At 69.6% G+C, this 57,671-nt stretch carries 42 protein-coding genes, 3 tRNA genes and 1 rRNA gene (1 of these 46 running past the window's edge); 39 read left to right on the top strand and 7 right to left on the bottom strand.

The annotated features are described in order from the left end of the window. From nuoF to HNQ61_RS14500, 14 genes are all read left to right on the top strand, one after another. On the top strand, positions 1-643 hold the end of the coding sequence (nuoF, locus tag HNQ61_RS14565) for an NADH-quinone oxidoreductase subunit NuoF (protein WP_170036832.1). Its footprint begins 656 nt before the window's first position; the window shows 643 of its 1,299 coding nt (coding positions 657-1,299); its start codon lies off the left edge, out of view; the stop codon is at positions 641-643. A 34-nt stretch (positions 644-677) separates the two neighbouring features. Next, positions 678-2,291, top strand: a complete 1,614-nt coding sequence (locus HNQ61_RS14560; protein WP_170036834.1) for an NADH-quinone oxidoreductase subunit G — start codon at positions 678-680, stop codon at positions 2,289-2,291. Between the two features lie 117 nt (positions 2,292-2,408). Then, positions 2,409-3,746 carry an NADH-quinone oxidoreductase subunit NuoH gene (gene nuoH, locus HNQ61_RS14555; protein WP_240978856.1) on the top strand — a complete coding sequence of 446 codons (1,338 nt, stop codon included), beginning with the start codon at positions 2,409-2,411 and terminating at the stop codon, positions 3,744-3,746. Positions 3,747-3,752: 6 nt separating this feature from the next. Then, positions 3,753-4,262, top strand: a complete 510-nt coding sequence (locus HNQ61_RS14550; RefSeq protein ID WP_205761873.1) for a NuoI/complex I 23 kDa subunit family protein — start codon at positions 3,753-3,755, stop codon at positions 4,260-4,262. Positions 4,263-4,728: 466 nt separating this feature from the next. Then, entirely contained in the window at positions 4,729-5,247 is a 519-nt protein-coding gene (locus HNQ61_RS14545; RefSeq protein WP_170036836.1) for an NADH-quinone oxidoreductase subunit J, read from the top strand. 13 nt (positions 5,248-5,260) lie between these two features. Next, positions 5,261-5,557: an NADH-quinone oxidoreductase subunit NuoK gene (gene nuoK / locus HNQ61_RS14540; RefSeq protein ID WP_170040329.1), complete on the top strand. Its 297-nt coding sequence runs from the start codon at positions 5,261-5,263 to the stop codon at positions 5,555-5,557. 4 nt (positions 5,558-5,561) lie between these two features. After that, positions 5,562-7,976 (top strand): NADH-quinone oxidoreductase subunit L, encoded by a 2,415-nt coding sequence (nuoL, locus tag HNQ61_RS14535; protein WP_170036838.1) that lies wholly within the window; start codon positions 5,562-5,564, stop codon positions 7,974-7,976. A 13-nt stretch (positions 7,977-7,989) separates the two neighbouring features. Continuing rightward, entirely contained in the window at positions 7,990-9,606 is a 1,617-nt protein-coding gene (locus tag HNQ61_RS14530; protein ID WP_170036840.1) for a complex I subunit 4 family protein, read from the top strand. 13 nt (positions 9,607-9,619) lie between these two features. Beyond that, positions 9,620-11,182 (top strand): NADH-quinone oxidoreductase subunit N, encoded by a 1,563-nt coding sequence (locus HNQ61_RS14525; RefSeq protein WP_170036842.1) that lies wholly within the window; start codon positions 9,620-9,622, stop codon positions 11,180-11,182. A 79-nt stretch (positions 11,183-11,261) separates the two neighbouring features. Beyond that, the gene (locus HNQ61_RS14520) at positions 11,262-12,371 is read left to right on the top strand and encodes an alpha/beta fold hydrolase (protein WP_170036844.1); all 1,110 of its coding nucleotides are present in this window, start codon (positions 11,262-11,264) and stop codon (positions 12,369-12,371) included. Between the two features lie 61 nt (positions 12,372-12,432). Beyond that, positions 12,433-12,810 (top strand): hypothetical protein, encoded by a 378-nt coding sequence (locus HNQ61_RS14515; RefSeq protein WP_183685696.1) that lies wholly within the window; start codon positions 12,433-12,435, stop codon positions 12,808-12,810. Positions 12,811-13,229: 419 nt separating this feature from the next. Beyond that, positions 13,230-13,979 carry an electron transfer flavoprotein subunit beta/FixA family protein gene (locus tag HNQ61_RS14510; RefSeq protein ID WP_170036848.1) on the top strand — a complete coding sequence of 250 codons (750 nt, stop codon included), beginning with the start codon at positions 13,230-13,232 and terminating at the stop codon, positions 13,977-13,979. A 119-nt stretch (positions 13,980-14,098) separates the two neighbouring features. Further along, complete coding sequence (locus HNQ61_RS14505; RefSeq protein ID WP_170036850.1) at positions 14,099-15,079, top strand: electron transfer flavoprotein subunit alpha/FixB family protein; 981 nt, start codon at positions 14,099-14,101, stop codon at positions 15,077-15,079. Between the two features lie 143 nt (positions 15,080-15,222). Next, positions 15,223-15,474 (top strand): hypothetical protein, encoded by a 252-nt coding sequence (locus HNQ61_RS14500; protein ID WP_170036852.1) that lies wholly within the window; start codon positions 15,223-15,225, stop codon positions 15,472-15,474. A 281-nt stretch (positions 15,475-15,755) separates the two neighbouring features. On the opposite strand, the gene HNQ61_RS14495 is transcribed toward HNQ61_RS14500, so the two are convergent. After that, the gene (locus HNQ61_RS14495; RefSeq protein WP_170036854.1) at positions 15,756-16,109 is read right to left on the bottom strand and encodes a hypothetical protein; all 354 of its coding nucleotides are present in this window, start codon (positions 16,107-16,109) and stop codon (positions 15,756-15,758) included. Between the two features lie 21 nt (positions 16,110-16,130). Further along, complete coding sequence (locus HNQ61_RS14490; protein WP_170036856.1) at positions 16,131-17,201, bottom strand: hypothetical protein; 1,071 nt, start codon at positions 17,199-17,201, stop codon at positions 16,131-16,133. Positions 17,202-17,629: 428 nt separating this feature from the next. On the opposite strand from HNQ61_RS14490, the gene HNQ61_RS14485 reads away from it, so the two are divergent. From HNQ61_RS14485 to rdgB, 14 genes are all read left to right on the top strand, one after another. Next, positions 17,630-18,013, top strand: a complete 384-nt coding sequence (locus tag HNQ61_RS14485; RefSeq protein ID WP_170036858.1) for a RidA family protein — start codon at positions 17,630-17,632, stop codon at positions 18,011-18,013. 43 nt (positions 18,014-18,056) lie between these two features. Continuing rightward, positions 18,057-19,484: a phosphomannomutase/phosphoglucomutase gene (locus tag HNQ61_RS14480; protein ID WP_205761875.1), complete on the top strand. Its 1,428-nt coding sequence runs from the start codon at positions 18,057-18,059 to the stop codon at positions 19,482-19,484. Between the two features lie 216 nt (positions 19,485-19,700). Continuing rightward, positions 19,701-20,642 (top strand): carbamate kinase, encoded by a 942-nt coding sequence (locus HNQ61_RS14475; protein WP_170036862.1) that lies wholly within the window; start codon positions 19,701-19,703, stop codon positions 20,640-20,642. Positions 20,643-20,894: 252 nt separating this feature from the next. Next, the gene (sucC, locus tag HNQ61_RS14470) at positions 20,895-22,037 is read left to right on the top strand and encodes an ADP-forming succinate--CoA ligase subunit beta (protein ID WP_170036863.1); all 1,143 of its coding nucleotides are present in this window, start codon (positions 20,895-20,897) and stop codon (positions 22,035-22,037) included. After that, positions 22,034-22,903 (top strand): succinate--CoA ligase subunit alpha, encoded by an 870-nt coding sequence (gene sucD, locus HNQ61_RS14465; RefSeq protein ID WP_170036864.1) that lies wholly within the window; start codon positions 22,034-22,036, stop codon positions 22,901-22,903. The genes sucC and sucD overlap by 4 nt, the downstream gene beginning before the upstream one ends. A 29-nt stretch (positions 22,904-22,932) precedes the next feature. Continuing rightward, complete coding sequence (locus HNQ61_RS14460) at positions 22,933-23,844, top strand: CBS domain-containing protein (RefSeq protein ID WP_338088130.1); 912 nt, start codon at positions 22,933-22,935, stop codon at positions 23,842-23,844. Between the two features lie 5 nt (positions 23,845-23,849). Further along, positions 23,850-24,269 (top strand): nucleoside-diphosphate kinase, encoded by a 420-nt coding sequence (gene ndk / locus HNQ61_RS14455; RefSeq protein ID WP_170036866.1) that lies wholly within the window; start codon positions 23,850-23,852, stop codon positions 24,267-24,269. A gap of 639 nt (positions 24,270-24,908) precedes the next feature. After that, entirely contained in the window at positions 24,909-25,349 is a 441-nt protein-coding gene (locus tag HNQ61_RS14450; protein WP_170036867.1) for an acyl-CoA thioesterase, read from the top strand. Next, positions 25,346-27,391 carry a peptidylprolyl isomerase gene (locus HNQ61_RS14445; RefSeq protein WP_170036868.1) on the top strand — a complete coding sequence of 682 codons (2,046 nt, stop codon included), beginning with the start codon at positions 25,346-25,348 and terminating at the stop codon, positions 27,389-27,391. Before HNQ61_RS14450 ends, HNQ61_RS14445 begins: the two co-directional genes overlap by 4 nt. After that, positions 27,388-28,104 (top strand): hypothetical protein, encoded by a 717-nt coding sequence (locus tag HNQ61_RS14440; protein WP_170036869.1) that lies wholly within the window; start codon positions 27,388-27,390, stop codon positions 28,102-28,104. The genes HNQ61_RS14445 and HNQ61_RS14440 overlap by 4 nt, the downstream gene beginning before the upstream one ends. After that, the gene (gene lptE, locus HNQ61_RS14435; protein WP_170036871.1) at positions 28,058-28,597 is read left to right on the top strand and encodes an LPS assembly lipoprotein LptE; all 540 of its coding nucleotides are present in this window, start codon (positions 28,058-28,060) and stop codon (positions 28,595-28,597) included. Before HNQ61_RS14440 ends, lptE begins: the two co-directional genes overlap by 47 nt. After that, entirely contained in the window at positions 28,594-29,544 is a 951-nt protein-coding gene (hemC, locus tag HNQ61_RS14430; protein WP_338088131.1) for a hydroxymethylbilane synthase, read from the top strand. The genes lptE and hemC overlap by 4 nt, the downstream gene beginning before the upstream one ends. A 497-nt stretch (positions 29,545-30,041) precedes the next feature. Then, a complete protein-coding gene (rph, locus tag HNQ61_RS14425; RefSeq protein WP_338088132.1) occupies positions 30,042-30,761 on the top strand; it encodes a ribonuclease PH in 720 nt (239 codons plus the stop codon). Next, positions 30,761-31,381, top strand: a complete 621-nt coding sequence (gene rdgB / locus HNQ61_RS14420; RefSeq protein ID WP_170036877.1) for an RdgB/HAM1 family non-canonical purine NTP pyrophosphatase — start codon at positions 30,761-30,763, stop codon at positions 31,379-31,381. Before rph ends, rdgB begins: the two co-directional genes overlap by 1 nt. Before the next feature lie 192 nt (positions 31,382-31,573). On the opposite strand, the gene HNQ61_RS14415 is transcribed toward rdgB, so the two are convergent. The 4 genes from HNQ61_RS14415 to HNQ61_RS14400 form a co-directional block, all read right to left on the bottom strand. Next, positions 31,574-33,151: a ComEC/Rec2 family competence protein gene (locus HNQ61_RS14415; protein ID WP_170036879.1), complete on the bottom strand. Its 1,578-nt coding sequence runs from the start codon at positions 33,149-33,151 to the stop codon at positions 31,574-31,576. A gap of 2 nt (positions 33,152-33,153) precedes the next feature. Next, complete coding sequence (locus HNQ61_RS14410) at positions 33,154-34,965, bottom strand: gluzincin family metallopeptidase (RefSeq protein WP_170036881.1); 1,812 nt, start codon at positions 34,963-34,965, stop codon at positions 33,154-33,156. 269 nt (positions 34,966-35,234) lie between these two features. After that, entirely contained in the window at positions 35,235-36,542 is a 1,308-nt protein-coding gene (locus HNQ61_RS14405) for a hypothetical protein (RefSeq protein WP_170036883.1), read from the bottom strand. Between the two features lie 37 nt (positions 36,543-36,579). Continuing rightward, on the bottom strand, positions 36,580-37,296 hold the full coding sequence (locus HNQ61_RS14400; protein ID WP_170036885.1) for a DUF4257 domain-containing protein: 717 nt from the start codon (positions 37,294-37,296) through the stop codon (positions 36,580-36,582). Positions 37,297-37,448: 152 nt separating this feature from the next. Here HNQ61_RS14400 and HNQ61_RS14395 point away from each other — a divergent pair, with 152 nt between their 5' ends. Next, positions 37,449-40,073 carry a BTAD domain-containing putative transcriptional regulator gene (locus HNQ61_RS14395; protein WP_183685698.1) on the top strand — a complete coding sequence of 875 codons (2,625 nt, stop codon included), beginning with the start codon at positions 37,449-37,451 and terminating at the stop codon, positions 40,071-40,073. Here HNQ61_RS14395 and HNQ61_RS14390 read toward each other — a convergent pair. Beyond that, positions 40,032-40,610 (bottom strand): hypothetical protein, encoded by a 579-nt coding sequence (locus HNQ61_RS14390; protein WP_170036889.1) that lies wholly within the window; start codon positions 40,608-40,610, stop codon positions 40,032-40,034. The genes HNQ61_RS14395 and HNQ61_RS14390 overlap by 42 nt on opposite strands. A 346-nt stretch (positions 40,611-40,956) precedes the next feature. On the opposite strand from HNQ61_RS14390, the gene HNQ61_RS14385 reads away from it, so the two are divergent. The 10 genes from HNQ61_RS14385 to HNQ61_RS14340 form a co-directional block, all read left to right on the top strand. Further along, a tRNA-Pro gene (locus HNQ61_RS14385) sits at positions 40,957-41,030 on the top strand. A gap of 19 nt (positions 41,031-41,049) precedes the next feature. Beyond that, a tRNA-Arg gene (locus tag HNQ61_RS14380) sits at positions 41,050-41,123 on the top strand. Between the two features lie 794 nt (positions 41,124-41,917). After that, positions 41,918-42,880, top strand: a complete 963-nt coding sequence (locus tag HNQ61_RS14375) for a hypothetical protein (protein WP_170036891.1) — start codon at positions 41,918-41,920, stop codon at positions 42,878-42,880. 412 nt (positions 42,881-43,292) lie between these two features. Further along, positions 43,293-44,477, top strand: a complete 1,185-nt coding sequence (locus tag HNQ61_RS14370) for a hypothetical protein (protein WP_170036904.1) — start codon at positions 43,293-43,295, stop codon at positions 44,475-44,477. A gap of 77 nt (positions 44,478-44,554) precedes the next feature. Next, positions 44,555-45,796, top strand: a complete 1,242-nt coding sequence (locus HNQ61_RS14365) for a CHAT domain-containing protein (protein WP_170036906.1) — start codon at positions 44,555-44,557, stop codon at positions 45,794-45,796. Positions 45,797-45,861: 65 nt separating this feature from the next. Then, on the top strand, positions 45,862-46,794 hold the full coding sequence (locus HNQ61_RS14360; protein WP_170036907.1) for a DUF3108 domain-containing protein: 933 nt from the start codon (positions 45,862-45,864) through the stop codon (positions 46,792-46,794). Between the two features lie 410 nt (positions 46,795-47,204). Next, positions 47,205-47,690 (top strand): pyridoxamine 5'-phosphate oxidase family protein, encoded by a 486-nt coding sequence (locus HNQ61_RS14355; RefSeq protein ID WP_170036909.1) that lies wholly within the window; start codon positions 47,205-47,207, stop codon positions 47,688-47,690. Positions 47,691-47,803: 113 nt separating this feature from the next. Next, a complete protein-coding gene (locus tag HNQ61_RS14350) occupies positions 47,804-56,524 on the top strand; it encodes a GH36-type glycosyl hydrolase domain-containing protein (protein WP_170036911.1) in 8,721 nt (2,906 codons plus the stop codon). 330 nt (positions 56,525-56,854) lie between these two features. Next, positions 56,855-56,930: transfer RNA gene (locus tag HNQ61_RS14345), tRNA-His, on the top strand. A gap of 651 nt (positions 56,931-57,581) precedes the next feature. Continuing rightward, positions 57,582-57,671, top strand: a 16S ribosomal RNA gene (locus HNQ61_RS14340); the annotation flags it as partial.

The raw sequence follows: 57,671 nt of genomic DNA, 5'->3' as shown, positions 1-57,671 counted from the left end.
GTCGCTGATCGCCGCCGCGCAGGTGGTGCTGAACGGCGCCGAGTGGTACAAGCAGTACGGCACCGAGAAGTCGGTGGGCACCAAGCTGTTCTGCGTCAGCGGCCACGTGAAGCGCCCCGGCAACTACGAGATGCCGCTGGGCTTCAACTTCAAGGAGTTCATCTACGACGTCTGCGGCGGAACCCCCACCGGCAAGCCGGTCAAGGCGGTGATCCCCGGCGGCTCGTCGGTGCCCATTCTGAAGGCGGACGAGCTGGACATCGGCATGGACTACGAGTCCATGGCCGCCGCGGGAACCATGCTGGGCTGCGGCTCCGTCATCGTCATGGACGAGGGCGTGAACGTGGTGAAGCAGGTGCGGCGGATGGTGGACTTCTACGCCCACGAAAGCTGCGGGCAGTGCACGCCCTGCCGCGAAGGCACGGCGTGGAGCAGCAAGATCCTGCGCCGCATCGAGATGGGCCGCGGCGCCCCCGAGGACCTCGATACCCTGCTGCAGATCTCCGACAACATGTCGGGCAAGACGATCTGCGTGCTTTCCGACGCCGCGGCCGCGCCGATCGTGTCGTCCATCCAGAAGTTCCGCGACGACTACCTGGCGCTGATGCAGGCCGGGCAGCTCGCCGGGGCCGGTGTCCGCTGATGCCGGCCACCGCTGACCACGAGGGATAACGGCGATGGCCGAACCCACTCCGACGCCCGAGAACGTTTCCGTCACGATCGACGGAATGACCCTGTCCGTGCCCAAGGGCACGCGGCTGCTGGATGCGTGCGCCCAGGCGGGCGTGAGCATCTCCCACTACTGCTACCACCCCGGCCTTTCGGCCCCCGCCCAGTGCCGCATGTGCCTGGTGGAGGTGGAGAAGTCGCCCAAGCTCGTGGCCTCGTGCGTGGGCACGGTGGCGGACGGCATGGTGGTGCACACCCAGAGCGAGAACGCGCTCAAGGCCCGCGAGGGCGTGCTCGAGTTCTATCTGGTGAACCACCCGCTGGACTGCCCGGTCTGCGACCAGGCCGGCGAGTGCAAGCTGCAGGACTACGTGTCGGCCGAGGGGCCGCCCATGGGCCGCAGCAAGGAGCCCAAGCGCGTGCTGGGCCGCGACGACTTCGGCGGCGACGTGATGTTCTACGCCGACCGCTGCGTCATGTGCACCCGCTGCGTGCGCTTCATGCGCGAGGTGGCGCAGGATGAACGGCTCACGACGGTGCAGCGCGGCTCCCGGACGGTCATCGACACCTTCTACGACGAAGGGCTGACGGGGAACATCTGGGCCGACAACATCGTGGACCTGTGCCCGGTGGGCGCGCTCGTCAGCAAGGACTTTCTGCACAAGGCGCGCGCCTGGGACCTGGACCGCACGCCGTCGGTCTGCCCCAACTGCAGCATGGGGTGCAACGTCCGCCTGGAAACGCGCGACAACCAGGTCATGCGCCTGAAGCCGCGCCCCAACCCCGAAGTGAACGCGCACTGGATGTGCGACTTCGGCCGGCTGAACTACTCGTGGATGAACCGCGTGGACCGCATCGAGGCGCCGCTGGTGCGCGACGGCGGACGCCACGTTCCCATGTCGTGGGCCGACACACTCACCCGGCTGGCCGACGCGCTTCGCGGCGCTGCGGGCGGCGCCCGGGCGGTCGTCTCTCCGTTCGAGGGGAATGAAGGGATCGGCGCGCTGCGCCGGGTGCTGGAGGCGGTGGGCGGCGGTGACGGCGTGTTCCGCTGCGAGCAGGGCGAGGAAGTGATCCTTCCCGGCTTTCCGGAACTGGCGCTTCGCCGCGACCGCGCCGCCAACGTGGTGGGCGCCGAGCTGTTCGGCTTCGCGCGGACGGGCGGGGCGGACGGCAAGGGCGGGCTGGAGCAGGCGGCAGCGCACACGGGCGTGCTTTTCGTGCTGGGCGACGAGCTGGCCGACGCGCCGGCGGACTTCGGCGCCAACGCGTCGCTGTTCGTCTACGTGGGGCAGCACCTGGCCCCTGCGGCGCGCAACGCCCACTTCGTCCTGCCGGCGACCACGTTCGCGGAGATGGAAGGGACGTTCACCAACATCCAGCGCCGGGTGCAGCGCTTCTGGCCCGCGCAGCGCGCGCCGGGAATGGCGCGCCCGTCGTGGCAGATTCTGGGCGTGCTGCTGGCCGGCATCAGCGAAGCGGGCGCGCCGGGAACGGCCGCCGACGCGTTCGCCGGGCTGGGCGCGGTGCGGGCGGAGTTCGGCCAGCTGAGCTGGGCGGAGCTGGGCGCGCAGGGCGCGGTGCTCCCCGGCGTGCGCGAGCTGCAGGAAACGGGAGACTGACGCAGCAGACCGTGCCCGCAGACCGGGCACGGAGGACTGGAAGCCGGGGACGTCGAAACGTTCCCGGAACCAGGGACTGAGCACTTATCCTTTTCCGTTCACACGGACCGGACGCGAATGCAAGCAGGACACATTCTGGCGGGCCTTGCCCCGATGAGCGACATGGCGTTCGCCGTATCGTCCATCATCAAGGTGCTGCTGGTCTTCGTGGTGGTGCTGGTGACCGTGGCCATGCTCACGCTCATGGAGCGCAAGGTGAGCGCGTGGATGCAGGACCGTCTGGGTCCCAACCGCGTGGGCCCGGGTGGCCTGGGCCAGCCGGTGGCCGACGGCCTCAAGAACATCCTCAAGGAAGAAACCAATCCGGCGGAGGCCAACGGGGTGTTCTTCACCCTGGCGCCCATGCTGTCCATCATCCCGGCGATGATCACCTTTGCGGTGATCCCCTTCGCCGCGCCGCTGCCGATCTTCGGGACGGTGGTGCCGATGGTGATTGCCGACCTTCCCGTGGGCGTGCTGTTCCTGATGGCGTTCAGCTCGCTGGGCGTGTACGGGATCGTGATGGCGGGCTGGGCCAGCAGCAACAAGTACGCGCTGCTGGGCGGCCTGCGCGCGGGCGCGCAGATGATCAGCTACGAGATCGCGCTGGGCCTTTCGCTGATGTCGGTGTTCTTCCTCGTCGGCAACGTGACGCTGACGGAGGTCATCTACACGCAGCAGCGGATGAACATGTGGTTCGCGCTGCCGCTGTCGGTCTCCTTTTTCTTCTTCTGGATCTCGAGCTTCGCGGAAACCAACCGCCTGCCGTTCGACCTTCCCGAAGCGGAGTCGGAGCTGGTGACCGGCTACCACACCGAGTACAGCGCGATGAAGTTCTCCATGTTCTTCATCAGCGAATACTCGCACGTGCTTACGGTGTCGGCGCTCATGGCCACGCTGTTCCTGGGCGGGTGGGACGTGCCGGGGAGCTTTGACGACATGCTGGGCTACAACGCGGCCGGGCAGTGGGTCGGCGCCACGCCGCACTGGAGCATCACGCTGCTTACGTTCGGTGCGTTCGCCCTCAAGACCTTCCTGTTCATCCTGATCTTCATGCTGGTGCGGTGGACCGTTCCGCGGTTCCGCTACGACCAGGTGATGGACCTGGGATGGAAGATCATGCTTCCCGCCGCGCTGGTGGCCGTCGTGATCACCGCCGCGACTGTGCTGGGGCTGGACAGCTACGGCGTGCGGTTCGAGGACAAGTTCCTGGGGATCTTTCCCACCTACGCCCTGGTGCTGACGGTGGTGAACGGGATCATGCTGGCCGCCGTGCTCTGGCTGATGGACCGGGGCCACACGCTGGGCGGCACCGGCGCCATGGAAGACAAGCGCATCCACGCCCGTGAAGTGGCGCGCCGCCGCTCCGAGCAGATGCGCGTTCGCCTGACCACGCCCCGCGCGGGCGCGAGGTAAAAGCAGATGCCGGCAACCGTAAAGGTAATGAAGCGCCCGGTACGGCAGTCGTCGTACATCCGGGCCACGCTCAAGGGGATGGCGCTCACCTTCAGGCACATGGTGAAGGCCGCGGGCGACCGCAGCGAAGCGACCATCCAGTATCCCGAGGTCAAGAAGCAGTTGAGCCCGCGGTGGCGCGGCACGCACGTGATGGAAACGCACGACGACGGGCGTCCCAAGTGCGTGGCCTGCGGCCTGTGCCCCACCATCTGCCCGGCCAACTGCATCAAGCTGGTGCCGGGCGAGGACGACCAGGGGAACCGCTACCCCATCGTCTACGAGATCGACGAGTTCCGCTGCATCTTCTGCGGGATGTGCCAGGAAGTCTGCCCGGTAGAGGCGATTCACGTGGGCAACCACTACGAGAACGCCGAGTACACGCGCAACAACTTCGTGTACGACCTGAACCGGCTGATGAAGCAGGAGCATCCGGTGACGATGCTGTGGGACCCCGCGGATCCGGCGGGCGAATAACGGAAGTGCGTGAGTGCTGGGTGCGTGAGTGCGGTAGTGGCTCGCGCGTCCGGCGGCTGACGGGTGGGTGGCGAAGGCCGCAGTCCGCGGGAGCGTTCTCGGCGCATTCATCCGCTCTGGATGTCGGACGCCCCGGGGCTGGCTGAAACGGACCGGGGCAGCGGATGCAGTCCGCGAAGGCGGACTTAGTGCTGTTCCAGCGGCGAATTCATTCGCTCCTGGTGGGGTCCGCGCCGGGCCTGGCCCAAGGCGATCGCGTCCGGGGGCGGGTTGATCCCGTCGAATGCCGGATCATCGCCGCACGGCTTGATGACGGCGGGAGGGTGAAGTGGCGGGACCAGCGGGAAACGGCGGGCGTGCAGGTGGCCCGCCGCGACGGTTTGTGTTTTCCATCGCGCGGCCCACGGGCGCGCGGCGGAGCGGACGACGGGCGAGCCGCTCCGGAACAACGATCGAACCCCGATCGATGCTGACAATCCTGTTCTTCTTCTTTGCGGCGTGCGCCGGCGGCTCCGCGCTGATGGTGGTGACGCGCCGCAACCCGGTGGCCTGCGCCATCTGGCTGATCGGCACCTTCTTTTCCCTCGCGGCCATCTACACGCTGCTGGGGGCCACGTTCATCGGGATCATTCAGATCCTGGTGTACGCGGGCGCCATCATGGTGCTGTTCCTGTTCGTCATCATGCTGCTGAACCTGGGCAACGACTACGAGGCCGACATCCGCGGCCCCGTGTGGATGATGTTCGCGGGCGGCACCGTGCTGGTGATGATGGGGCTGCTGGCCCGCGTGTACGTGGAGCAGGGCACCGCGCCGCTGGGCGAGGCCGGCCGCGCTTCGCTGGCCGCCCAGACCGCGCAGCACGGCAGCGTGGGGCTCATCGGCATTCCGATGTACCAGCAGTACGTGGTGCCGCTGCAGGCCACCGCCATCCTGCTGCTGATCGCATGCGTCGGCGCCGTGGTGCTGGCCAAGAGAAAGGTCTGAGGCCGTGGAGCACATTCCGCTTTCCTACACGCTGGGGCTCAGCGCGCTGCTGTTCAGCATCGGCGCCGCGGGGGTCATCATCCGCCGCAACGCCATCGTGCTGTTCATGTGCATCGAGCTGATGCTGAACGCCGTGAACCTGGCGTTCGTCGCCCTTTCGCCCACGGCGGGGGTGCAGGGACAGGTGTTCGTGTTCTTCGTGATCGCCGTCGCCGCCGCGGAAGCCGCGGTCGGGCTGGCCATCATCATCTCCGTCTTCCGCCACAGCGAGTCGGTGGACATCAAGAACTTCAGCCTGCTCCGGTGGTAGGGTGATGCTGCTTCTTCAACACGCCGCCGAAGCCGCGACCGAAGCCGGAGCCGCCGTCCAGCACGGCGCCGCCGCCGCGGACGCGCACGGCGCCGCGTTCCATCCCGTGCTGCCCTGGCTGATCCTGGGGCTGCCCCTGCTGGGCTTTCTGATCAACGGCCTGGTCGCCATCATCGCCGCGCGCCGCGCGCTTCCCAAGGTGCCGCCCGTGGGCGACCCGTACTGGGACAGCCACGGCCACGACGACCACGCGCACGCCGCGTCGCCCGCGCTGGCCATGGCCGGCCACGGGCACGACGCGCTGGAGCCCAGCGAGCAGGAAGGGATGGACCCCGGTGTCCGCCCCAACCCCGCGGACCACGCGCACGACCATGCCCACGGGCACGACGCGCACGGCCACGACGCGCACGACGACCACGGACACGCGGCGGGGCCCAAGCCCTGGACCCACGTGCTGCCGTCGTTCGTGGCGCCGGGCGTGATGATCGCGGCGTTCGCCGTCGCCGTCCTCAACTTTCTGGCGATGCGCGGCGCGCACGAGTTCGAGGCCATTCACGGCTGGGACTGGTTCAACGTCGGCGACCTGCAGGTCGGCTTCGACCTGCTGCTGGATCCGCTCAGCATGGTGATGGCGCTGATCATCACCGGCGTGGGCTCGCTGATCCACATCTTTTCCATCGGCTACATGAAGGAGGACCCCGGGTACCCGCGCTACATGGCGTACCTGAACCTCTTCGTGTTCTTCATGCTGATTCTGGTGCTGGGCTCGTCGTACCCGCTCATGTTCGTGGGCTGGGAAGGCGTGGGCCTCTGCTCGTATCTGCTGATCGGCTTCTGGTTCCGCGAAAAGGCGAACGCGGACGCGGGGAAGAAGGCGTTCATCGTGAACCGCGTGGGCGACTTCGGGTTCCTGATCGCCATGTTCCTGCTGTTCGCCAACCTGGGCACGCTGAACTTTGCCGAGGTGATGGCGGCGGCGCCGACCGGGCTGGAGTACGCGGGCCCGGTGGTGACGGCGATCGCGCTGTTCTTCTTTCTGGGCGCCACCGGCAAGAGCGCGCAGATCCCGCTGTACATCTGGCTGCCGGACGCCATGGCCGGCCCCACGCCGGTGTCGGCGCTGATCCACGCGGCCACGATGGTGACGGCGGGCGTGTACCTGGTGGTGCGCTCGTCGGTGATCTTCACCATGGCGCCCACGGCGTCGCTGCTGGTAGCTCTGGTGGGCGCGCTGACGGCGTTCTTCGCGGCCACCATCGGCCTGAAGCAGTGGGACATCAAGAAGGTGCTGGCGTACTCCACGGTGTCGCAGCTGGGCTTCATGTTCGCCGCCGTGGGAATGGGCGCGTACGTGGCCGGCGTGTTTCACCTGATGACGCACGCCTTCTTCAAGGCCTGCCTGTTCCTGGGCAGCGGCGCGGTGATCCACGCCATGCACGGGGCCTTTCACGCCACGCACAACGCCGCCGACGCGCAGGACATGCGCAACATGGGCGGGCTGAAGAAGTTCCTGCCGGTGACATTCATCACCATGGGGCTTTCGACGCTGGCCATCGCGGGCTTTCCGGGTCTGTCCGGCTTCTTTTCCAAGGACGAGATCATCGGCGCCGCGTGGCTGGGCGCGCAGGGTTCGTCGCCGTTCTCGGGCGGCTCGCTGTTCGGCATCCCGGGAACCGCCATCATGGGGTTCGTGGGCGGCACGCTGACGCTGGCGGCGTTCATGACGGCCTTCTACATGGGCCGCATGATGATCTACACCTTCTTCGGCAACTTCCGCGGAACGGACGTGGAGCGCGGCCACCTGCACGAAGGCAACTGGACGCTGACCGTGCCGCTGATCGTGCTGGCGCTGCTGGCGACGGTGGGCGGCTACCTGAACGTGGAAAAGGCCGTCTTCGACCACGTGCCGGTGCTGGGCCCCATCTTCAACGCCCTGGCCATCGGCGGCGACGCCTCGCTGCACCACTGGCTGCACCCCGTGATCGCGGGGTCGGAGGACGTGATCCGGAACCACGCCGACGTGGCGGAGCCGGCGCACGCCGCGTGGCCCATCTTTCTGGCCATCGTGATCGGCATCGGCGGCCTGGCGCTGGCCTGGGTGCTCACCAAGAAGCGCAACGAGCGCGTGCGCACGGCGGACGTGGAGCCGGCGTACCAGGGCGGGCTGGAAAAGGCGCTGTACAACAAGTGGTACGTGGACGAGTTCTACGACCGCGTGGTGGTGCGCCCGGTGGGCTTCCTGTCGCGCGTGGAGTGGGGAATCGACCGCGTGCTGGACGGCATGGTGGACGGCGTGGGCCGCATGGCGGAGCGGGTGGGCCTGGCGCTGGGCCGGGTTCAGACCGGCCACGTGAACACCTATGCATTCGTGCTGATCCTGGGCGTGCTGGTGCTCCTTGGCAGCTTCATGGCTCTGTGACGCGCAAACGGAAATGAAGAGCTTTTACCAGAGCCACCTGATCCTCACGATCCTCATCGTGCTTCCCCTGCTGGGCGCGGTTGCCGCGTACCTGGCCGGGGAGCGCAACGCCCGCGTGGTCGCGCTGGGCACGGGGATCCTGGAGCTGATCGTATCGCTGCCGCTGTTCGCGTACTTCGACCCGGCCGGCACCTGCGTCATGGGCGCCGGCGGCGACCAGGCGCGCAACGTCTTTTCCACCGGCGGACCCAGCACCGTGGCCATGCAGAACTGCGTGGACACGCCCTGGTTCGGCGGATGGGGAATCCACTACCAGCTGGGGATGGACGGCATCAGCCTGTTCATGGTGCTGCTGACCACCCTGCTGCTGCCGCTGATGGTGCTGGGCTCCTGGACGTACATCCGCGAGCGGCAGCGCACCTTCTACCCGGCCCTGCTCACGCTTACCACGGGCGTGGTGGGCGTCTTCGTGGCCCTGGACATGTTCGTGTTCTACGTGTTCTGGGAAATGATGCTGATCCCCATGTACTTCCTGATCGGGGTGTGGGGCGGCAAGGAGCGGGTGTACGCGGCGGTCAAGTTCTTTCTGTACACCGCGGTGGGCTCGCTGCTGATGCTGGTGGCGATTCTGTACCTGCACTTCAGGGCGCGCGCGGTGGCCGGGGGGCTGGAGACGTTCTCCTACTTCGAGTTCATGAAGCTGCCGCTGACGATGACGGAGCAGGTGCTGCTCTTCCTCGCGTTTGCGCTGGCCTTCGCCATCAAGGTGCCGGTGTTCCCGTTCCACACCTGGCTGCCGCACGCGCACGTGCAGGCGCCCACGGCAGGTTCGGTGATCCTGGCGGGCGTGCTGCTCAAGATGGGCACGTACGGCTTCATCCGCTTCGCGGTGCCGCTCTTTCCCGCGGCGTCCACGGACTCGCGCACCATCAAGTGGGCCATGGTGCTGGGGGTCATCGGCATCATCTACGCGGCGATGGTGGCCGCGGTGCAGCCCAACGCCAAGAAGCTGGTGGCGTACACCTCGGTGGCCCACCTGGGCTTCGTGATCCTGGGGATCTTTGCCTTCAACATGCAGGGGCTGCAGGGCGCGCTGCTGGTGATGATCGGCCACGGCCTGTCGACGCCCATGCTGTTCTTCCTCCTCGGCATGCTGTACGAGCGGCGCCACAGCTACGAGATCGAGGACTTCGGCGGGCTGGCGGCCACGCTTCCCGTGTTCGCGGTCATGCTGGTCTTTGCCGCGATGGCCAGCATCGGGCTGCCGGGGACGGCCGGGTTCTTCTCCGAGTTCCTGGTGCTGGTGGGCGCCTTTCGCAGCCAGCCGGTGCTGACGCTGATCGCCAGCACGGGGGTGATCTTTGCCGCGTACTACATGCTGCCGATGGTGCAGCGCATTCTGTTCAACGCGCTCGACAAGCCGGCCAACCGCGTGCTGCCGGACCTGAACGCCCGCGAACTGGCCATTCTGCTGCCGCTGGTGGCGCTGATCCTGTGGCTGGGCTTTTATCCCAAGCCGGTGCTTGACCGCATGGAACCCGCGGCGCGCGGCATCCTGGAAATGAGCCAGAACCATCGCCTCGTGACTCCGGCGGGTTATCCCGTCGCGGTCGCCGGGCAGAACCGCTGAACCGCGCCCCGTGATGCCGACGAACTTGAATCTGGTGAACCAGGCACACTATTTCTGGGCGATGCTCCCGGAAATCGTGCTGGCGCTGGGCGCGATGCTGGTGCTGATGGTGGACGTGTTCGAGAAGGGGAACAAGTCGCGCCCCTCCAGCCCCATGATCCCCATCCTTTCGCTGGGGGTGCTGCTGGCGACGGCGGTGACCAACATCCTGCTGTACCGGATGCGTGACTCGTCCGGGGTGGGGATGGTGGCGCTGGACGACTTCCGCGTGATCGTCAACTTCATCTGCCTGCTGGCGGCGGGGTTGGCCATCCTGCTGTCGGTGGGCTACCTGGACCGCCGGGGCATCAACCGCGGCGAGTTCCACGCCCTGCTGCTGTTCAGCACGCTGGGAATGATGCTGATGGCTGGCGCGTCCGACCTGCTGATGGTGTTCATCGGCCTGGAAGTGATGTCGGTGGCCATCTACGTGCTGGTGGGCTTTGACCGCATGGACGCCCGCTCGTCCGAGGCGTCGCTGAAGTACTTTCTGCTGGGCGCCTTCAGCAGCGCGTTCTTTCTGTACGGGATCGCGCTGACCTTTGGCGCCACGGGCACCACCCACATCGGCGAGCTGCACCGGCATCTGCTGGCGGGCGGCCGGGCCGAGCCCATGCTGCTGGCCGGGATGGCGCTGATCATGGTGGGCTTCGGCTTCAAGGTGGCGGCCATGCCGTTCCACATGTGGACGCCCGACGCGTACGACGGCGCGCCCACCCCGGTGACGGCGCTGATGTCGACGGGCGTGAAGGCGGCGGCGTTCGCGTCGTTCATCCGCGTGTTCATGGTGGGCTTCGCGGGGCAGTACGAGCACTGGGCGCGGCCCGTGTTCTACCTGGCGATCCTGACCATGATCGGCGGCAACCTGATCGCCGCCACGCAGGGTTCGGTCAAGCGCATGCTGGCGTACTCGTCCATCGCGCACGCCGGCTACCTGATGGCGTGCCTGCTGGCCATCAACACCGGCGGCCCGGGCGCCTTTCTGTTCTACCTGCTGGTGTACACGCTGATGACGGCCGGCGCGTTCGGCATCGTGACGGCGATGGGGCGGGGAACGGACGACCGCGCGGCGCTGGACGACTTCGCCGGGCTGGCGCACCAGAAGCCGGTGCTGGCGGGGCTGTTCTCCATCTTTCTGCTGTCGCTGGCCGGCTTTCCGCTCACCGCGGGCTTCCTGGGCAAGCTGGTGATTCTGGACGCGCTGGTGCGCGGCGGGGTGACGCAGCTGGCAGTGGTGCTGGTGCTGGCGTCGCTGGTGTCGTACTTCTACTACCTGCGCGTGATCGTGGTGATGTACATGCGCCCGGCGCGCACGGCCGAGGAGCACCGCGACACCCGCCTTCCCATGCCGGCCATGGCCGGGGTGAGCCTGGCGGCGGTGGCGGTGGTGGTGCTGTTCTTCGTGTCGGGCATCCGCTTCGTTTCGGCGGGCGTGCCCGGGGTGCAGGACGACATGGGGCTGCTGGAACTGGCCCGGGCCGGCGGAAACACGCTGTTCAACGAGGCGCCCGTGCCGGCGCAGGTCCCCGTGCGCTGACCGGCGCCGGGGCCGAACGGAACCACGCAGGCCCGGCGCACGGTCGCCGGGCCTTGGCGTTTGCACGAGGATTGCACGGATGGCGGAGATCGAAGGCGGGGCGCACACCGGGGGAGAACCGATGGCGGAGACGGAGGGACCGGAACCGGTCCGCGGAGAGCAGGGCGCCAGGCCCGGCCCCGAGGTGCGGGGCGGCAAGCCGATGGGCAAGGCGCGCAAGGCGGCGGCCGGGCTGGGCGCGGCGGCGCTGGGTGCGTACGCCGTGTACCTGCTGGGTGCGCGGCGCGCGCGGCGGCGGCCGGTGACGGAGCTGCCCAACGCGCTGGCCATGCCGCTGGAGTACGAGCCGTGGGGCGACGTGTTCTACGCGTACTACCAGCGCGAGGGCGCGGGCCGTCCCGTGGTGTTTCTGCATTCCATCAACGCGGCGGCGTCCGCGCACGAGATGCGGCCCATCGTCCGCGCGTTCACCCGCGACACCGAGCGCCCGCTGTTCGCGCTGGAGTGGGTGGGCTTCGGGCACAGCGACCGCCCGGAGATCGCGTACGAGCCGGCGCTGATGGAAGACCAGCTGGAGCACTTTCTGGAGCGCGTGGTGAAGCCGGCGGGCGGGGCGGACGTGGTGGCCCTGTCGCTGGGCGCGGCGTACGCGGCCGAGGTGGCGCGCCGCCGTCCAGACCTGATCCGCTCGCTGGTGGCGCTGGAGCCGGCCGGGCTGGGCAAGACGCCGGGCGGCATTCCCCGTATCTGGTCGCGGCTGCTGTTCACCCTTCCCGGCGTGCAGCGCGCGTTCTACGACCGGCTGACCACGCCGGAGTCGCTGTACGAGTTCGCGGCGGAGAACCTGTTCACCCCGGAGTTCGGGGTGCCGGACGATTTCGTGGACTTCGGGTCGGAGACGGCGCGGATGGAGGGCGCCTCGTTTCCGCTGGACGACTTCCTGAGCGGGCGCATGTTTCCGCGCGACACGGCCGACACCTTTCGCCGCCTGCGCCAGCCGGTGCTGGTCATTCACGGAACGGTGGAGAACCGGCGGCAGGAAAACTACGACCAGCTTCCGGAGCTGGAAGGGCGCCCCAACGTGACCGTGGTGGGGCTGCCCACGGGCGGGCTGCCGCACTGGGAGCGCGCGGCGGACGTGTGGGAGCGCGTCCGCGACTTTCTGGAGGCGCCGGCCGCGCAGCCCTGACGGGCGGCCCCGCGTATCTCCGCATTCGAATCTTTTTCGTCTGACCGATCCTGGAGCCATGATGCCGAACGTGATTCTGCGCCGTGTTTTCGCCCTGTCCGCGCTGGCGTGCGTCGCCACCGCCGCGTGCGGCAAGTCGGAGGATGAGGCCGCCGCCGGGCCGGCCCAGGTAGACACGACCAACAACGACTGGCAGGACGGAATGTCGGCGTCGCAGGTGCGGGACTCGGCGCGCGCCCTGTCGCCGGAAGAGGCGGCGCAGGCGGGGCTTTCGGTGGATACCACCATCCACCTGGAGCAGCTGGACGCGCGCGACTCGGCGCTCAGCGAGCAGGGACGGGTGAGCGCGCCCGTCCAGGGCCCCGGCGCCACGGCTCCCGCGCCCATGGACACCACCAAGGCGTCCACCGCCGCGCAACCCGCGCCCCGCCAGCCCTGATCGCGTTCTTGTGGCTGGATGAACGACCCTCTCCCGATGCGTTCGGGAGAGGGTCGTTTGCTTTCCAGGCCCCGTCAACTGCGATCACGCGGAGGTCGCGGGGGACCGCGGAGGTACGCGGGGGGAATTGCACGGAACAGAATCTCACGCAGAGCAGCAGAGGAGCAGAGGAGAACCGGCGGACGTCCGTTCTCTGCTCCTCTGCTGCTCTGCGTGATGCTCTTCCGTGTCGTGATCCGTGTGCGTCGGGAGAGGAGGGTGGAGGGCGTTGATCGAACGACCGTCCGCCAAAACCCGCAAGCCTGCTGGAAAAAAGCTTGTACGGATGGGTTGCCGTACCGGGTGGGTCACGAGTATGTTGACGGGCTTCGGGGCCGCCGGGCGGCTCCGGATTCTCAACCGACCCAAGGGAGATGCGCGTGAAGAGCATCGTGTGCGTGAAGCGCGTCCCGGATACCGAGGCGCGCCTTCGCATCGCCGGCGACGAGAAGTCCGTGGAAGCCGCCGGCGTCAAGTTCGTCCTGAACCCGTACGACGAGTTCGCCGTCGAAGCCGCCCTGAAGCACAAGGAAGCGGCCGGATCGGGCGAGGTCACCGCCATCAGCGTGGGGGGCGCCGAAAGCGCCGAAACGCTGCGCACCGCCCTGGCCATGGGTGCCGACAACGCCGTCCTGCTCAAGACCGCGGGCCGCGCCGAGGGCCTGGCCGTCGCCCGCGTGCTGGCCGAGGAGATCAAGGGCCGCGAGTACGACCTGCTCCTGTTCGGCATGAAGGCCATCGACGACGACCTGCAGGCCGTGGGTCCCATGACCGCCGAGCTGCTGGGCATTCCCGCCGCCAGCGCCGTCACCGAGTTCTCGGTCGCGGACGGCAGGGTGACCGCCCACCGCGAGATCGAGGGCGGCCACGAGGTCGTGGAGCTGCGCATGCCCTGCGCGCTGACCATGACCAAGGGCGCCTACGAGCCGCGCTACGCGTCGCTCAAGGGAATCATGGCGGCCAAGAAGAAGCCGCTGGAGGAAAAGGCCGCCACCGCCGGCGACGCGGGCGTGGAAACGCGCAAGCTCAGCTATCCCAGCGAGCGCCAGGCCGGCCGCATCGTGGGGCAGGGCGCCGACGCGGTTCCGGCGCTGCTCAAGCTGCTGCGCGAAGAGGCCAAGGTTCTCTGAGGTACGGCAGGGAAGGGAATAGGGAATGGGGAATGGGGAATAGGAACTTCTGAGAAGGTTTCATCCCCGGTTTCCTTGATCTTCTTCGATTGCATTCACGCCTGAGACGACGGAGTCCCATGCCAGGCATTTTCGCGTTCGCTGAAACGCGTGACGGCGAGATCCGCAAGGTCTCGCAGGAAGTGGTGACCGCCGCCCGCAAGCTCGCCGACGCGCTGGGCACCGAGGTGCACGCGGTGGTGCTGGGCTCCGGCATCGCCGGGGCCGCGGCCGAGCTGGGCCGCTACGGCGCCGACAAGGTGTTCGTGGGCGAGGCCGCCGCGTTCGACAAGTACTCGGCCGAGGGCTTCACCACGGTCATCTCCAGCTTCATCAAGGAGCACGGCTGCGACGTCGCGCTCTTTCCCGCCAGCTCGCTGGGCAAGGACCTGGCGCCGCGCGTGGCGGCCCGCCTGGGCAGCGGCTACAGCAGCGACGTCATCGGGCTGGAGGTGCAGGGCGGCGCGGTCGTCGCCACGCGCCCGGAGTACGGCGGCAAGCTGCTGAGCCAGGTCGCCGCCACGGGCGGCACGCCGGTGTTCTCGGTGCGCGCCAACGTCTTTCTGCCGGTGGAGAACGCCAAGGCCGGCACGGTGGAGACGCTGAACGTGTCCGTGAACGAGGCCGACTTCGGCGCCATCGTCCGCGAGATCAAGGCGGGCGCGGCGGAAAAGCTGGACGTGGGCGAGGCCGGCATCATCGTGGCCGGAGGCCGCGGGCTGGGATCGCCGGAGAACTTCAAGCTGGTGGAAGACCTGGCCGCGGCGTTCGGCGGCAAGGCGGCCGTGGGCGCGTCGCGCGCGGTGGTGGACGCCGGCTGGCGCCCGCACGCCGAGCAGGTGGGGCAGACGGGCAAGACGGTCGCGCCCACGCTGTACATCGCCGCGGGCATCAGCGGTGCCATTCAGCACCTGGCCGGCATGCGCACGGCCCGCTACATCGTCGCCATCAACAAGGATCCCGAGGCCCCTATCTTCAAGGTGGCGGACTACGGAATCGTGGGCGACCTCAACGAGATCCTTCCGCGCATGGCGGATGAGGTTCGCAAGATGCTGGCGTAGTCGCGCCCGCGTCCCTGATGTGCCCGGAGGGCGCGGCCGCTGGCTGCGCCCTCCGGTCGTTTCGGGCGGGGTGTCGCGCGGCGCGGGGCGCCGTGCTAGCTTTGCCGTCCACTCCTCTACCTCGACCCACCCGCCCCACGCCCATGGCAGACCCCCAGCTCACCGGCCACGAGCACCTGGAGAACGCCCGGGAAATCATCTGGGACGCGGTGCAGATGCTGGAAGAAGCCCAGCGCGTCCTCTTTCGCGCCGGCGACAGCTACGTCGCCGATGTGTGGGGCGACGGCGTGCGCTCCGTGCTGGACATCACCGAGACGATGGCGGAGATCGCGGGCGAAATCACCGCCGTGCACATCGAGCTCGGCAAGCTGGCCAAGCGCGACCGCGCCCGCTGACGGGAACTCCCCGCTGGACCGACGAGAATCTCGGTGCGAAGGCGGTCGTTGTGTTTTTCGAGGCGCGGTTTCAACCGCCGGGCCGATCCCCGGGATGCGAACCGCCGACGGCAGGCACGAGCTTCCTCTCCACGGGTCGACATCTCTCGACGGGCTTCATCCCGGTCGATGAATAGAACGCGGTGCACTCCATGACAGAGTGCACCGCGTTCCGTTTTTCACCCGGGATCCGGCGGCCGGTCATCATTTCCATCGACCGGGAGATGACGGTGCTCCGCGGATCAGAGGCCGGCCATGCCGGCGAGCGCTCCGTACAACTCCGCGGGGAGCCGGTCCCGCGCCATCTCCACCAGCCGCCGCTCCAGGGCGCGCCCCGGGTCGGCGTACGTCACCCGGCCGCCGGGGCACGCCGCCGCCACCAGCCCGGCGCGCACGTGTAGTTCCGGACACGGGTGCACCTCCGGCTCCACCCCGCTCAGCACCATCCCGCGGTAGCCCAGCCCTTCGAACGGCTCCGCGGGCTCCGCCGAGGGGGCGAGGCCGGCAAGGAGCGCGGTGATGGCGCGCACCTCCACCGGTCCCGCCGTCCACGACGGGTTGGGACGGCCGCTGAACAGGTCTGCCTCGATCCGCATCCGCCGCTCCCGTCCGGAAGGTTACTGCACGCCCATGGAGGAACGCGCGAAGTAGTAGCCGCAGAAGTTGGTGTACGGGCCGCGGTTGGCCGTCTGCGGGTTGTAGATGATGGCGCCGCTGTCATCCGTGTTCTTGGCGGCCGTGCTGCCGGGCTTGTGGCCCCAGTAGCCGTTGCTCTGCCGGCGGTACCAGTGGTAGTCGTACCCCGGCCAGATGACCAGCGCCATGTACCACCGCGGCGCCTCGGTGGACGACGCGCAGGTTCCCGCCGGCAGCGCGCCGTCGCTGACCGCGCCCGCGCTCACGTTGGCGCACGCCATGGTGCTGGTGCCGGCGCACGTCGCGCGCCCCGGCTGCGCGAACGTGTCGGTGCGCCGGTTGGTCGCGTAGTTGTAGCAGTTGTTGTAGGGGCGCGTGCTGGCCGCGTTCCAGAACGTGGGATTGAAGGCCCCCAGTTCCACCCCGCAGCTGCCCACGGTGGCCGCCGTCCAGCTGGACGCGTCCGAGCCGATGACCGCAGCCGGGTTCCAGCACGCCGCCGCGGCCGCCGCCAGCGCCTGCGTCCCCGAATCCGGCGCCGCGCGCGACGCATCGCCCACATCCGACGAGGGCGCCGCCTGGGCGGACGAGCGCAGCATCAGTTCGTACGCCTGCGCATCGGTCGGCGCCTTGGCGAAGGCCGCCGAGGTGGACGAATCGCGCAGCGCGCGCTGCACCAGGCCGCGCAGATCCATCTTGTCGTACGACGGGCCGGCGTCCTGCAGCCCGTGCGCCGGGGCGGCGTTGCCAATGCCGCTCAGCAGGCGCTCCGCCACCTCGAAGCTGCGCCCGTTGTCCGCCGCGCGGCCGCTGCCCACGCGAAAGATTCCGGGGAGCGCCCGGCCGAACTCGGACGCCGCCGAGGCGTCCTCGCCTTCGTCCGCTTCCACGACCAAGCCGCGGTATCCCAGGATTCCCGGGAACGCGTCGGCGGGGGCCAGGGCTTCGGGGCGGCGCTGCAGATCGCGCAGCAGTTCCCGTGCTTCCTTCTCGTCCAGCACCCAGGACGGGTTCGGCCGGCCGGAGAAGATGTCGAGTGTTACGCGTGCCATGATAGCCTCCAGAGAGAGTCATGGTGATCGGCGGGGGGCGGTGCGTCCCCCGCTGATCGATAGCTAACGTAGCTTCTTTGCGATGTCAATTACAGTCGGATAATGAGCGTACTGTGTACGTCATCGGATCGGTTCCGGCTCTCCGTTCATTCTCGTATCCGTTGACACGCATTGGTTTGGATGCGGATGGCGGGCGTCTGCGGACGGTGGCCTGTGCTCCTTGTGATCTTCATGTCAAGGCGTTCTGGTGCTGCTGCTGGTGGACGTGCAGCGCTCCGCGGGCATTCTGGGGATGATGGCCGCGTCGCACGGCGGGGCGGCTTCGCCTTGCTGGGCGCGGGCGCGGCGTCTAGATTGCCCGGCTCTTTTTCCGGGGCTGGGCGTGGCTCATCCCCGTTCGGACTCTCTCCTCGCCGCGAGCGAAAGCCATGCAGCAAGTGCACACCGACAACGCCCCGGCCGCCATCGGACCGTACAGCCAGGCCATCGTGGCCAACGGCTTCGTGTTCACCGCCGGCCAGGTGCCGTTCGATCCGCAGTCCATGCAGCTGGTGCAGGGCGACATCGCCACGCAGACCGAGCAGGTGATGAAGAACCTGCAGGCCATTCTGACGCAGGCCGGCGCGGACCTTTCGTCGGTGGTCAAGACGACGGTGTTCCTGCAGGACATGAACGACTTCGCGGCCATGAACGAGGTGTACGCCCGCCACTTCGGCGAGCACAAGCCCGCGCGCAGCACCGTGCAGGTGGCCCGCCTTCCCCGCGACGCCGCGGTGGAGATCGAGTGCGTGGCCGTGCTGCTGGACCGCTGACCCCGTGACTTTCCAGGCGCCTTCCGCATCCCGGAGGGCGCCGTTGCTTTTTTCCAAGACGAACCCCAGCGGCACCGTGACGACCGTCAATCCGCACATCTTCCGGCAGTACGACATCCGCGGCGTGGTGGGCCCCGACGTGGACGCCCAGGTGGCCGAGCAGATCGGCCGCGCCTTTGGCTCGCTGGCGCGCCGCCGGCTGGGCAAGGACGCGCCCGTGCTGGCCGTGGGCCGCGACAACCGCCTGACCAGCGACGAACTGGCCGCCGCCGTGCGCCGCGGCATGGTGGCCGCCGGCGTGCGCGTCATCGACGTGGGCCTGGTTCCCACCCCCGCGCACAGCTTCGCCGTCTCGCACGGGGAGCTGGACGGCGGGCTGCAGGTGACCGGCTCGCACAACCCGCCGCAGTACAACGGGTTCAAGATGACGCTGGGCGGCCGCAGCATCTTTGGCGACTCCATCCAGGAGATCCGCCGGATGATCACCGAAAGCGACTACGAGAGCGGCGGCGGCTCCGTGGAAACGCGCGAGGTGCTGGACGACTACGTGAAGGTGATCGCCGGCAAGTTCACCATTCAGCGTCCCGTGAAGGTGGTGGTGGACTGCGGCAACGGCACCGGCAGCATCATCGCCGTCCGGCTGCTGGAGGCGCTGGGGCCCAACGTGACCGTCATCCCCATCTTCTGCGAGAGCGACGGCACCTTCCCCAACCACCATCCCGATCCCGTCGTCGACAAGAACCTGGTGGACATCATCGCCAAGGTGAAGGAGACCGGGGCGGACCTGGGCGTGGCGTTTGACGGAGACGCGGACCGTATCGGCGCCATCGACGACAAGGGAGAAATCGTCCGCGGCGACACGCTGCTCCTCCTGTACGGCCTGGACCTGATCCAGAAGCACGGGGCGGGGCAGAAGGTCGTATTCGACGTAAAGTGCTCGCAGCAGCTCAGCGAGGTGCTGGAGTCGGCGGGCGGCGTGGGGATCATGAATGCCACCGGCCACTCGCTCATCAAGGAGCGGATGAAGGAAGAGCATGCGCTGCTGGCCGGCGAGCTGAGCGGCCACATCATGTTCGGCGACAACTACTACGGCTTCGACGACGCGCTGTACGGCGCCGCGCTGCTCATCGACATCGTCGCCCGCCGTTCCGCGCCGCTGAGCGCCTGGCTGGACGAGTTCCCCAAGTTCGTGTCCACCGCGGAGCTGCGGTACCCGGCCACGGAGGAGACCAAGTTCGCCATCGTGGGCCGCGCCACGGAGCACTTTCGCAAGGACCACGAGGTCATTGACGTGGACGGCGCGCGCGTGCTGTTCGGCGACGGCTGGGGGCTGATCCGCGCCTCCAACACCGAGCCCGTGCTCGTCGCCCGCTACGAGGCCCGCACGCCGGAGCGGCTGGCCGAGATCCGCGGCGAGATGGAAGGCTGGCTCAAGGCCGAGGGGATCGGCGGCGCGTCGGACGGGCACTGACCGCGTGGTCCGGCGTCCGCGGAAACGCGGGCGCCGGACGCGGTTTCATCGGCGAGGCGCGCTTTTCGCCGGGCGTGACGGTTTCGTGGCCATCCGCGGGCGGCGCGGGGCGGGAGATGGTTGCCCGCGCCCGGCCGGCGGCGGAAGTCCCGTTCTGCTACGCGCTTGCTCCCGTTCGGGGGAAGCGCATAGAATGTCGCCCGTGACCGAGGCTTTGTGCCAAGCAAGACCGTGGTGCTCGCGCTGGGAGGCAACGCCCTTGCCCAGCCCGGGGAAGAAGGAACCATCACCGAGCAGTTCCGCCACACGCGCGAGTCGCTGGGCGCCGTGGTGGAGCTGGCCCGCGAGGGGTGGCGCATCGCCATCGTGCACGGCAACGGCCCGCAGGTGGGGAACGAGCTGATCCGCAATGAGCAGTCGCGGCACCTCGTTCCGCCGCTGCCGCTGGGCGTGCTGGTGGCGGGAACGGAGGGATGGATCGGCTACATGATCCAGCAGTCGCTGCAGAACGCCCTTCTCCGCGGCGGTGTGGACCGGCAGGTGGTGACGATGGTCACCCAGGTGCTGGTGGATCCGGACGATCCGGAGATGCAGCGCCCCAGCAAGCCCATCGGCCGCACCATGGACGAGGCGACGGCGCGCGAGCTGGCGGCCGAGCTGGGCGGCGAGGTGGCGGAGACCAAGGGCGGATGGCGCCGCGTGGTGCCCAGCCCGCGCCCCACCGGCATCGTGGAACGCGACATGATCCGCGCGCTGGTGGCGGAAGGTCACGTCGTGGTCGCGGCGGGCGGGGGCGGATGCCCGGTGTACCGCCACCCCGAGTTCGGCCTGGAGGGCGTGGACGCGGTGGTGGACAAGGACCGCGCCGCCGCCATCCTGGGCCGCGACATCGGCGCCGAGGTGCTGGTGATTCTGACGGACGTGGACCGCGTGTACGTGGACTACGGCACCCCGCGGCAGCGCGGCCTGGAGCGCCTGACCGTCGCCGAGGCGGACGCGCTGCTGGCGGGAAGCGATCTGGGGAAGGGGAGCATGGCCCCCAAGGTGGAGGCCGCCGCCGAGTTCGTGCGTCGCGGCGGCAAGCGGGCCATCATCGCCCGGCTGGACCAGGGGCGCGAGGCGGTCGCCGGGAACGCCGGCACCGAAATCGTTCCGTAAGAGAGAAGCAGTGCCCAGTGCTCAGTTTCAAGTGCCCAGGGAAGCACGGTCTTTTGCTCTCTGGCGGTTGATCCGAGGACTCTGGGCGTGAGGCGGCGTGGACCTGCCGCCGAAGCAGTGCCCGGAGACAGCCGGGAGCGCGAAATCTGAAGTGCGGGGTGCTCCTGGGCACTGGGCACTTGACCCCTGGGCACTTGTCCCTGGGCACTTCGGTTGTCTGTTGTCGTTTTTTCACTCGAACCCGAGTCATCCGTGAACATCCACGAATATCAGGCGAAGGAGCTGCTCTTCGCACAGGGGATTCCCGTCCCCATGGGCGAAGTGGCCACCACGCCCGAGCAGGCGGAGCAGATCGCCCGGAAGCTGGGCGGCGCCGTGGTCGTCAAGGCCCAGGTGCACGTCGGCGGGCGCGGCAAGGCCGGCGGCGTAAAGCTGGCCAAGACGCCGGAAGAGGCGCGCGAAAAGGCCCAGGCCATCCTGGGGATGGACATCAAGGGCCTCACCGTGGAAAAGGTGCTGATCGCCCCGGCGGAAGACATCGCCACCGAGGCGTACGTGGGCATCATCCTGGATCGCGCCAGCAAGGCTCCCGTGTGGATGGTTTCCGCGGCGGGCGGCGTGGACATCGAAGAGGTGGCCGCGACCGATCCCGACAAGATCACCAAGCTGGCGGTGGACCCGCGCTACGGCTTTCTGCCGCACCAGGCCCACCTGCTGGCCACCAAGCTGTACACGGATCCGAAGCAGGTGCGCGCCGCCGCCAAGATCCTGCAGCAGCTGTACAAGGCGTTCATCGAGAACGGCGCCTCGCTGGCCGAGATCAACCCGCTCATCACCAATCCCGCGGGCGACGTGCTGGCGCTGGACGCCAAGCTGAGCGTGGATGACAACGAGCTGTTCCGCCTGCCGGCCATCGAGGCCCTGCGCGATGAATCGTCCGAGGACCCGGCGGAAGTCACGGCGCGCAACGCCAACCTCACGTTCATCAAGCTGGACGGCGACGTGGGCTGCATCGTGAACGGCGCCGGGCTGGCCATGGCCACGATGGACCTGGTGAAGTACTACGGCGGCGAACCCGCCAACTTCCTGGACATCGGCGGTTCGAGCAATCCCGAAAAGGTGGTGAACGCGCTCAAGATCATCACCGGCGACGCGAACGTGAAGGCCATTCTGTTCAACATCTTCGGCGGCATTACCCGCACGGATGACGTGGCCAACGGGATCGTGACCGCCACGAAGATGATCGACATCAAGGTGCCCATCGTCATCCGCCTGACGGGGACCAACGAAGAGATCGCCGTGAAGATTCTGGCCGACGCCGGCTTCACCGCGCTGACCGACATGGACGAGGCCGTGCAGAAGGCCGTCGCTTTGGCCAAGGGAGAGTCCCAGTGAGCATCTTCATCGATCAGAGCACCAAGCTCGTCGTCCAGGGCATCACGGGGCGCGACGGTTCGTTCCACGCCAAGCAGATGATGGAATACGGGACCGACGTCGTCGCCGGCGTCACCCCGGGCAAGGGCGGGCAGATGTTCGAGGGCCGCGTGCCCATCTTCAACACGGTCGAAGAGGCCGTCCGTGAGACGGGCGCCAACACGTCGGTCATCTACGTGCCGCCTCCGTTCGCCGCGGACGCCATGTTCGAGGCCGCCGACGCGGGCGTGAGCTTCATCGTCTGCATCACCGAAGGCGTGCCGGTGCTGGACATGACGCGCGTGCGTCCGTACGTGCTGGACAAGGGCGCCCGTCTGCTGGGACCGAACTGCCCGGGCCTGCTGTCCGCCGGCAAGAGCAAGGTCGGCATCATCCCCGGCCACATCACGCAGCCCGGCCCCGTCGGCCTGGTGTCCAAGAGCGGCACGCTGACCTACGAAGTGGTCTACAAGCTCAAGGGCGCCGGGATCGGGACGACGACGTGCGTGGGCATCGGCGGCGACCCCATCAACGGCACGTCGTTCATCGACTGCCTTGCGGCGTTCGAGGCCGATCCGGACACCCAGGCCATCGTGATGCTGGGTGAGATCGGCGGCACGGACGAGCAGGAAGCCGCGCGCTACATCAAGGAGCACGTCACCAAGCCGGTGGTGGGCTTCATCGCCGGACAGACGGCGCCTCCGGGACGCCGCATGGGCCACGCGGGCGCCATCATCAGCGGCGGCGCGGGGACGGCGGAGGAAAAGATCACCGCCTTCCGCGACAACGGCATCGCCGTCGCCACCCGCCCGCTGGACGTGGTGGGGCTCATCCAGGAGGCGCTCTGAACCAGGGCGTTCCCCGGGCGGGGCGCGAGGTGCGGCTCACGGAGATTCTCCATGAGGAGCACATCGTGGCCCCGCTTCACGCCCGCACCGTCCGCGAGGCCGTAACGCGCCTGGCGGAGGTGCTGGTGCGCACCGGCGCCGTGGCGCATCCGGACCAGATGGAGCGGATGTTCAGCGAGGCGCGGGTGCGCGACCTGATCCACGTGGGCGACCGCGTTCTGCTTCCGCACCTGCGGACGGACGCGGTCGATCACCTGGTCGTCGCCGTGGGCATCGCGCCGCAGCCGCTGGCCGAGGCGCCGGGCGATGTGGCCGCTGCGGTGGCGCAGATCGTCGTCCTGGTGCTGGCCCCGCTGAGCGCGGCGGACCTGTACCTGCAGACGGTGGCGGCGCTCGCGCGGGTGCTGCGGCACGACAGCGTGGTGGAGCGGCTCGTAAACGCGCGCACCGCGGCGGACGTGCTGCAGATCGCGGAGATGCGCGAAATCGTCATTCAGCCGCGGCTTACCGTGCGCGACGTGATGACGCAGCGCGTGTACCGCACCTCGCCCGACGCGCCGGTGCAGGAGGTGCTGGACCTGATCGCCGAGCACAAGCTGCGCGCGGTTCCGGTGGTGGGCGAGGGCCGCGAGGTGCTGGGGATGGTGACCGACCGCGACCTGCTGCGCTACTTTCTTCCCGGCGTGCAGCGCCCGGCGGACGCCACCGTGGTGGCATGGCAGGAAACGCGGGTGCGCGACGTGATGTCGCGCTCCGTGATCTGCGTCTCCGAGGACCAGGCCCTGGCCGAGGTCACGGGGATGCTGGTAAGCAAGGACATCGAGCGGCTGCCCGTGGTGCACGAGGGGCAGCTGACCGGATTTCTGACCCGCGGCGACATCCTGCGCAAGGTGTTCGGGTTCGCCGCGTCTCCCGTTGAATCATCATCTGACGAAGGATAGATCGAATGGCTCGCACGTTCGCCATGATCAAGCCCGACGCCGTGCAGAGCGGCCACGCCGGCAAGATCATCGCCCACATCCAGCAGGCCGGCTTCACGATCCTGGGCATGAAGCTCACCCAGATCAGCCTGGCGCAGGCGCAGAAGTTCTACGAGGTGCACAAGGAGCGCGGCTTCTACGGCGAGCTCGTGGAGTTCATGTCCAGCGGCCCGTCCGTGGTGCTGGCCCTGCAGGCCGACAACGCGGTCGGTCTGTGGCGTGAGACGATTGGCGCCACCGATCCGGCCGAGGCCGCCGAGGGCACCATCCGCAAGCTGTACGCGGAGAACAAGGGCCGCAACGCGGTGCACGGCTCCGACAGCGACGAGAACGCGGACATCGAGATCGCGTTCTTCTTTGCCGGCACCGAGCTGGTGGGCGGCTGATCCGCTCCGTTCTCGGTTGACGAAGGGCGCTCCTCGCGGGGCGCCCTTTTTCGTGTGGATGACGAACAGAAGGGCCTCACGCAGAGCCGCAGAGGCGCAGAGAGGTGCGGGCGAGTACCGCGCGTCAGGCGGAGTTGGCTTGGGCGGATAGTAGATCCTTCGGTCGCGCAGGGCTCGGGGCAGGGGAGAGGGCGGCGCACGCTCCCTCAGGATGACATGTCTTTGTGGTGCATCAGTTTACAGCCCACACCATGTCATCCTGAGGAGGCGCCGGACGTGCCTGCCGGCGCGCCGAACCTTGGCGCCGACGAAGGATCTGGCCCGCGCCCAAGCCGACTCCGCGTGACGCGCCGAACCCGCCGCCCCAGTCCGCGAAGGCGGACTTCGTGCCGGTCCAGCGGCGAATTCATTCGCTCCTGGACGGCGGACTTCCTCAATGCCCCTCGAAACTCACCCGAGCCGCGGCTGCAGTCCGCGAAGGCGGACTTCGCGCCGTTGTTGCCGCGACTTCAGTCGCCCCTGCGGTTCTGCATCCACAGAACACACCACAAACCCGCGTCCGCGTTTGACAGTGGGCGCGCTGGCCGGGTAGAATCGTCGCCGGTCCATCACCCGCACCCGCGAACCGTTCCGCCCCGCATGCACCCGGCTGCACACACGTCCACCCTGGAGTTCCGCGCGCGGTACGCCGAAACGGACCAGATGGGCGTCGTCTATCACGCCAACTACCTGGTGTGGTGCGAGATGGGCCGCACGGACCTGATCCGCCATCTCTGGAAGCCGTACTCCGTCATCGAAAAAGAAGGCGTGATGCTGGCCGTCACCGACGTGTCCATGCGCTATCACGCCTCCGCGCGCTACGAGGACCTGATCCGCGTGACGACCTCGGTGGAGCAGGTGCGGTCGCGCGCCATCAGCTTCACCTACCTGATCGAGCGGGTGGAGGAGGACGGCACCACGACGCGCCTCTGCTCCGCCCGCACCGGCCTGACCGCCCTGGACCGCGCCAGCAGCGCCCCGCGCAAGCTGCCCCAGGACCTGCTGGACGCCTTTCGCGCCGCCACGGAGCCCAACGCATGAGCCGCCGCCCCGAGTTTCTGCTCGCCCTTCCCGTCACCGCCGCGGCGCTGCTTTCCGCCTGCGCGCCCGCCATGAGCGCGGGCGCCGGCACGGGACCCGTCGACGCGTCCACGCTCATCCGCCTGGAAGACCGGCGCGAGTACGATTCCACCGCGCTCGCCACGGCCGCGGGGGCTCCCTCCGCCGCGCTGCGCCGCCGCGCCGCCCTGGCCGCCGGCAACCTGCGGGACAAACGCGCCATTCCCATGCTGGGCCGCATGCTGGCGGACGAGGACACCAGCGTCGCAGCGACGGCCGCGTTCGCGCTCGGCCAGATCGCCGACAGCGCCGCCGTCCCGCTTCTCGCTCCGTACGCCGCCAGCAGCCGCATCGCCGCCGCGCCGTCCGTCGTGGGCGAGGCGGCGTACGCGCTCGGCAAGATCCGCCATCCCGCCGCGCGCGCCGCGCTGGAGCGTCTTCTCACCGAAGCCGCTATCGACGGCACCGGCACCGCGGAGGCCGTCGGTCCCGCGCTGCTGGCGGTGTGGCGCCAGGGCCGGCCCACGCCCGTTCCCGCCGTCGCCCGATGGATGACGGCGCGCGACCCCGAACTCCGCTGGCGCGCGGCGTACGCGCTGGCCCGCCGACCGGAACCCGCCACGGCCGCGGCGCTCTCCCCCGCCGCCGCGGATGCCGACGCGCTGGTGCGCTCCTTCGCCGCCCGTGCGCTCACCGGGCCGATGGCGGACTCCGCCGGCGTGGGCCGCGACCGCGCGCTGCAGATGCTGATCGCCCTCGCCGGGGCGGACAGCAGCATGCCCGTGCGCGTGAACGCACTCCGCACCCTTGGCACGTACCCGGGCGAGCGCACGCTCACCTTTCTGTCCGACCGGGCCAACGCCGCGCGCGATCCGTACGACGTGATCGCCGCGCTGGAGGGATTGCAGCGCATGGGAGCCGACGCACGTTCCGCGGCGCCGCTGCTGTCGTCCATCATCCGCGATCCGGCGCGCAACGTCTTCATCCGCCAGACCGCGGCCGCCGCGCTGGCGGACATCGACGGGCCCGCCGCGATCGCGGCCGTAACGGCGATCGAGACCTCGCCGGAGTGGAGGCTGCGCGCCGCGGCCGCCCGCGTGCACGCGCAGGTGAGTCCCGCGTCGCGCCAGCGGCTGTCGGCGTGGATCGACGATCCCGACGGGCGCGTGGCCGCCGCGGCGCTGGAGCAGGCCGTCGGCGCGCTCGGAGACACGGTGACGGAGATCCGCCCCGTGCTGATCGCCGCGCTGGACACGCGCGACGTCATCGCCCGCACCAACGCGCTCATGGGACTGGCCAAGCTCGCCGATCCCGCGACGCTCCCCCTGGTCCTGGACGCGTACGACCGCGCGCAGCGGGATGAGATGGACGACGCCGCGCTCGCCGCAGTGGACGCGATCGGCGCCATCGCCAAGAAGGACGCGACGGCCCGCACCCAGTTCTTTTCCCGCTTCGGCCGCTCCGCGGACTACCTGGTGCGCCAGCGCGCGCAGACCGCGTTCGGCGATTCCGTCCCCGCCGCGTGGGGCGCGCCGCTCCCGGTGGAGACGGGCCGCCGCGCGTCCGACTACGTCCGCGCCGCGCGCGACATGACCGCCGCGCCCCGCCGCGCGATCATCACCACGGATCGCGGCGAGATCGAGGTGGAGCTGTACCAGCGGGAAGCGCCGCTCACCGTCCGCAGCTTCCTGACGCTGGCCGCGCGCGGCTACTTCGACGGGCAGGAGTGGCCGCGCGTGGTGCCGAATTTCGTCATTCAGGGCGGCGATCCGCGCGGGGACACTTCCGGCGGTCCGGGGTATGCCATCCGCGACGAGATCAATCGCCACGTCTACGGCCGTGGCACGCTCGGCATGGCGCTCTCCGGCCCGGACACGGGCGGAAGCCAGTGGTTCATCACCCACTCGCCGCAGCCGCACCTGGACGGCACGTACACCGTGTTCGGGCAGGTGGTGCGCGGGCTGGAGGTGGTGGACCGCATTCTGCCGGGCGATCGCATCATTCGAATCCGGGAGGTCCGTTGATCCGTTACCGCCTGACCGCGGCTGCCTTGGCCGCGGCGCTGGCCGGCTGCGCGCCCGCCGCGCAGACCGTTTCCACCGCGCCCGGCACGCCGGGCGGCACCACCGCCGGGGGCACGTCCGCCGCCGATGCAGCGCCCGTGGCCGCCGAGGCACAGCGCGCCACCACGCCCACCTCCCCCCGCCAGGCGCAGTTCGGCTGGCAGCTGGACGAGGCCGGGGCGCAGTTCCGCGGGCGCGGCGTGGCGCGGTACGAGGCGCCGGGACGCTTTCGCCTGGACCTGTTCGGCCCGCGCGGCGAAACGTATCTGGCCGCGGCGCTGGTGGATGGGCAGATGCGCGTGCCCGCCGTGCTGGCGCAGCGCTTCGCCCTTCCGTCGCCCGCGCTGCTGTGGGGCGCGGTCGGCATCGTCGCCCCGCCGGCGGACGCGCGGCTGCTGAACTCGTCCGTCTCGGGGGAGAGCACCACAATCCGTTATCAGCTCGGCACGAGCGTGCTGGAGTACCGGCTGCGCGCCGGCCGGCTGCAGAGCGTTCGCCGCAGCGCCGGCGGCGGCGTGGCCGAATCCATCGACCTTACCTGGAACGACGCGGGGCAGCTGGGTCGCGCGCAGTACCGCGACTGGGCCGCCTATCGCACGCTCAACCTGACCGTGGAGTCGCAGACCGATGTCGCTGGCTTTCCTGAAGAAACGTGGAGCCCGCCGGGCACGTAACGCCTCGGCGCTCCTGGCGCTGGCCGTCCTGCTGGGCGGCTGCCTGTACAGCTTTACCGGCGGCGGCCTGCCGTCGCACATCCGGCGCGTGTACATCGAGCCGTTCGAGAACGGAACGCCGTTTCCGGGGATGGAGTCCGAGCTGCTGCGGCAGCTTCAGGAGCGCTTTCCCGGCAACCTGGGCGTGCGCCTGAGCTCGCAGCAGACGGCGGACGCCATCGTCCGAGGCCGGCTGATCCGCGCGGAAGAGCAGACCACCAACTACGATCCGCGCAGCGCCGGCGGCCGGGTGAACGCGCTGGAGCGTCAGGTGCAGGTGAGCTTTGACGCGGAGATCTACGACGTCCGCGAAGACCGGCTGCTGTGGAAGGGCAACGGCATCACCGCGCTGGGCACCTTTGATCCGGGGCGTGAAAGCGTGGACGTGGGCCGCCGCAAGGCGCTGGTGGAAGTGGTGCAGAAGATGATTGACGGAGCGCAGTCGCAGTGGTGATCCGCATCGCCTCACGGGGGAGCGAACTGGCGCTGTGGCAGTCCCGCGCGGTGGCCGGCTCGCTGCGCGCCGCGGATCCGTCGCTCCAGGTGGAGATCGAGGTCATCCGCACCACGGGCGACCGCATTCAGGACGTACCGCTGGCCAAGATCGGCGACAAGGGCCTGTTCACCAAGGAGCTGGACAACGCGCTCCTGGAGGACCAGGCCGACCTCGCGGTCCACTCGCTCAAGGACATTCCCACGCGCCTGCCGGACGGGCTGACGCTCGCGGCCGTCACCGTGCGCGAGGACCCGCGCGACGTCGTCCTGCTGCCTCCCGGCCAGGCTGGCGGGCTGGAGGCGCTGGAGCCCGGCGCGCGCGTGGGGACGAGTTCGCTGCGGCGCGTGGCGCAGTTGCGCAAGCGGCGGCCGGACCTGGAACTGGTGGACCTGCGCGGCAATCTGAACACGCGCCTGGCCAAGCTGGACCGCGGCGAGTACGACGCCATCATCCTGGCCGCGGCCGGCGTGCTGCGGCTGGGGTGGAGGGACCGCATCAGCGCATACCTGGAGCCGCCGCGCTGGCTGCCGGCGGTGGGGCAGGGGGCGCTGGGCATCGTCTGCCGCACGGACCGCGACGACATCCGCGCCGCGCTGGCCCCGCTGAACGACCCGGATACGGCCGCCGCAACCACGGCGGAACGCGCCCTGCTCCGTGCGCTGGAGGGCGGGTGCCAGATTCCCATCGGCGCGCTGGGGCTGGTGGATGAGGGGCAGGTGTACCTCGCCGGCCTCGTCGCTGACACCGACGGATCGCGCATCCTGCGCGTGCACCAGGTGGGCGACGTGAAGCACGCGGCCGCGGTCGGTCGCGCCGCTGCGGACGAACTGCTCGCGAAGGGCGCGGGAGAGATCCTGGCGTCCGTGCGCGCGCGCGTCGTCCTGGCGGAGCCCGCGGCGCCGTAGGGCAGCGAGCGGCTCGGGAGAAAGTCCGTCGCGGCGGAGTTCGTCGAGCGGAGGTTTCCGGGACGAGAGCTGGCGTGGGATTGGAGGGTGGCGCGGCCGACGCTGTGGCCCTCACCCCGCGTGCTGCGCACGACGACCCTCTCCCACGAACGGATGTGGGAGAGAGAGCACACCCCAGTCTCGTGCGCGCCGGCTGGCCGGAGCGCGATCGGTTTTCTCCCCTCTCCGTGCGCAGTTTGCACGGGTAGGGGCCGGGGGAGGGGCCCTCACGGCTGAGGCCTCGCGAGAGCAGGCTTCCGCACCTGTCTCCGCCTGCGAGGTGAGGTCTCCCTTTCTCCCGCGGAGCGGGGGAGAGGGCCGGGGAGAGGGGGCCCCTCCGCGCGATGGCACTCCGTCGATCCAGACCGAATTCGTTGCACGCCGCGGGAACCGCGCTCCGTCGCGATCCGCGGCGCATCTCCGCATCATCTCCATCCATATATCACAGGATACGTAACGTGGCGGAAAGCACCACGCGCAACGACGGCCGTTCGCCCGGCGCGCTGCGGCCGATCACGCTGGAACGCGGAGCCTCGCTGTACGCCGAGGGCTCGTGCCTCATCAGCGCCGGCCGCACCCGCGTGCTGTGCACGGCGTCGGTGGAGCAGGGCGTTCCCGGCTGGCGCAAAGGCAAGGGCGAGGGCTGGGTGACGGCGGAATACGCCATGCTCCCCCGCGCCACCGGCTCGCGCAACCGCCGCGAGCGCGGACAGGTGGGCGGGCGCACGCAGGAGATCCAGCGCCTGATCGGCCGCTCGCTGCGCGCCTGCGTGGACATGGCCGCCCTCGGCGAGTGGACCATCACCATCGACTGCGACGTCCTGCAGGCGGACGGCGGCACGCGCACCGCTTCCATCACCGGCGGCGCCGTGGCCCTGCACGACGCCTGCGCATGGGTGGCGGAAAAGACGGGTGCGCCCAGCGCATTCCGCCACTACGTCGCGGCCATCAGCGGTGGCTTGGTCGGCGGCGAACTGCTGCTGGACCTGGATTACTCCGAGGATGTGCGCGCCGAGGTGGACCTGAACGTGGTCGCGCGCGAGAACGGCGGACTGATCGAGGTGCAGGGAACCGGCGAGCACGGCGACTTTACGCCGGAACAGCTGTCACGGCTGGTCGGCACGGCGGCGGACGCGATCCGCCAGCTGAACGCCATGCAGCGCGCCGCGGCCGGCTGATGCGCCTCGTGGTCGCCACCCGCAACGCGGGCAAGGTGCGCGAGCTGCACCGGCTGCTGGCCGCCGTCCCCGGGCTGGACATCGTCGGCCTGGCCGAACTCGGCATTCCCGAGTCCCCGGAGGAGGACGCGCTGGAGGTCTTTGACACGTTCGAGGAGAACGCGCTGGCCAAGGCGCGGTACTTTGCGCGGATGACGGGCGAGGCCGCGCTCGCGGACGATTCCGGTATCTGCGTGGATGCGCTCAACGGCGCGCCCGGCGTCCGCTCCCGCCGCTTTGCCCCGGTGGATGACGTGCGCGGCGAGCTGCAGGACGACGCCAACAACCGCCATCTCCTGCACCTGCTTGCGGATGTGGATGATCCGCGGCGGACGGCACGGTACGTGTGCGCCGCCGCCGTGGCGTGGCCGGACGGGCGCGAGATGGTGCGCACCGGTGCGTGCGAAGGCGTGGTCCTGCGCGCGGCGCGCGGGGAGGGCGGCTTTGGATACGATCCGCTCTTCCATCTGCCGGAGGAGGGGATGACCTTTGGCGAGCTGCCCGCGTCGCGAAAGGATGAGATCAGCCATCGGGGGATCGCGGTGCGCGCCATCGCGGCGGCGCTGGACGGGCGTACCTGAAGGCGGACCGTACCTGCGTCCACAAGCCCGCGGATCCAGAGAATCCGCGGCCGAGGGCGAGCCATCGTAGCGGATGGCCTCCGCATCGGGCCGCGCGCGCCCGCCGCTCTCCTCCATCGCTCCTACACGGAAGAGCCCCCACCCATGCCCGGGTGGGGGCTTTTCCGTGCGCGCATCCGGACCGGGGCTCGCCTATGGCATGATGTCGTAGTCGAAGTACAGCCGGTCTTCTCGCACGTGTGACAGGAACCGCTGCCAATCCGCCTCCGGAACGCCATCCGGCGGGGTTGCCGGGATCGAAGTGTCGGTCTGGAGGACCCGGCCGGACGACTTTCTGAGCAGCTCGTCCTTGATGGCCTTCCTGGGATGATCCCAGCCGTTCTGTCCCTCCGCCCAGGCACGCACCGCGGTAATCATCGCCGTAAACTCGCGGCGGTGCTCACCCTGCCCCATCCATCCCAGGCTGGGGTGTTCGCTGGCTGGACCGCCGTTGAGCGTTGCGTTCTCGCTGCAGTGGTGCCCCACCTTGTACAGCACCGTCCGCGCGAGCAGATCCCGGGCGGAGATGACCTGTCCGTCTTCCGCCCACGTTCCGTCGTTCCACGAGACCCAGTTGCCGCGCTGGGCGTCGGCGGCAAAGAGCAGCACCTTGCCTCCCTTTCCCAGTTCAAAGGCGAGCACGACGCTCGCGTTGTTGGTCTGCTGGTTCAGGTCCAACGCCAGCCGGTCCGCGGAGTACAGCCATTCGTTGTCGATGCGCCGCCATTCCGCGTCGGGAAGCACCTCGTCCTCGTTCCACCCGCGCGGAGCCCGCGCGGCGGCCATCCCCGGCCCGCCGTAGTGGATCTTGAAGAACTCGCCGGACCGCGCATCCGTCAGCGCGTCGGTGCTGGGGACGGCGTAACGAGCCCCGAACGGCGACACCCCGTGCCCGTCCACCGACGCGACCGCCGCGGCGAAGTAGTTCCCGGCCGAGGTGGCGGGGATGGCGGCGCCGTGAAAGACCTCGTCCCCCGCGGGATCCATGTCCCGGAGCTTCGCCGCGTCGCGCGGAGGCCCGAGCGCATAGGCCCGCACCCCGGCGGCGCGCGGAAGCGGCATGATCGCCTCGTGCGGGCGGATGTACCGCACGCCGTTCTGCGCCCGATCCCTGACCCGCTTCATCGCCTGCTTGTTGCTGCTGTTTGAGGGATCGGTCTGCGCGGCCATCAGCAGCCCCGCACCCGCGGCGCCGTCCATGTCGTCTTCTTCGCCGCCCAGCTCCAGGGCGAGGAACTGGTCGATGAACCGCGTACGCTCCTCCTCCCCCTGTGCGGCCAGCCGGCTTCGTGCGGCCAGCAGCCCGAGAAGCTGATCGTTGAACCGGTCGCGCAGTTGGTTGGCCAGGGCATCGCCCGGATCCTCCGTCCACGCCATCCACACCTCTCCGATGTGGATACCAATCAAGTTGTCCTTGGTGAATCCGTTCACATGGTCCTGGTGCTCGTGGGTGATGACCACGATGTCGATGCACCCGCCGGTTGCGTCGAGGATGCTGGCGGCGATTTCCACGGGAGAGGTGTGGATGAAGGCGGGGGAGCCCGGCTTGTATCCGCAGTCGATCAGCACGTACACGGGCGGTTCCTCGGGTACGCTCCCGGCGAAGGCGAGCAGAAAGCAGTCGCCGTGGCCGGCGCGGTACATCCGCACGGTCACACCGCCGGCGGGAGGCACCAGCCGGCCGCTGCCCGCGGCGGCCGAAGGCACGGCCGCATCGTTGGATTCGCTCATGGTCAGTCCTCCTCGCCTGCGTGAAGAATCGCGAACGGCTCGCGGGCGTTCATGGCCGCCAGCGCGGGGGCGAACGCGTTCGCGGGGGGCATTCCTCCGGACAGAAACAGCCGCATGCGCGCCAGTTCCTCGTCGTCGGCCACGGTCCCCGCGGTGCGGATCACGCGGCGCACGGCCATCGTTCCGCGGGAGATCAGCAGAGTGCACCCGGCCCGGTAGACGAAGTCGGGCTTCGCCATTTCCTGCGCTCCGGGCGGGAGAGCGTCCATCTCCGCCTGTCTGGCGGGATCCAGATACCCGCGGCGGCGCTGAGTGAATTCCACGACGAGATCGGTGGTGGGCGACCCGCGCGAGGTGCGGCGTACGGCCGTGCGCACCGAGTGCACCTCCAGCGCGACGCCGTTGGCGGTGCGGAACACCGTGGCGGGCGCTTCTTCTTCCTCCAGCACCAGGCCGAATGCGCGGGCCCACCCCCGTCCGGGGCCGCGGACCAGCCAGGCCCAGAGCGCGGCCGAATTCCTGTCGATTCCCACCCACGTCTGGTACCGGTCCGTTTCCAGGTCCCACCCCCGCAGCCGCTGGTCCTCGGGAGCGCTTTCGGCGAGCAGCGACCGGATGCCTTCCGCGTCCGCCGAAAGACCCGCCTCGTCGCGCGCGGTGTCGCCGGCCGGCCAGAGCAGCCCGTCGACCGATATGCCGCGCGTTCCCCGCGGTTGAATTCCCCACTGGCGAAAGCTTTCCACGAACGCCAGGCGGAATCCGTCCGGGTCGTCGGGGTTGAAGTCGGCTTCCGCCGTCACCACCGCGCGCAGGTAGTCGCCGAAGGTGATGGCCACCGGAGGGCAGTAGTCGATGGCGCGGATGCACATCCGCAGCGTCTGCTCCGCCGTCCGCGCCGCCTCCGCCGCCAGCCGGGCGGCCAGGTCCGGGTGGAGGTCGCCCTCGAGCACGCCGGTGCCCCCACTGGCGATCCGGTACAGGTCCGCCGTGCGCGCCCGGTACACCTTCAGAAACGCGCCGAACACCGCCGCCACCAGAATGCCGCCGCGCGCGTGTGCTTCGCCCGTGCGCTCCAGCGCGCGGACGTCCGGCGTGTGGGGTTCCCACCGCCCGGTCGCCGGATTGATCCCGCCCAGCGCATCCCGCAGCGCCCGCCCGCGGCCCGAGGCGGCGCCAAACTGCTGCGCCAGCTGCCCGAGAAGGTTCTCGCCGGCCAGGTTTCCGCGGGTGCGGGCGATCTGGTCCGCCAGCACGCCGGGATAGGAAAAGTGCTGAAACAGCGCCACGATGTCGGCAAACGCCTCGTGGAACGCCAGCACATCGGCGTTCACCGGCTCGGCGAAACGTGGATGAACCCCGTCCAGGAGCGCATGCGTGACCTCGTGGGCGATGATGTCGTGCGAAAGACAGGTGAACACCAGCGTTCCCGGCGAACTGCCACCGTCGCCGGCGCGTACGGGAAAGTACCCGAAGAGCACCGCCTTCTTTTCCGGGCTGTAGAAGGCGTTGCGGTCGCGCAGCGCGTGCGGGTACAGGCGCAGCCGGCGCACGAAGCGGTCGCGAAACGTTTCCCGGCCGCGGGTCGTGGTCTTCTCCCTGCGGGTGGACCACAGCGCCACGCGGCCCAGCGCCTGCTCGAAGTGCCGGATGGTGGTCATGGCGACCGCGTACACCATCTGCTGGTGGAACTGCGGGTTGGATTCGGAAGGCATGAGCCCGTCGCTCGCGAGCACGCGGGGGTCATTCAGGTCGACCGGCCGGTAGAACACGCCGCTCGCGGGATCGGCGTCGATCACCTCAACGTATTCGCCCACGGGACCGCGCTTCAGGTCACTTTCCCATGGGATCCGCACTGTGACCTCCGCGATCCCGGCGGAGTCATACCGGGCCGCAAGGGCGGGGTCGAGCGCAAAGATGCGCAGTCTTCGCGAGACGGGTTCGGGAATCAGGTTGTCGCCTGTCATGTCAGCGTCCTTTCAACGGAGGGGTGCGCCCGCGGACGGGATCGTGCCGCGCCGGGGCGGCCGGCATGGCCCGCCGCCCCGGCGCGCACGCTTTGATCAAGTGTCTGGTCAGGCGGGTCTCACCGCCGGAGGGGAAGCTCTCCCTCATCCCCCTTGTAGTTCACGGGCGCGCGCCACACGTGCATGGCCGCCCGGTCGCCGTCGGTCATCGCGCGGTTTCCCGCCCAGAGCGGATATCCCAGCTTGGCGACCGTGCAGCGCCGGATCCACGCGAGCATGTCCACCGCCTCCTCGAAGGTCCCGAATTCCAGGACATTTCTGCGGTCGGCTCGTGCGCTCGGCGCCGCGCCTTCGATCTCGATGGAGTCCCCGGCGATGCGCAGCTGAAAGACGGCAAACCGCAGGGCTTCTCCCGGAAGGATTTCCACCAGGCGGATGGTGTCGCGGCCCTTGCGGAACTCGGCCGCGTCGTCGCCCTCGGGAAGCGTGCGGTCCCCCGCCGGTACGTGGCGCAGGGTGTACTGGAGTTCCACGTTCACCCCGACCGGGGCGGGCCCTCCGGCGCCGCGTCCAGTGTCCGAAGGTGCATTCAGCCCGGCGGCCGCGTAGCGGGTAGTCTGGCGATTGAAGCTCGGCGCGCCTCCGCACGCGTCCGGGAGTGAGGCCGTGAACACGGTGTAGTAGCCCCCGTGTGGCACCACCATGTCGAAGTCCGCGGTGATGTTGCCGCTCAGATCGGTCTCGATGTCCCCCTGCTGAAGGAGGACCGCCTCCGTTGCCGTCAGGGTGCCGGTGAGCGGCGTACGCTGGCGGCGCAGCACCATCTCTTCCTGCAGCGTGGTGGCGGCGGATGCGGAAAGGCTCGGCGTGGCGGAGAGAAAGGGAAGCGCGAGTCCGAGTTCCGCGCCGGTGTTCCGCTCGCGCGACAGACTCAGTTTCCCCACGTCCACCGTCTCACGCGGGTTCTCGATCCGGTTCCAGCTTACGAACTGGCTGCCGTTCACCGGGCGCACGATGATGCGTGCGTCGCTGATGCGGTCCGCGGCGCTGCTGGAGGAGTGATCCAGCGAGAACACCAGGCGGCGCGAGATGCGGGTGCGGTCCTGGAAGCTGGGTGTGGAACTCGCCTCCCGGATGGGGAGCGCCAGTGCCTGTACCAGCGCGCGGGCATCTCCCCCCGTCCGTGCCGCCATCGCCTTCACCATCTCGGCCTGCGCTTCAGGGCTCAGGCTGGTGAGCACGGTCGCGGTGGACGGGGCGGCGGGAACGGGGAGGGCGAATACCGTGATCCGGACCGCGGAGGCGGAATCCTGAACCACCGTGTGGGTAGCGTAGCGCCGCAGAACCACGGGCTCGGTGCGGCTGAAGATGGCGCAGCCGGAAAGCGCCGCGAGCGCCGCGGGCAGAAGCGGGATCATCCTGTTCATGTCGTACTCCTGAAAAGGTTGGGGGCAGGGCCGGGTGTCACCCGTCGCCGGGCGGGATGGTGGATGCCTCGCCGGGCCGGGCCGGTGTACGCCTGCGGACCTCCGCGACCGCGTGGTCCGCGTAGGCGCTGATGACGGCCAGCGCGGAGGTCCGGTCGGCTGGATCGTCCTGGTCCGAGGCGGCGGCCCCGGCGATCATCTTTCCGCTCGCGGGAGCTCCGGTCCGCGCCGTCGCCGCCGCGAGCGCGACCGATTCAAAGGTTCGAATGTTTTCCGCCCAGGAATCGAGCGTTTCAAGCACCGCCCCGCGCTGATGGCTCGCCTCGGATTCGGCGGCCTGCGCGCGCCGGGACGCCACGATGGCCAGAAGGATGGCCTCGCCGCCCAGTCCGGCGGCGAGGGCGGTGCCTACCAGCGCCATCCACGCGTTCCCCGGCGGGTTCAGGGTAAGAAAGACGATCGCGGCCACGAGCCCCACGATCATCTTTCCCACGAAGCCGAGGCTCCATCCCGCCTCGTCGCGGCGCCACTGCTCAATGCGTCCGCCGTCCGTAACCAGGTCGGCGGCAAAGGCGCCCACGGCCCCGGAGACCCCGGCCACCAGCAGGGCCAGCCAGAGCGGGGCGGGGAACTCCGCGGGAACCGCGGGTACGGCTGGCTGAAGTTGCGCGGCCAGGGGTGCGTACGCGGCCAGCAGCCCGGGCGCGGCCAGCAGGGGCCGGAGCCACGGGGGGAGGGGGAGAATGCGGGGCATGAATCCACTCCAGGTCTCGGGGATGATCGCGCGGCATCGGAGCAACGCCGCGGGCGGGGCCGGACAACGGTTGCGTTCCGCCGGCCACGCGCATCATCATGGGGAGCAGGTCTCAACTTTTATCCGAAGCGTCTCTCAATCCCTGTATTTCCATGGGTTCCGCCTTTGAGTTGAGGGTTCTGGGGGGAGCGGTTCTGCTCGGTCCGCACGGGCCGGTTCAGGGCCGGGCCGCACACCGCAGGCGCCTGGCGCTTCTGGCCATACTGGCGGGGGCCCAGGCGCGCGCGGTGGGGCGCGAACGAATCCTGGGCTATCTGTGGCCGGACCAGCCGTCGGACGCCGGCCGGCACCAGCTTTCCGAAGCGCTGTACGTGCTGCGCAAGGCGGTCGGCGAGAGCGTCTTCGTCACGGCGGGCGACGAGGTGGGGCTCAACCCCGCGATCCTGGGCACCGATGTGGCGGCATTCCGCGCGGCGATGGCCGGGGAGTGCTTCCGTGACGCGGTGGCGTTGTACCGCGGGCCGTTTCTGGACGGATTCCACGTATCCGACGCGCCGGAGTTCGAGCGGTGGGCAGAGGAGGTGCGCTCCTCGCTGTCTGACGCGTACGGCACCGCCGTGGAGGCGCTGGCTGAGCAGTGCGAGCGCGCGGCGGATTTCGCGGGAGCGGCGGGATGGTGGCGGCGGCGTGCCGTTCACGATCCGTACAGTTCGCGGATCGCGCTGCGGCTGATGCATGCGCTGGCGGCGGGTGGGGAACGGGGGGCCGCGCTCAAGCATGCGGCGGCCCACGGGGTATTTCTGCGCGAGGAACTCGGCGTGGATCCCGACCCCGAGGTGGGCGAGGCGATGCACCGGCTGGCGGCGGAAACCGCGGCGCTCCCCCGCCTGGTGGCTCGCGCACCGGCGGAGGATGAACCGTTCGTGGAGGGGGAAGCACCCGCCGAGGAGGAAGTTTTCGCGGAAGGGGAAGCTCCGGCGCGCGGGGCGGAGCCGGAAGCGGAGGCCGGCGGGGATGCGGGTGCGGCTCCGGAGGAGGATTTCTCCCGCGCCGGGGAGGACGGGGAGGAGCATCGTACGGCTGGCTCCGGACCGGCGCCGCCTGCCGCCGCCTCAGTTGGAGGGCCACTGGCGCACACCGGTCCCGCCTCCGCGGCCCTCGTTCCGCCCACTACTCGTGGTGCGCTGTTGGCGCGGTTTGCCGGCCACGTGGGAGCGGCGGCCCTGGGTGCGCTGCTGATCGTGGGTCTGCTGAGGCTGCTTCCCGGAGTGCCGGCTTCCGATGCGTCCCAGGAGGCGCTGGACATCCGGCGGATCGCCGTCATGCCCTTTGAGGCCTCGGGTGATCCTGAACACCAGGCGCTGGCGGACGCGATCACCGGATCGCTGATCGACCGGCTGAGCGGACTGGGCACCCTGCGCGTGATCCCCCGCAGAGGCGTCATGCCGTATGCCGGCCGGGCCGTGGTGCTGGACAGCATCACCCGGCGGCTGCGGGTGGGAACGCTGGTCACCGGGCGCCTGCAGCGGTCCGGAGCCGTCTACCGCGTGGACGTGCAGATGGTGGACGGCATCACGGGGGAGCAGCTGGCGAGCACGCAGGTGCAGGTGGCGCAAACGGAATTGTTCGCGCTGCAGGACGCGGTTTCCGCTCAGGTGGAGCGGTTTCTCCGCCGGCGTCTTGGCGATCAGGTGCGGTTGAGGGAGCACCGCGCGGGCACGCGCAGCGCGTCCGCCTACGCGCTGGCGGTGAGAGCGGACGGCTTCCGGGCCCGGGCGCGGAGGGTGGCCCTGCACAACGATCCCTTGGATGTCGCCGCCGCGGCCGCGCTCCTGCAGACCGCCGATTCGCTTCTGCACCGTGCGCAGCAGGAGGACCGGCAGTGGGTTCAGCCCCGGATTGACCGTGCGTGGGTGTGGGTGGAACTCTCCGGGCTCACCTCCGGGACCGCGCGGGTGCAGGCGCTGCAGGCCGCGCTGGGGCATGCCGCGGCGGCGCTCGATCTGGACGGGGAGAACGCGGCGGCGCTGGAAGTGCGCGGCACGGCGAGCTGGCGCTTGTCCACCGCGGTCAGCGAGGCGCCGGATTCTCTCAGGCCCAATGCCGAACGCGACCTTCGCGCGGCGACGCTCCGTGCCCCGGAACTCGCGCGCGCCTGGAGCACGCTGAGCCAGCTGCTGCGGATGAAAGGCGCGCTCGCCGAATCGGAACAGGCCGCGGAACGGGCGCTGGAGGAGGATGCGTTTCTGGAGGAGGCGCCCGCCATCCTGGACCGCATGTTCCGCAGTACGATGATGCTGGGCGACTATGCCGGTGCTGCGCGGTGGTGCGGGCGCGGGGGGCGGGAGTTCCCGAACGACTGGCGGTTTCTGGACTGCCAGCTCCTGCTGCTGCGGGAGGACCCCGGCGTTTCCCCGGATCCGGCGCGGGCCTGGGCACTGGTGGCCCGGCTGGAGGTGCTTGATCCCCCCGCCAAGGCGCGGCAGGCCGGTAATCCCTACAGCCCCATCTTCCGGCGGCTGGTGGCGGCGTCGGTGTCCGCGCGCGTCGGAGATGGCGAGCGGGCCCGGGCGGAACTCGCCCGGGCCCGCCGTGATGTGGGAAACAATCGCGAACTGGCGGTGGACCTGAAGTACGACGAGGCCTACGTGCGGCTCGTTCTGGGTGAACGGAACCAGGCGCTGCGGCTCCTGCGCGAATACCTGGCCGTCCGCCACGAGAACCGCGAGTTCATCCTACGAGACCGCCTCTTCGCGGATATTGTCCCGGGGCTCTAGCGCATACTTTTCGGGGATCATGGCGATTGCTCTGTGCTCTCCCGCCGCCAGGATGTGGAAGTTGGATTCGATGATGGTGGCGCCGCTCGGCAACGCGATCAGCCCATGAAGTGCGTACGGCTCGGACTTGGGAAGATGGGCAAACGCGAAGACGTCAGGGTCCCTCCACGCCTCCTGCATGAGTCTAAGCCGGACGCCGGCATCGACGCCGTACATGCGCGCGTAATACGGCTGTACGAACTTCTCGATCGCGGACTCGCTCCAGAACACGGCGTCGTAGTCGTCTCGCAGGGAATGCGCCTTGGAGTTGCTTCCTTTCCGGGTGCTCGCGACCACGGACAGCAGATTGGGCCTGTCGGGAACGGGATAGTCGCAAGTGTGGCACGTAATCAGCAGCCTGTCGGGATCCTGATTCGCCGGTTTCTGCTCCGTGATCACGAAGTCATCTTGCCCGATCTGCAGGTACACCTCCTGCCCGCGCATCCCGTCCGCGGCTTCGGCGGCCCGCCGCAGTGTTCCTGCCTTGACAGTGGTCATGATGCATTCCCTGGTGCTGGGTGACAACCGGCGCCACGGCGCGGCGCCCGCCGAGTCGGCGTGGCTCGGTGGACGCAATCTGGCTCGCGCATCTCAACTCGTTGTCCCCGTGGGTGTCAACCTTCGCGAGTGGATGCCGAAAGCCGGGCTCTGCCGCTTCAATACGGGCCTTCCATCGTTTCAGCGATAAAAAGACCGGAGCGTAAGCCGGGCGAGAACGGGCCAACAAGTAGGGAACGCGGGTGAGGAGGAGGGGGCCATCGGGGGATCGCGGTGCGCGCCGTGGCGCGTGATCTTGCGGGGGTTGACCGATCCGGCCCGGAGGCGTAGCTTTTCGCGCTCCCGACGGGGTGTGGCGCAGTCCGGTAGCGCGCCTGCTTTGGGAGCAGGAGGTCCTCGGTTCGAATCCGGGCGCCCCGACTATGGCTGGCAGATGCAAGCGCCAGTAGCTCAGTTGGATAGAGCAACGGCCTTCTAAGCCGTAGGTCGCTGGTTCGAGCCCAGCCTGGCGCGTGTCCGTCGAAACCCCCGCGATTGCTGCATTTGCAGCGGTCGCGGGGGTTCTTCGTTTTTGGACTCCTTCGGCGGTTTCACACTCTCGAGATTTTCCAATCCTTCCATCGGGGCGTCAGCCGCTCTTCCGGGGCACGCGCATGGTGCCCCAAACCGCCATCTCGCCACGGCAGCAGTCAGACGGGGCCGTCCGCGTGCGGCCGGGACAGTGCCCGAACCTCCAGGATCCCAGGGCGGGGCGTACGCGGAACTCGGCGCGTGGGGAAAAGCTCGCGGCCGCCAAGGTTTTCCTCCTTGCCACCGCGGTAGGCGAGTGTGGCGAGGCGGGCCTCGTACGGCCACGACCTGGGGCTGCTTGACCGTGGGGCTCCGCACCCCCTCGTCCACGGGCGCTTCATCCACCAGCGCCGCGAAAGCGGCCACCCCGTTCTCCAGGAACGTCCGCTCGAACTCCCTCCACATCCCCCCAAGCGCTCCAACGCGGAGCGGGTGACGGATGGTCGCGTCGCACTCGCTGCTCGCCGCCCGGGCGAAGAACAGCCGTCCGCGATCCTCGGTGCCGACATCGTCCACGAACGCGCACCGATTTGCGCAGATCGCGCGGGGCGCGCACGGCCCAACCGCTTGATGATCGATCCGCAGTCTGACCCCCAAGGGCGCGGACGAGCACTCCCGTGCGAAACGGGAGGAGCGCGTCCGACGAATTGTTCGCGCACTGGTGACGGTACCCGTCGATCAAGCGCGCCGAGCTGGTTCGTTCATCGCTCCACCCTCTTACCTGGGAAGGTCCGACCATGAAGCTCAAGCTGCTCCTCATCGTGCTTTTGTGCGCCTGCACGGCATCCGCCCACGGCCAGAGATCCGCGTCGTTCCAGGATGCGGGTCCCGCCGGGCGGACACCCGGCCGCGAAGTGGGCGAGACCGGCTACGTCACGTTTCGCTACCGCGGCCAGCAGGTCCGGCTTGCCACCGTCCGTGCGGAGGACGGGAACGTGTGGCTGCAGCAGAACCTGGGAAGCGAGCGCGTAGCGGAGGACCGCGAGGATTCCCGCGCGTATGGCGACCTCTTTCAGTGGGGCCGCTGGGACGACGGCCATCAGGTGCGCGAGCCGGCGAATACCCGCGCTCTTCCCGGTGCGCTGCACACCGGCACCATCGATCCCGCGACCCATCCCCGCGACCCGGGACAGGTGGCGTCGGCCGGGAGGGTGCCGTTCATGTACAACTTTCCCTGGTGGTGGCCTTCCGACCGGCCTGCGGACGAGTGGACCGGGCGCAGCCCCGCCGACGCGAGTGCGCGGCGCGGTGTAGATCCATGTGCGGCCATCGGCGGGAACTGGCGCCTGCCATCCAGCGCGGATTTCGCGGCCATCGACCGAGCGGCGGTGATCACTGACGCAAACGGAGCGTGGCAGTCCACCCTCAAGCTTCCGCTGGCCGGCGTTCGCGATCACAACACCGGGGAGCTGCAGAACGGGGACCGCGCGGGTGTGTTCTGGACGAGTTCGCTGGACGGCCAGGGAAACGGCGTTGCCTTCGACGCCGCCAGTGGTGAGATCGGCGTAAACGAGCGGGGGGTCGGCAGTTCGGTGCGGTGCGTCATGACGGGAGGCGCTCCGTCCGCCGGCGATGCGGCGCCGGGGGCAGCGGCCTTCACCCCCGCCGGGATGCAGACGCCGGACGATGCGATGTTGGCGCGCAAGCTCGAAGCGCTTACGCGCAAGATCAACGAGCGCCTTCGGAACCCGCGCAACTGATCTGGATCATCGACCAGAAGGAGCCTGCTCCGCGGCATGCGGCGGGCTCGTTTCCCGGAACCCGGGGGGTCTGGCGAGCCCCTCCCGCCGATCACCCCCGGGTTCGCGGCGCTTCAGCCGAACGCGAAGCGAGCCCCGGTGTCCCCTGCCGCGCTCTGGCGTGGGAACGCCCAGCGCCGGCGCCCGTGCGGGTGGTTCAGCCGTGACTCGCCACCACCGCCGTTGCCTTCGGCGTGAAATCACAGGAGCTGCCGTCCATCGTGGACGTGAAAGGGTCATTCTTCGGCGTCCCGCCGGTGCCTGGCCCCGGTCCGTTCCGCCGGGAACCGCCGAGGCAGAAAACCCTCACGACGCCGGGTGTGCCGCTGCCCGAGCCCAGCAATCATTGGACAACCATCATCCCCAAACGACGATGAAAACCCGTTTGATCCGGTCTCATGGACTTGGAACCGCCGTTCTGCGCTTCGCGACGCTGTGCGTCCTGGCGCTCGCTCCCGTCCCCGCGCACGCGCAGGAGGTGCTCACGAATGAGCACATCGTCGAACTGACACGGGCATCGGTCGACCCGGCCGTGATCGTTTCGACCATCGAAAGCTCGCGGTCGAGCTTCAACGTAGGCGTCCGGGAGATCGTCGCGCTGAGCGACGCGCGCGTGAACCGGGAGGTGATCGCCGCGATGCACGCCGCCGTGTCGCGCAGCGGTCAACCCCGATCGGGGATGGGAGCGGGTGCAACGGCATCGGTTCCGCTCCCGTCGGAGTTCGGGATGTTCGTGGTTCGGGGCGGGGAACCCTCCCGCCTCCCCCTTGTGGCCATGACGCTCGACAATACCTGGACCGACGGGCGGGGACAGCCGATGCCAAGGATCCAGGTGCCGAACGGACGCGCGATTCAGGCAATGGAAGTCGAGGACGACAATCCGACCCTGGTCCTCTTCCGCGAAACCTCCCGCCCCACGCGCGTCCGCATGTTCCACCTGACGGACGGCGTTCTGAACGGCGCGCTGCTCCGCACGGAGATCCCGCTGCAGGCGGGGCCGGCGGGAACCGACCCCAGGATGCTGAAGCTGACCCCGGGAATCGCGCTCACGCATGGCTCGTATCTTATCGTGCTGGACGAGGACTTCACCCGCGCCTACGGGTTCGGACGTGTACAGGGACGCCGCAACGTCCCGTCGCTGGAGCCCTCCCGGGCGCTGGCCCTGGTACAGGCGACGGCCGGATTGAGGACGACCCTCTCCCCCGACTCTGTCCGGTCACTCGTCCTGGACGTGCTCGCGCGGGAGCACATCCCGGTCGAACGCGATTTCGACGCGGCGGGGCTCCTGCTCAGCTTGCGCGGGATCCGTGGCGGCGGGTGGTTGAGTGATCCCGTTGCCGTACAGTTCGCCATTCGCGTGCAGCCTTCCGGCTCCGGCAGCGAGATCCGCGTCGCGGCGGACGCGTACATGTCGGGGAGTCCCTCCGGCTGGCTCACGGGCGCTGACCTGGCCGAGGCTCCCCTCGTCTCCGCGCCGGATCAGAGCCGCCGGCATGCCCAGGGAATCAAGAAGGACATCGAACGCGCCATCCAGCGAGCCACGCAGCGGACCCGCTGAGGATCCGGCCGTCGCAGGGCGGCAGGGTGCATGAGCGACTCGCAATCCCGGTACGGATGGATTCATCGCAATCGTACATGCGCAAGATCACGGTGCAGGTGTTCGCCGCAGATCCGCTGTCCTCGGCCGCGGGCGGCTCCGCCCCCAGGCTGATGCTGGACGAGGAAGTGCGGCGGATGCGCGAGACGGTGCGTGCCGCGGATTACCGGGATGCGGTGGAATTCGACGTGCGCTGGGCCGCGCGCTCCGATGATCTGCTGCAGGCGATGAACGAAGTCACCGCCGACGTGGTGCACTTCAGCGGCCATGGAGGCAGTCACGGCCTGGTGCTGGTAGGGGATGACGGCCGATCCCACGCGGTGGGGGCGGAGGGACTGGCGCGCTTGTTCTCCGTGTTCGGTGCAGAGACCCGGATCGTCGTTCTGAACGCCTGCCTTTCGCTGCCGCAGGCAGAGGCGATCGCGGAGGTCGTGGGGTGTGCCATCGGCACCCGGAGCACGATCTCCGACGCGGCCGCGGTCACCTTCGCCGGCTCCTTCTACCGGGCGATTGCCTTTGGCCACTCGGTGGGCAGGGCGTTCGAGCAGGCATGCGCGGCGCTGGCACTGAAACACCCGCTGGAGTGCGAGTGTCCACAGCTGGTCGCCCGCTCCGGGGTGGATCCCGCGACGCTGGTGCTTCTTCCGCCTCCCGTCGCGCGCCGTCCCGCAGCGGCGTCCCCCGTCGCTCTCCCGCCCCCGAGGTGGTGGCGACTTTCCAGAACCGCCCTGGCCGGTGGAGCGGGCGCCCTGACGCTGGGAGTCAGTACCTGGGTGTACGGCTGGAATGCTGGGCAGGCCCCACCGTCACGGGACGGCCAGGCGCGGCCGGCCGTCGCGGCGGCGGCCCAGCAGGAACCGCGGCGCGTGACGGGTGCGGCGGATCCGCCGCACCCGCCGCCGTCGAGCCGGACCGGCGAGCAGCCCCGTGTGGAACCCGTGCGGAGGCCGGCCGGCCCGCCCTCCTCGTCCCGCCCGCAGCGTGGAGTGCCGGAAGTTTCGCGTCGTCCCCGGCCGCCGCGCGATCCCGATGCCGGAACCCTTGCGTTCGCGCCACAGGCACTCGCCGAAGCGCGAGCGGAGTTCGCGCGCGGCGAGTACCAACCCGCCCTTCGTCGCTTGGACGCGGCCCTTCAGCGGCTGGAGGTGCTCGACCGTCAGTTTCCCAATTCCCAGCCCGTGCGTTCGATGCTGAAGCAGATCGCCGCGCAGGCCTCGGAGGTCCGGACCGCGTGCGAGACTGACGCCGCAGTCCAGAAGGCGGAGGCAAAATGTACATAGGATCATCGAAACCCGTGAATATCTCTCCTGTGGCTTCTCCGCCGGTGCGGTGTTCGCGCGGCCGGATGGGCGCACTGCTGGTCGTGTGGTTCATGCTGATGGCCTGCCGCGCCGCGGTCCAGCTCCCTCCACTGACACTCGACGAGGTGGCCCGCCTGATTCGCGACAGGGTACCGCCGGTACGCATCCAGGCCGGCTCTCGAGAGCGGTGCCTCGGGTTCGCGTGGGGTCCCGAAGCGGAAGCTCGGCTGCGTGCGGCCGGAGCGACTTCGGACGTGCTGGATGTCGTCCAGACCGCCTGCAAGCGGCTTCCGCCTCCGCGGTTCTCCGGGTCGCCGGTCCCTCCCCGCCCTGAGGTCGGCCGGCTCCGCCCACTCACCGGCGTCTACCGCCTCCGCGGGCAGTCCGACAGCATCACCCAGCAGATCCTGCACGAGACGCGCGACGGCCATGCCGTAGTCCGGCTCCTCACCACACTACGCGGTGACCAGCGCGGCAGCACATCCGAAACACGCATCGACGCGGTTTCCTTTGCTCCCGTTTCTTATGCCGCGACCATGTACCAGGGCTCGGCGACTGCCCGCGTGATTCTGCGACGGGTGGGAGACTCTGTCGTGGGAATCGCCCAGGATTACGGGAAGCCCACTTTCGCCCTCCAATACAACGCGCATGAGGGCACCCTGCTCCCCGGAATGTCGGACCTGATGCTGCTCGCGACGCCTGACCTCTCGCTCGGCCGCCGATTCGTTCTGCCGACATTCACCAACACCACGGGAGATCCCTGCCTGCTCTCCCTTGCGGTGGAGCGGGAAACGACGGTTACCGTGCCGGCCGGGATCTTCCCGGCGTGGCAGGTGCGCGCGAGCGGGGACGGGTGTGGACGCGCCTTTCGATTGTACGTCAGCAGAGAGCCGATCCCCGGGTACCCGCCTCGCGTCATCCTCGCGACGGAAGGCTCCGGGTATCGCGTGGAGTTGATCCGCGTCCGGCCGGACTGAGGCACTGAGCGCGCCGTGGCCTTGCCGGAACTCACCCTCCGGGCCGGTTTCCTGGACGGTGTCGACGAAGGAGCCCTCCGGCCGATAGACGCACGGGCGGAAACTCGAGCGCCATCCGCTGATTGTTCCCACGCCACGGATCGGGCTCCCCCTCCCGCTTCGCCACCCCACCTCCCGTTCGGTGCAGGATCCGCCACGCATCGCGCGATGCGCATCCCGCTCCGCCCGGCCCGACCCGCCGATCCCCAACCCGTCACTCCGGCCTCGAAGATGAACCCCGGCGTTTCCGTGCGGCGCGAGCGCCCGTCTGGATGCCCGTCATCTGAATCGCGGTGCTCTTTTGACCAAATGGATAATATCCGCTATTGTACAATTGACCAACAACGTCCCACCCGCGCCACAGGACCGTGATGAACGACTCTGCCCGTCCCAGCTTCCGCTCGCTGGACCGTGATGAATGCATGGCGATCCTGGGCCGCAACTCCGTGGGGCGCATTGCCTACACCTCCGGCAACCGCGTGCAGATCGAGCCGCTGAGCTACGTGCAGCACGGCGCCTGGCTGTACGGGCGCACCTCCAACGGGTCCAAGCTGGCCGCCACCAGCACGCACTGGGCGCCCGTCGCGTTCGAGGTGGACGAGGTGGAAGCGGTGTTTCAGTGGCGCAGCGTGGTCGTCCATGGCGGGTTCTACACGCTGGTGGATGACGGGCGGGCGGATCACGACGCGGAGTGGTGGCAGGGCGTGCAGCTGCTGCGCGGTCTGATTCCCGACACGTTCAGCGGCGACGATCCCGTCGGCTTCCGCACCGTCCTGTTCCGCATGGCGGTGCAGGACGTCACCGGCCGCGAAGCAGTCCCGGGGCGCGTACCCGTCCTGGCGGTCGCGGCCGCGTAGCGGATTGCGCCGGCGCCCGCGGGCGCGCGCATCCGTACGGGCGAGTTCTCCGATGGCGCAAGCCGGGGAAAGGCCCACACCGAGCCGCTCCGGCTCCTGCCCCAAGGTAGACTTTGTCCGATGAAGACTCGACCGTCGCCCCGATCCGCCTCCGCTCCCTTCTGACGCCCCGCGCCCGCCCCGGGCGCGACGAGCTTCTGTCCGGCCCCATCCGCGGCGAGCTTCTGGGCGCCGACCAGCTCGCCGAAAAGGCCGGCCAGGTCGCGCTCCGGCAGACGCTTGCCGCCACCCCGCGCGGCTCCCGCGGCGCTCCCCTCCTCAGCCGGCTCAACCAGACCCGCGGCATTCTGAACGACGCGTACGCGCAGCTGGCCGCGGGCGCCGACCGTGAACTGGACGTGGGCCCCGCCGGCGAGTGGCTGCTGGACAACGCCTACGTGGTGCAGGAGCACATCCGCGAGGTGCTGGATACCCTCCCCCCGGGCTACTACCGCGAACTCCCCGAGCTGTCCAGCGGCGCGCTGGCCGGCTATCCGCGCGTCTACGAACTGGCCATCACCCTGATCTCGCACACCGAGAGCCGGGTGAACCTGGAGAACCTGGAGCGCTTCGTTTCCGCCTTCCAGGCGCACACGCCGCTGTGCATCGGCGAGCTGTGGGCCATTCCCGCCATGCTGCGGCTGGCGCTGCTGGAAAGCGTCCGGCGGATGGCGCTGCGCACTGTGCAGCGGATGGACGAGATGGAAGCGGCCGGCGCGTGGGCCGCGCGCATCGGAGAGGCCAGCGGCGAAGGGCCGGAGGCGCTGGGCGCGGCACTGGACGCCTTTGCCGGAGATCCGCCGCCGCTGACGCCGGTCTTCGTTTCCCGCTTCCTTCACCAGCTGCGGCTGACGCGCGGCGCGTACCCCCCGCTGGCGCAGATCGAGGCGTGGATCGGCGACCGGGCTCTGGGCGCGGACGACGCGGCGGCCCGCTCCACCCAGCACCTGGCGCTCACGCAGGTGATGATGGCGCACAGCATCACCTCGCTGCGCGCCATCGCCCACCTGGACTGGCGCGTGTTCGTGGAGGGGCAGAGCGCCATGGACGCCGTGCTCCGTCAGGACCCCGCCGGCTTCTACGGGCGGATGACCTTTGCCACGCGCGACAGCTACCGCCACGCCGTGGAGCGCATCGCCCGCCGCACGGGGCTGGGGGAGGAAGCCGTCGCACGCGCCGCGGTGGACCGCGCCCGGGCCGGTGCGGAAGATACGGCGTCGGACCTCCGCGCCCATGTCGGCTACTACCTGGTGGACAAGGGGCTGGCGGAGCTGGAGGCGGAGACCGGATACCGGCCGCGCGCCGGCGAGGCGGTGCACCGCTGGGTGCTGCGCCATCCGGACTGGGTGTTCGGCGGCGGGGTGGCGGGGGGCACGGCGGCGGCGCTGGCGGCGGTGCTCTGGCTGGCGGGGCACGCGGCGTGGAGCGCGTGGCCCGTCGTGCTCCTGCTGGCCTTTCTTCCCGCGTTCGACATCGCCCTGAGCGCGGTGAACCAGCTGGTGACCGCGTACCTGCCGCCCCGCGTGCTCCCCAAGCTGGAACTGGGGGAGCACGGCGGCATTCCCGCCGGCCTGCGGACCGCGGTGGTCGTTCCCACGCTGTTCGGCGGGATCGACGCGGTGCAGGAGGCGCTGGAGAACCTGGAGGTGCAGTTTCTGGCCAACCGCCAGCCCAACCTGCACTTCGCCGTGCTGAGCGACTTCACCGACGCGGACACGCAGACGGTCGCGGGGGATGACGAGATCGTCGCCGCGGCGGCGGCGGGGGTGCGCGCGCTCAACGAGCGCTACGGCCGTGGCCGCGAAGACGCTTTCTATCTTTTCCACCGTCCCCGCCTGTGGAATCCCCGGCAGGGCGTGTGGATGGGATGGGAGCGCAAGCGCGGCAAACTGTCCCAGTTCAACCACTGGCTGCGCGGCGGCGCGGAGAGCGCGTTCTCCACCATCGTCGGGGATGTGCGGCCGCTGCCGGAGGTGCGCTACGTCATCACCCTGGACGCGGACACGGTGCTCCCCCCGGGCGCTGCGGCGGAGCTGGTGGGCGCGCTGGCGCATCCCCTCAACCGCGCCGTGTACGACGAGGCGGCGGGGCGCGTGGTACGCGGCTACGGCATCCTGCAGCCGCGGGTGGGCGTACGCCTGCCCAGCGCGCACGCCTCCCGGTTCGCCGCCATCCACTCCGGGCATCCCGGCGTGGATCCGTACACCACCGCCGTTTCCGACGTCTACCAGGACCTGTACGGCGAGGGAAGCTTCACCGGAAAGGGCATCTACGACGTGGACGCATTCGAGCGGGCCACGCACGGGCGCTTTCCGGAAAACACCCTCCTGTCCCACGACCTGGTGGAGGGGAGCTACGCTCGCGCGGGGTTGGCCACCGAGATCAGCGTCTACGATGACTATCCCACCCGCTACCTCACCTGGACGCGGCGCAAGCACCGCTGGGTGCGCGGCGACTGGCAGCTGCTTCCCTGGCTGACGCCGCGCGTGTCGGGGCCGGACGGGCCGGAGCCCAACCGGCTTCCCGCCATCGCCCGGTGGAAGATCCTCGACAACCTGCGCCGCAGCACGCTGGAGATCGGCCTCCTCCTCTTTCTCGTGGCGGGATGGGCGTTCCTGCCCGGCTCGCCGCCCAGGTGGACGCTGCTGGGGCTGCTGGCCATCGCCGCGCCGTGGATCATCTCCCTCGTTCTCGCGGTTCTGCGCCCGCCGCTGGACCGCTCGTGGCACGCGTACTACGCCGCCGTCGCGCGCGACGCGGTGATCAGCGCCCAGCAGGTGGGGCTGGCGGTCGCGTTCCTGCCGCACCAGGCCTGGGTGTCGGCGGACGCCATCGCCCGCACGCTGTGGCGCCTGTTCGTCACCCGGCGCTCGCTGCTGGAGTGGCAGACGGCCTCCGGCGCGGAGCGCTCCGCCAGCCGCGCGGCGTCCAGCGTGTGGCGCGCGATGATCTCCGCGCCGCTGCTGGCCCTGGGCGCCGGAGTTCTCGTCGGGTGGCGTGTGATGGGCGGCGGCGGGCCGGGGTGGATGGTGATCGCCGCCGCGCTTCCGGTGCTGGCGCTGTGGATCGCGTCTCCCGCCATCGCGCACGCCCTCAGCGCCCCCGCCATCCGCGGCACGCGTCCCCTTTCCGCCGTGCAGCGGACGGATGCGATGCGGCTGGCGCTGCTGCACTGGCGCTTTTTTGACCGGTTTGTGGGGCCGGAGACGCACGCGCTGGTCCCGGACAACTTTCAGGAGGACCCGTCGCCCGTGGTCGCCATGCGGACGTCGCCCACCAACATCGGCCTGCAGCTGCTGGCGGTGGGGAGCGCGTACGAGCTGGGTTTCATCACCTGCGCGGAAATGGCGCGGCGGCTGGAGCTCACCTTCCGCACGCTGGAGCGGCTGCGGCGCCACCGCGGGCACTTCTTCAACTGGTACGATCTCACCGACCTGCACGTGCTGGAGCCGGCGTACGTGTCCACCGTGGACAGCGGCAACCTGGCCGGGCACCTGCTCGCGCTCCGCCAGGCGTGCCTGTCCGCGCGCGACGAGCCCGTGCCGGACGCCGGGTTCGCCGCGGGGATGCGGACCGCGCTGGCGCTGGCGGATGAACGGCTGCGCGCCCTCGCCGCCTCGGTGGAAGGGCCGGAGGCGCAGCGGATCGCGCAGATCGCCGCGACCTCGCTTCGGCGCGCGGAGACGGCGCTCTTCGGCGAGGACTCCGGCTCGAGCGGAACGATCGATACGATGGATGGGGCCGCGGCCCTGCGCGATGCGCTGAACGCCGTTTCCGGCGCGGACATTCCCGCGGAGGCGCGCGGTCCGGCGGAGGAGTGGATCGAGTGGAGCCTGCGCCGCGTAGACGAGCATCGCGCCGAAGCCGCCGGATCAGCGGACGACACCGCGGCGCGGCTGGAGGCCATCGCCGCGCGCGCGGACCGCTACGTGGCGGAAATGGACTTCCGTTTTCTGTTCGACGGGGAGCGCGAGCTTTTTTCCATCGGCTACCAGCACGCGGGCGCGGCGCTGGACCCGTCGTACTACGACCTGCTGGCGTCGGAGTCGCGGCTGGCCAGCTTCGTCGCCATCGCCAAGGGCGAAGTACCGGTGGACCACTGGTTCCGCCTGGGCCGCTCGCTCACCCACGCCGCGGGGGAAACGGCGCTGGTGTCGTGGAGCGGCAGCATGTTCGAGTACCTGATGCCGGCGCTGGTGATGCGCTCGCTCCCCTTCACGCTCCTCGACCAGACGTACTCCGGCGCCGTCCGCCGGCAGGTGGCGTACGGCACGGAGCGGGGCGTGCCCTGGGGTGTGAGCGAAAGCGCGTACAACCTGCGCGACCGCCATCTCACCTATCAGTACCGCGCCTTCGGCGTGCCGGACCTGGCGCTCAAGCGCGGGCTGGGGCGCGACCTGGTCATCGCCCCGTACGCCTCGGTACTGGCGCTGATGGTGGCGCCGGCGCGCGCGCTGGGGAACATGGCGGCGCTGGAGGCCAAGGGGGCGCTGGGGCCGTACGGCTTTCGCGACGCGCTGGACTACACCCGGCCGGACCCGGCGCGGCGCTACGCCGTCGTGGGCAACTACATGGCGCACCACGTGGGAATGGGGCTGGCGGCGCTCACCAACGTGCTGGCCGTGCACGGATGGCAGGACCACTTTCACGCCGATCCGCTGGTCCGGTCTGCGGAGCTGCTGCTGCACGAGCGGGTTCCGCGGCGGCTGATGCTCCGCGACGCGCAGGCGACCCGCGCGGACGAGGCGCTTCCGGACCCGGAGACGGAAAGCCCGGCTGTGCGCGAGTTCGACCGGCCGGACACGGAGCGCCCGCACATCGCCCTGCTGGGCCGCGCGCCGTACACCATCATGGTGAGCCACTGCGGCTCCGGCTACAGCCGCTACGAGGAGCTGGCCGTCACCCGCTGGCGGGCGGACGGGACGTCGGATGCGTCAGGGCAGTTCATCTACCTCAGGGACGTCACGAGCGGCCGGGTGTGGTCCGCCGCGCACCAGCCGGTGTGCGCCCCCGCGGACGCCTACCGCGCGCTGCTCGCCACGGACCGCGTCACCTTTCTGCGCTCGGACGGGGAGATCGAGACGCGGACGGAGATCGCCGTGGTGCCCGAGGACGCCGCCGAGGTGCGCAGCGTGACGGTGACCAACCACGGCGCGGAGGCGCGGGAGATCGAGCTGACCAGCTACGGCGAAATCGTGCTCGGCAAGCCGGACGCGGACCGCGCGCACCCCGCGTTCGCCAACCTGTTCGTGCAGACGGAGTGGCACTCGTGGTGTACCGCCGTCACCGCCACCCGCCGCCCCCGCGCCGCGGGAGAGCCGGTCCTGTGGTGCGTGCACGTGGTGGATGACGGGCGCGACCGCGTGGGCTCCGTCACCTGCGAAACGGACCGCGCCCGCTTTCTGGGACGCGGCGCCACCCCGCGCGACCCCGCCGTCCTGGAAACGGACGGGCCGCTGTCGGGGACGACGGGCGCGGTGCTGGACCCCATCTTCGCCCTGCGCACCCGCGTGCGGCTGCAGCCGGGGCAGTCCGCCTCCGTCGCCTTTACCACGCTGGTAGCGGCGACCCGCGAGCGCGCCTTTGAGCTCGCGGGCCGCTATCACGATTCCAGCGCGGCGCAGCGGGCGCTGGACCTGGCGTGGACCTCACAGCAGGTGGAACTGCGCGAACTGGCGCTCACGCCGGCGGACGCGGCGGTCTTTCAGGAGATCGCGGGCGCCATGCTGTATCCCCGGGCGGAGCTTCGCGCGCCGCAGGAGGAGCTCGCGCGCAACCACGGCTCTCAGCCGCTGCTGTGGGCGGCGGGAATCAGCGGCGACTGGCCCATCGTGCTGGCCTCCATCGACACCGCCGACGGCCTCCCGACGCTGCGCCAGCTCTTTGCCGCGCACCAGTACTGGCGCCGCCGCGGAATGACGGTGGACCTGGTCGTCCTCAACGCGCAGCCTTCCACCTACCTGCAGGAGGTGCACGACAGGATCATGGAGGGGATGTTCGCCTCCGGCGAGACGGAGCTGGACCGGCCGGGCGGCGTCTTCGTGCGCACGCGCGACCAGATGGACGAAGCCACGCTCCTGATGCTTCGGGGGACGGCGCGGCTGGCCATCCACTGCGACGGGCGCACGCTGGCCCACGTGATGGAGGAAACCACGGTTTCCGACCGGGCGCCTGCGCCGGATCCCGTGCCGGACCGGGCTCCGCACCGCGCGCTGGAGCAGCACGCGCTCCCCGCCCTCCCCGCGGGGCGCCGGGTGCGCTCGCATCACACGGCGGACCTGTCCGGTACCGCGGCGACGGTTCTCCCCCCGCGCCGCGGCGTGGACACGCAGGCGTTCGCCTCGCCGGACGTGCTGCGCTTCGACAACGGGCACGGCGGACTGACGGCGGAGGGCGACTACGAGGTGCGCGTCCGCGGCGGCTTCGTTCCGCCCGCGCCGTGGGTGAACGTCGTCGCCAACCCGTACGGCGGCTTCGTGGTGAGCGAGCGCGGCGCCGGCTACACCTGGGCGGGCAACAGCTACTTCTATCGATTGACGCCCTGGCACAACGACCCGGTCAGCGATCCCGCGCCGGAGGTCATCTACCTGCGCGACGAGGACACGGGCGAGCTGTGGAGCGCCACCCCGGCCCCGGCGGGCGGGGAGGCGGAATACACGGTCCGCCACGGCGCGGGATCCTCCACCTTCGCCTCCGAGCACGGCGGAATCCGGACGCACCTCACCCTGGCGATGGCGGAGGGGGATGCGGCGCGCCTTTCCGTCCTCCGCGTAACCAACCATGGAGACCAGCCGCGCCGCATTGGGCTGACGGCGTACGCGGAGTGGACGCTGGGCGTGCTGCGCGAGCACACCCAGCACCAGGTGCACACGCGCTATGACGCGGAACTGGGGGCCGTGCTGGCGCAGAACTCGTTCGATCCGCAGTTCGCCGCGTGGGTGGCGTACTGCGCGCTCAGCGAGCCGGTGACCGCCCACACGGCGGACCGGCGCGAGTTCCTGGGCCGCAACGGCACCCTGTCCGATCCCGCCTCCCTGCGCACCGCCGGGCTGCTGGGGACGACGGGCGCGGGCCACGACCCCTGCGCGGCGCTGCAGTGCCTGCTGGAGCTGGCTCCGGGGGAAACGCGGGAGATCGCCGTCCTTCTGGGCGCGGCGGAGGGGGAAGCGGAGGCGCGCGCCGCCATCCTGCGCCACAGCGGCGCGGGCACGGCCGCGGCGGCCTCCGCGGTGAGCGTGGCGGCGTGGGCGGAGCGCCTGTCCGTCATCACCGTGCGCACGCCGGACCCCGCGTTCGACGCCATGCTCAACCGCTGGGCGCTGTACCAGGCCCTTTCCTGCCGCATGTGGGCGCGTTCCGCACTGTACCAGAGCAGCGGCGCGTACGGCTTCCGCGACCAGCTTCAGGACGTGCTCGCCTTCGTGTACGCGGAGCCGGCGGTGGCGCGGGAGCACATTCTGCGCGCGGCGGCGCGGCAGTTCGTGGAGGGCGACGTGCAGCACTGGTGGCATCCGCAGAGCGGCCGGGGCGTGCGCACCCGCTTCTCTGACGACCTGGCCTGGCTGGCGTACGTGGTGGATGGATACGTGAACGTCACCGGCGACGCGGCGGTGCTGGACGAATCCGTCCCCTTTCTGTCCATGCGCTCGCTGGAGCCGCACGAGCACGAGGTGTACGACCTGCCCCAGGTGGCGGATGAGCACGCCAGCGTGTACGAGCACTGCCTGCGCGGGCTGCGGCGCGCGTGCACCTCGGGCGCGCACGGCCTGCCGCTCATCGGCATCGGCGACTGGAACGACGGAATGAACCGCGTGGGCTACGAGGGCCGGGGTGAGAGCGTGTGGCTGGCGTGGTTCCTCACGGCCACGCTGCGCGCCTTTGCCCTGCACGCCGACCGGCGCGGGGACGAAGCGGTCGCGGCGGAGCTTCGGGCACACGCGGACGGGTACGCCGCCGCCGCCGAGGCGCACGGGTGGGACGGGGAGTGGTATCGGCGCGCGTACTTTGACGACGGCACGCCGCTCGGCTCGCGGGAAAGCGACGAGTGCCGCATCGACTCCATCGCGCAGAGCTGGAGCGTCATTTCCGGCGCGGGCGCCCCGGAGCGGCAGGACCGGGCGATGCGGTCGATGGAAGAGCACCTGGTGCGCGAAAAGGAGAGGATGCTCGTCCTTCTCACGCCGCCGTTCGACCAGACTTCGAACGATCCGGGTTACATCAAGGGCTACCTTCCCGGCGTGCGGGAGAATGGGGCCCAGTACACGCACGCCGCGCTCTGGGCGGTGCTGGCCACCGCGATCCGCGGGGAAGGGAACCGCGCGTTCGAGCTGTACCAGATGCTGAATCCGCTCACCCACACCGCCACGGCGGAGGGGGTGCACCGCTATCGCGCCGAGCCGTACGTGGTGGCGGCGGACGTGTACACGGCGGAAGGTCAGCTGGGGCGCGGCGGATGGACGTGGTACACGGGCTCGGCGAGCTGGACGTACCGGGTGGGCCTGGAGTCCATCCTGGGCTTCACCCGGCGCGGCGATACGCTGCGCATCGACCCGTGCGTACCGGACGCCTGGCCGGAGTTCACCATCGAGTACCGCTTCGGGGCCGCGCTGTATGTGATTACGGTGCTGCACCCGGGCCGCATCCGCGCGGCGGGCGCGTCGGTGACGGTGGATGGGAGGAACGTGGAGGGCCCGTCCTTTTCGCTCGTGGATGACGGAGTGCGCCACGAGGTGATCGTCCGCGCAGGCGGGGCAGGGATGGATGCCCCTGCGCAGGCCTTGGCCGCCACGCCCTGATTCGCGGGTCCGCCAGGATCGGCGGGGTGACGCACTGCTCCCCGCGCGCCCTGCCGTACCTCCGCTCCGTTCGTCGGCCGCGCGCATCTCCCGGCCGGCGGAGTGGAGCGCGGGATTCGCGGATGGGGCAGGGACGTCGAGGTAACGGAACGGATCCCCGCAATGGCAGAAGGCGCCATCGGACGCGCCACCCGGTATCGGCGGCCGATGCTGGCCGGCGCGTACTGCACCGCCGGGATAAAGAAAGTTTGAGGCAGGCCCTTGCGCGATCGCGCAGGTTTTTACAAATTGTGCGCGTCGCCGGGAAAGCGGCGGCTGAATTGACATCACGGTGAGCGTAGCTCAGCTGGTTAGAGCGCCGGATTGTGGTTCCGGAGGTCGCGGGTTCGAGCCCCGTCGCCCACCCCTTGATCGTGCCCCCGCGAAGCTTCGGCTTCGCGGGGGCACTGGTTTCTGGGAGCCCCGGTCGTTCCGCCGGCGGCTCCCTCCGTTTCCCCGGAGCTGTCCGCCGGGAACGCGGGTGCACGGCCCGCGGGTCCGGTCGAAAGAAGTTTCGGATCCGGCCTTGACGATGCGGGGAAGGGCTGATAGTTTCTAGGGCTGTCGCCTGAATGGCGGCGGCGGGGCGGCGAAGAGAAAAGTTTGGAATACCGCCCCTTGACGGAATCGGAAAACTCCAGTAGCTTGAAGGAGTTCGGCGCACGGCGGGATTCGCAAAAGCGAAAAAGTTGTTGAAGCTGAGGGGTTGACGGACTGGCCCAACGCTGTTAGCTTGAAGGACTGCCCGCTGCGACGGGCGGACGCGGCGGACCGGGTGAAACTGGTCTGGTTGCCATGGAGCAGAACGAACGAAGCGGGCTTTGGTCCGCGGGATTCTGAAATTGACAATTCGGGTCTTGGGAGTGCTTTTGTAAACAGGCGCCCCGTGGTGGAGTCAGCCGGAGGCAACACGTCCTCCGCATTCACGTGCAACACGGGATGTCAACGTGAAGTATTCCGAACGGAAGCAACGGACGTAATTGTCCGGCGTTTCGTTCAACAAAGAGCTGTTTGAATTCTCATGGAGAGTTTGATCCTGGCTCAGGACGAACGCTGGCGGCGCGCTTAACACATGCAAGTCGAACGGGGCACTTCGGTGCTTAGTGGC

Source organism: Longimicrobium terrae (assembly GCF_014202995.1).
GTDB classification, from domain to species: domain Bacteria; phylum Gemmatimonadota; class Gemmatimonadetes; order Longimicrobiales; family Longimicrobiaceae; genus Longimicrobium; species Longimicrobium terrae.
Note: the sequence above shows the minus strand (reverse complement) of the source record. Positions and strands in the feature narration are given on the sequence as shown.

Excerpts from the sequence above, each read along its gene's own strand:
- HNQ61_RS14360 (WP_170036907.1), top strand. The coding sequence starts at position 45,862 with ATGGGCGCACTGCTGGTCGTGTGGTTCATGCTGATGGCCTGCCGCGCC.
- HNQ61_RS14415 (WP_170036879.1), bottom strand. The coding sequence starts at position 33,151 with ATGAGCGAATCCAACGATGCGGCCGTGCCTTCGGCCGCCGCGGGCAGC.
- HNQ61_RS14530 (WP_170036840.1), top strand. The coding sequence starts at position 7,990 with ATGAAGAGCTTTTACCAGAGCCACCTGATCCTCACGATCCTCATCGTG.
- HNQ61_RS14525 (WP_170036842.1), top strand. The coding sequence starts at position 9,620 with ATGCCGACGAACTTGAATCTGGTGAACCAGGCACACTATTTCTGGGCG.
- HNQ61_RS14520 (WP_170036844.1), top strand. The coding sequence starts at position 11,262 with ATGGCGGAGATCGAAGGCGGGGCGCACACCGGGGGAGAACCGATGGCG.
- HNQ61_RS14390 (WP_170036889.1), bottom strand. The coding sequence starts at position 40,610 with ATGACCACTGTCAAGGCAGGAACACTGCGGCGGGCCGCCGAAGCCGCG.
- ndk (WP_170036866.1), top strand. The coding sequence starts at position 23,850 with ATGGCTCGCACGTTCGCCATGATCAAGCCCGACGCCGTGCAGAGCGGC.
- HNQ61_RS14400 (WP_170036885.1), bottom strand. The coding sequence starts at position 37,296 with ATGCCCCGCATTCTCCCCCTCCCCCCGTGGCTCCGGCCCCTGCTGGCC.
- rdgB (WP_170036877.1), top strand. The coding sequence starts at position 30,761 with ATGCGCCTCGTGGTCGCCACCCGCAACGCGGGCAAGGTGCGCGAGCTG.
- HNQ61_RS14560 (WP_170036834.1), top strand. The coding sequence starts at position 678 with ATGGCCGAACCCACTCCGACGCCCGAGAACGTTTCCGTCACGATCGAC.
- HNQ61_RS14370 (WP_170036904.1), top strand. The coding sequence starts at position 43,293 with ATGAAAACCCGTTTGATCCGGTCTCATGGACTTGGAACCGCCGTTCTG.
- nuoL (WP_170036838.1), top strand. The coding sequence starts at position 5,562 with ATGCTGCTTCTTCAACACGCCGCCGAAGCCGCGACCGAAGCCGGAGCC.
- HNQ61_RS14490 (WP_170036856.1), bottom strand. The coding sequence starts at position 17,201 with ATGGCACGCGTAACACTCGACATCTTCTCCGGCCGGCCGAACCCGTCC.
- HNQ61_RS14365 (WP_170036906.1), top strand. The coding sequence starts at position 44,555 with ATGCGCAAGATCACGGTGCAGGTGTTCGCCGCAGATCCGCTGTCCTCG.
- HNQ61_RS14545 (WP_170036836.1), top strand. The coding sequence starts at position 4,729 with ATGCTGACAATCCTGTTCTTCTTCTTTGCGGCGTGCGCCGGCGGCTCC.
- HNQ61_RS14495 (WP_170036854.1), bottom strand. The coding sequence starts at position 16,109 with ATGCGGATCGAGGCAGACCTGTTCAGCGGCCGTCCCAACCCGTCGTGG.
- HNQ61_RS14445 (WP_170036868.1), top strand. The coding sequence starts at position 25,346 with ATGAGCCGCCGCCCCGAGTTTCTGCTCGCCCTTCCCGTCACCGCCGCG.
- HNQ61_RS14395 (WP_183685698.1), top strand. The coding sequence starts at position 37,449 with ATGGGTTCCGCCTTTGAGTTGAGGGTTCTGGGGGGAGCGGTTCTGCTC.
- lptE (WP_170036871.1), top strand. The coding sequence starts at position 28,058 with ATGTCGCTGGCTTTCCTGAAGAAACGTGGAGCCCGCCGGGCACGTAAC.
- HNQ61_RS14355 (WP_170036909.1), top strand. The coding sequence starts at position 47,205 with ATGAACGACTCTGCCCGTCCCAGCTTCCGCTCGCTGGACCGTGATGAA.
- HNQ61_RS14405 (WP_170036883.1), bottom strand. The coding sequence starts at position 36,542 with ATGAACAGGATGATCCCGCTTCTGCCCGCGGCGCTCGCGGCGCTTTCC.
- HNQ61_RS14505 (WP_170036850.1), top strand. The coding sequence starts at position 14,099 with ATGCCAGGCATTTTCGCGTTCGCTGAAACGCGTGACGGCGAGATCCGC.
- HNQ61_RS14550 (WP_205761873.1), top strand. The coding sequence starts at position 3,753 with ATGCCGGCAACCGTAAAGGTAATGAAGCGCCCGGTACGGCAGTCGTCG.
- HNQ61_RS14485 (WP_170036858.1), top strand. The coding sequence starts at position 17,630 with ATGCAGCAAGTGCACACCGACAACGCCCCGGCCGCCATCGGACCGTAC.
- HNQ61_RS14515 (WP_183685696.1), top strand. The coding sequence starts at position 12,433 with ATGCCGAACGTGATTCTGCGCCGTGTTTTCGCCCTGTCCGCGCTGGCG.
- HNQ61_RS14450 (WP_170036867.1), top strand. The coding sequence starts at position 24,909 with ATGCACCCGGCTGCACACACGTCCACCCTGGAGTTCCGCGCGCGGTAC.
- HNQ61_RS14500 (WP_170036852.1), top strand. The coding sequence starts at position 15,223 with ATGGCAGACCCCCAGCTCACCGGCCACGAGCACCTGGAGAACGCCCGG.
- nuoH (WP_240978856.1), top strand. The coding sequence starts at position 2,409 with ATGCAAGCAGGACACATTCTGGCGGGCCTTGCCCCGATGAGCGACATG.
- HNQ61_RS14375 (WP_170036891.1), top strand. The coding sequence starts at position 41,918 with ATGAAGCTCAAGCTGCTCCTCATCGTGCTTTTGTGCGCCTGCACGGCA.